Raw genomic sequence first — 57,671 nt, 5'->3', positions numbered from 1 at the left:
GAAGGTCGGTGAGGGAGCTACGGAGATAGTCATAGCTGCCAAGAATCCTGATTCAGAGGATATAAAATATGAAATATCTGACTTCCTTTATCATCTCATGTGTCTGATGGTAGAGAGAGGAATCAGCTGGAAAGATATTACAGAAGAACTGGCTGACAGAAGATAGAGTGGAGGATATTAGACAATGCAAAATTATGGCGTGAACGAACTGAGAAAAATGTTCCTGGAATTCATGGAGAGCAAGGGTCATCTTAGAATGAAGAGCTTTTCACTTATTCCACACAATGACAACAGCTTACTGCTGATCAATTCAGGTATGGCACCACTTAAGCCTTACTTTACAGGTCAGGAGGTACCACCTAGAAGACGTGTGACAACATGTCAGAAGTGTATCAGAACAGGAGATATCGAGAATGTAGGTAAGACAGCCCGTCATGGTACATTCTTTGAGATGCTGGGTAATTTCTCATTTGGCGATTATTTCAAGCATGAGGCTATATCATGGACATGGGAGTTCCTCACAGAGGTTGTAGGACTTGACAAGAACAGACTCTATCCATCGGTTTACCAGGATGACGATGAGGCATTTGATATATGGAATAAGGAGATCGGTGTCGATGCTGACCGTATATTCAGATTCGGCAAGGAGGACAACTTCTGGGAGCACGGAGCTGGTCCTTGTGGTCCTTGTTCAGAGGTTTACTATGACAGAGGTGAGAAGTATGGCTGCGGTAAGCCCGGCTGTACTGTAGGCTGTGACTGTGACAGATACATGGAGGTTTGGAACAATGTATTTACACAGTTCAACAATGACGGACACAACAACTACACAGAGCTTGAGCAGAAGAACATAGATACAGGTATGGGTCTTGAGAGACTCGCAGTTATTGTTCAGGATGTTGATTCTATATTTGATGTTGATACGATCAAGGCTCTCCGCGACAAGGTATGTGAGATGGCAGGCGTGGAATATGAGACAGATCATGAGAAGGATGTATCGATCAGACTTATAACTGATCATATCCGTTCAGTTACATTCATGACATCAGATGGTATCGTTCCATCGAACGAGGGCCGTGGTTATGTTCTTAGACGTCTTCTCAGACGTGCTGCAAGACACGGAAGACTTCTCGGCATCAAGGGCAAGTTTCTGTCAGAGCTTGCAAAGACAGTTATCGAGGTGTCGGAGGACGCTTATCCAGAGCTTTGTGAGAAGAAAGAGTATATCTTTAATAAGATAGACAAAGAGGAGGAGAGCTTTAACAAGACTATTGATACAGGTCTTGCGATCCTCAAGGATTATATAGACGAGACTAAGGCTGCAGGTGAGAAGGTTCTCTCAGGTGACAAGGCATTCAAGCTCTATGACACCTATGGATTCCCTCTTGATCTCACAAAGGAGATCCTCGAGGAGGAGGGTATCGAGGTGGATGAAGCAAGATTCACTGAGTGCATGAATATCCAGAAGGAGACTGCAAGAAAGGCCAGAAAGACCACAACATACATGGGTGCAGACGCAACCGTATATGAGCAGCTTCCTGTTGACATGACATCTGAGTTTGTCGGATATGACAAGCTGACATACAAGTCAACTATATCAGCCATCACAACAGAGGTTGGTGAGGGTGATGATAAGAAGTCAGTTCTTGCAGATACTGTATCTGAGGGAGCACAGGCTTCAGTTATAGTTCCTGAGACACCTTTCTACGCTACCATGGGTGGTCAGATCGGTGATAAGGGAATCATCAAGACAGAGAACGGTACATTTGTTGTTGAGGATACTGTCAAGGTTGTAGGCGGCAAGATCGCACATATCGGTTATGTTGAGTCAGGCGAACTCAATGTTGGTGATGAGGCAGAACTCACAGTTGATGCTGAGAACAGAGCACTCATATGTAACAACCATTCCGCAACACATCTTCTTCAGAGAGCACTCAAGATGGTTCTCGGAGATCATATAGAGCAGGCAGGTTCACTCGTTGAGCCGGGAAGACTGAGATTCGACTTTTCACATGATCAGGCGATGACTAAGGAAGAGATCAAGAAGGTTGAGGATATTGTAAATGAGCAGATCCAGCTCGATATACCTGTATGCACGGATGTAATGTCTGTAGATGAGGCTAAGAAGACCGGAGCCATGGCTCTGTTTGGTGAGAAGTATGGTGAGAAGGTCCGTGTGGTATCAATGGGAGACTTCTCAAAGGAGCTCTGTGGTGGTACACATGTTGCCAGCACAGGAGCCATAAAGACATTCAAGATCATATCAGAGGCCGGTGTGGCCGCAGGTACAAGACGTATCGAGGCACTTACATCTGTCGGAGCACTTGATTACTACAGAAATGTAGAGCAGGAGCTCATGGATGCTGCAAAGGCAGCTAAGACTGATATCCATGGTGTGGCATCAAGAATAGAACAGCTTCTTGCAGAGGTTAAGGAGCTTACGAATGAGAATAAGAAGCTCAAGGATAAGATGGCAAAGGAGGCAGCTGGAGACGTTCTTTCAAGTGCTATAGACAAGGACGGAATCAAGATCCTCACAGCGGCTATCCCAGATACAGATATGAATTCACTGAGAAACCTCGGAGATGACTTCAAGAGCAAGCTTGGTGACAGCGTTGTTGTTCTTGCATCTGCAAAGGATGGCAAGGTAAATCTCATTGCCATGGCTACAGACGGCGCAGTTGCTAAGGGAGCCCATGCCGGTAATATCATCAAGGCTGTGGCTGGCCTTGTAGGTGGTGGCGGCGGTGGTCGTCCTAACATGGCTCAGGCCGGTGGAAAGAATCCTGATGGAATCGAGGCAGCTCTTGCCCAGGCGGTTACAGAGGCTCAGAATCAGATAGCTTAAGGTTTCGTGACAGATATTTTATTAATTTGTCATTTTCCTGTTGACGATTAGGAATTTTATGTATATAATACATTTTGTGCTTAAAAATACCCAATCAGTTGTTATTTGGTAGCATAATTTTACAACTGGAGGGAGGTCAGGTGAGAGAATGTCAAGTGTAATAGTTAAAGAGAACGAAAACTTAGATAGCGCTCTTCGCAGATTTAAGAGAAATTGTGCGAAGGCTGGTATTCAGCAGGAGATTCGTAAGAGAGAGCATTACGAAAAGCCTAGTGTAAAGCGTAAGAAGAAGTCAGAGGCAGCTAGAAAGCGCAAGTACAAATAAATCATAGTATATATATTTGATTTTAAATTGATTTCTAAGAGTACCGAGTTTATTCGGTACTCTTTTTTTATGTGTATTCATATAATGTTCCAAAAGCGTTATGGTGGTATTCATGAAAGACAGAGCGAAAAAAGTTATAGCATTTGAACCTCCGTGCTGGTGTCCGGACTCGGCGGGAACGACCTCCAGACTCACCATGTTCAACAATGATGAGCTGGTGATAGAGAATTTCAGACATGTGATCTACTCTGACGACGAGAGAGTGTCTGTTAAGACCCGGAAAGGGATATTGAATATATATGGGGAAAGATTACAGATCGCTTACTACGCATCCTATGAAGTGAAAATATGCGGTTCGATAAACAGTGTAGATTGGCTGACAGTGTGACTGCATGAATATTAGAAGGGAAATAAGAGGTGTGTGCTATGTGAGCTGTGACAGCCGCGCAGCTCTGCGCCTGATGAATATATGCAGCCATAAAGGAATACGTACATGGTGCGAGAGGGATGTAAAGAAGAACAGAAAAAAGAATGGCAGTAAACAGAATGACAGTAAATGGAATGGCAAGGCGGAAAACTTCTGCATATACTCCGATGACAGAAAAAGACTTGAAGAGATAGCGGACAAATGTATGATAGATATCCGAATAGCTGAGAAGAAGACTCTGAGAACCGTTTTGCTGGGCAATAGGAAGAGAATCTCGATATTGCTCGGAGTTTTATTGTTTTTGCTGTTTGTATACTGGGAATCAGGGTATGTATGGTACATAGAAATTGATGGATGTGAGGATTATACAAGTGAGGAAGTTGAAAATCTTATTGAGATGGAGTATCCGTGCTATGGACATCGGAAAAAGAGTATTGATCTGAGTGAGCTGACAGACATGCTGACGGATAATCTTGGTGAGATATGCTGGGCGTCCTGCAGCATCAGTGGGACAAAGCTTACAGTTGCGCTCAAGGAGTCCGTGGATGTATTTACAGTTCCGGAAGATGGCAGACCGTGTGATCTCGTGGCCACAATGGATTGTACGATCTATTCCCTTGTTGCATCGGCGGGGACGCCTGTTGCATCGGTTGGAGATGAAGTGAAAAAAGGGGATACTCTTATATCGGGAACAGTTAACATATACAATGATGACAGTGAGGTTGTGGATACGGTGTTTGTACCTGCTTCCGGAGAGATATATGGTCTTTGTGATGTAGAGTACAGAGATGTGGTTGAGAGTGATCTCCAGGAAAAGGAGACTACAGACAGGAAGGTAGACAAAGTAGATATAAAAATTGGACGCCGAGTGTTTACACCGTATAAAACTGCTGCTTCCGACGGTTCATACGACCTTTCTGCCGAGGAAAAGCGGCTGCATATCGGCGATATGTATTTTCCGTTATCCGTGAATATAGAGCGAAAAGTGTTCTATAAAGTAAATACACGTAAGCTTACGGAGAAGGAGCAGAAAGACAGACTTAACCAGCATCTGCATGTTTATATTGGCAAAATGCAAGAAAAAGGGGTGCAAATTGTCCGAAAAAATGTTATTATTACTAATGAACGCGGTGAGGCTTCGGCTGAAGGCGATATCAGTATCAGACTCCCGGTTGCTGTGCCGAGATATATTGACGTAAACAATACATCGGGGAGCGAAGAGGTGGAGCCTGACTGACAAATAATAATGACAGGGGATACAAGTATTGAGCGAATATTCAGAATCCGTAACTGTTGCATCAAACTATATACAGACTGTGTTTGGACAGTTTGATGCCAATATAAAAAAGATTGAGAAAGAATACAGTGTGTCAATGATACTTCGCGATGACAAGCTTAAGGTCAGCGGCTCCGAGGAAGGTGTGAAGAAGTCTATTCAGGTTATAGAACAGCTCTTCCAGATGGCAGACCGTGGCTCGTCCATCGATGAACAGAAGGTAGACTACACTATATCGATAGTCAATGAACACCCGCAGGAGGCTAAGGAGAGTCTTGCTGAGCTTGACAGGGACATAATCTGTCACACGATGAGCGGCAAGCCGATCAAACCGAAGACTGTCGGACAGAGAACATATGTCAATTCAATAGAAAAGTCCATGATAGTATTCGGAGTGGGCCCTGCCGGAACAGGAAAGACTTATCTTGCCATGGCAAAAGCCATAACGGCATTTAAGAATAATGAGGTTGGAAGGATCATACTTACAAGGCCGGCCATAGAGGCCGGTGAGAAACTGGGATTTCTTCCGGGTGACCTTCAGAGCAAGGTTGATCCTTATCTTAGGCCGCTCTATGATGCATTGTATGAGATAATGGGTGCTGATGCATTTATGAAGAATATGGAAAAGGGACTGATCGAGGTTGCTCCTCTTGCCTACATGAGAGGAAGAACTCTTGATAATGCGTATATTGTGCTGGATGAGGCCCAGAATACCACTCCTGCCCAGATGAAGATGTTCCTTACCAGAATAGGATTTGGCTCAAAGGCCATAATAACAGGAGACCTTTCACAGAAGGATCTTCCACACGACGCGCAGTCAGGTCTTGATGTTGCACTCAAGGTGTTAAAGGATATTGATGACATAAGCATTTGCCATCTGACGAGTCTTGATGTTGTGAGACATCCTTTGGTGCAGAAGATCGTAAATGCGTATGAGAAATATGAGGATAAGAGGAGCAGACAGGCAAAGCCTAGAAAAACCACAACTGCTCAGAAAAACAGAGGAAAATAATATGTCAGTTAATATTGAGAATGAGTATGGAGATATTGATATTAAGAATTATGAGGATGTCATAACAAGTATCGTCCAGGCTTCGCTGGAATTCGTTGGGTGTCCATATCCCTGCGAGGTGAACGTGCTGCTCACGGACAATGACTCCATACATGAAATCAATAACCAGCAGAGGAATATAGACAGGGCGACAGATGTTCTGTCATTTCCACTGATTGATTATACAATTCCTGGAAACTTTGATGGTCTCGAGGATAGCCGGTGTGACTACTTTGATCTTACTACAGATGAACTGCTATTGGGAGATATCGTTATATCTATTGACAAGGTGTATGAGCAGGCAACTGAGTACAATCACTCAAAGACGAGAGAGCTGGCTTTTCTTGTAGCCCACAGCATGCTCCATTTGTCAGGATATGACCATATGGAGGACGATGAGCGCAGGGTCATGGAAGCGATGCAGGAAAAAATACTTACAATGAAAGGATATACAAGAGACTATGAGGAGAATTAAGACGGGATTAGTTCTGGCAACCGCTCTTGTGATGGGATTATCACTTTTTGGATGCGGCTCGAAGAAAACGGAGGAGAATGTCACTACAACGGAGGCTAAGGCAGAGGTGGATGTATCACAGGCCGATATGATGAAGTCTGCCACAGCGGTTGATGAGACTTACCATGAGGGAGTATATAATGATCTTACAGGCGAGTGGAACACCGACAGAAAGGAAGAGTACGGAAGACCGATCGCTATAATGATCAACAATATTGAGAATGCGATTCCTCAGTCAGGCATAGGCCAGGCTGATGTTTTATATGAGTTTGTCGTTGAGGGCGGAATAACAAGAATGCTTGCAATATTCAACGACTATGACAATCTTGAGAAAGTCGGTTCGATCAGAAGCTGCAGACCTTACTATGTTACAACTGCCATGGAGTTTGACGCTATATACATGCATTATGGTCAGTCTCCACAGGGACAGGAGGAGCTTGACAGGACAGGAATAGATCATATAAGCGGACTTGGTGGAGAAGGATCTGTATCTTTCTACAGATCATCAGACCGCGAGGCTCCACACAATGTGTACACAAACAGCGATATGATCAAGGCTGGTCTTGATTATCTTGGATGCTCAACTACCCACAACAAGGGATACAAGAGCAAGTTTGAGTTCAATGAGGAAGATACGGTTCCTGAGGGCGAGTCTGTAAACAAGCTCACACTCAACATGTCAGTTTACACACAACCTTGGTTTGAATATGATTCAAAGAATAAGGTATATAACAGATTCCAGTATGGTGACAAGCAGATCGATGACCTCACAGGAAAGCAGCTCACATTTAAGAATATCATCATACAGTTTGCTCACTACACCAGCATTGATGATCACGACAGACAGATGATCGATCTCGTTGGCACAGGAGACGGATACTATGTTTCAGATGGAAAGATCGTTCCTATCACATGGACAAAGTCAACCGATGACTCCGTGACAAAATATTCAACAGCAGATGGAAAAGAACTTCAGCTCAATCCGGGCAAGACCTATGTCACAGTATTTGAGAGTGATAATAAGGCCGGAGTTGTATGGGAATAATACAGACATAAACCACATATATTAACAAGGACAGAAGATGGGATGGAATATCCTGTCTTCTGTTTTTTGTTATGAAGAGAAGGTGTGGTAATGTTTAAAAGAATTATATATTTTTTTGTTATCATTATAGCGGTATTTGTGTTATCTTTTATAACTAGAGAGATCGTGGTGAGCACGGCGTGCAGATCCGGAGACAGTAAAAGTGTGTATAGAGAATTTGACGGTACGGATAGCGGGCATATATTACCCATATCAAATGAGAGTGAACCGGAGCTTTACGGAGGGCTCGTGATTGCTGCTGAGGGTGGAACACCACATGGCAGTTTCTATGTGAGCACTTATAATGGACATGTGGCGGTGTACAACAGATTTGGCAGTCTTTGCAGGGAGACGACTCGTACAGTGGATTCATTGGACAAACGTATAAGAGAACTGATCCACAAGCACGTGTATTTCAATGATATAGATGACATGAACAGGTTTATTGACAGCCTGTAAAACGTATGATAAATGATTATGGGAAAGGTGTATCGGAATGATTTATGATATTATAGTTATCGGCGGTGGCCCGGCTGGGATGACAGCCGCAATAAAAGCAAAAGAGACAGCACCATCGGCTTCGGTAAAGCTTATAGATAAAAACAAAAAACTCGGAAAGAAGCTGTATGCGACGGGAAATGGCAAATGTAACATTGCAAATACGAAGCTTGATCTGTCGTGCTATTCCAGTGCAAATGAATTTTTCCCATTTCAGTTCGTAACAACGGACAGTCATAATGATGTCATGGATTTTTTTGAAAGTCTTGGTGTTTCCAGCTATGATGATAATGGATATATATATCCTGCATCGCTGCAGGCATCTACCATAGTGTGGGCACTGACGGACAGGCTCAAAATTCTTGGTATAGAAAACAGCACATCGGAGGAAGTCCTGAGTATAAAACAGGGAAAAGATGGTACATATATTGTAGACACAGACAAAGGAGGGTATAGGACGACCCAGGTGATACTTGCACCCGGAGGTGCGGCTGCGCCAAAGCTTGGCGGATCTGATAGAGTATACAGACTTCTGGATGATCTGAATGTACGGTTTGTGAAACCGCATCCGGCTCTGTGTAAATTAAAATGCCATGAATATATATCTGATATGTCAGGGGTACGTGCAAAGGCTGTTGTCCGCCTAATGTGTGATGGCGAGGAGTATGACCACGAGAGAGGCGAGGTTCAGTTTGCATCGGGATATCTTTCGGGCATAGCGGTTTTTAATATGAGTATACAGTGTATAGACCTGATGGAGACTGGCAAAAAGCCATACATAGAACTTGAACTTGTTCCGGACATCAGTGATGATATGCTGGCGGACAGGATGAGACGATTTGCCGAGGTAAATGGCAGACGGAGAGTCGAGGCGATGCTCAATGGTATTGTCAACGAGAAGATCGCCGGGTATATTATAAAAAGTCTTGGTATCAAAGCTTCTGAAGCAGCCGGACTTGACGCGGCTGATATAACATCCATATGTGATATGCTCAAACATATGAGATTCAACATAGATGGATTCGGCAGCTATGAGGACAGCCAGGCGGCAAGCGGTGGAGTTGACACATTGCAGCTCAGGGCAGATAACCTGGAACTTGATGGACACAGAGGCTTATACGCCGCTGGAGAGTATGTCGATGTGACCGGCAAATGTGGTGGATATAATATAATGTGGGCTGTTATAAGCGGCATGAGAGCTGGGGAGTCTGCAGGAAAGAGAATAAAAGATGATCAGAATTAACAATGTAAAACTGCAACTTGGATTTACAGAGGCAGATGTTAGAAGTGTTATTAAAAAGACGCTGAAGACAGATAAGGAGTTTGAGTATATTTTTTTCAAGCTGTCTCTTGATGACAGGCGGAGAAACCAGGTGAAATATATTGCATCCATAGATGTGGATGTTCCGAATCCGGAAAAAATATTGAAAAGACTTCACAATAATAATGTTATGTTAACAAATGCTACCCAATATAGATTTCCGGAGCCGGGAAATGTCAAAATGACCTATAGGCCTGTGGTGATAGGAACAGGACCGGGTGGCTTATTTGCTGCACTGTATCTTGCCAGAGCCGGATACAGACCGGTTGTTTTTGAGCGCGGCATGGATGTTGACAGGAGAATGGAGCATATAGAGAGATTCTGGAAGGGTGAGGAAGGACTTGATCCAAATTGTAATGTACAGTTTGGAGAGGGCGGCGCAGGAACCTTTTCGGACGGCAAGCTGAATACGGTCATAAAGGATGGCTCGGGCAGACGCACTGAGGCCATGCGGACATTTGTGGAGTATGGTGCAGATCCGTCCATAATGTATATAAATAAGCCACATGTCGGCACTGATGTGCTGTCTGGTATTGTAAGGAATATGCGTGAGGATATAAAGAGACTTGGCGGAGAGGTACATTTTGATTCACTTTTTACCGATTATGAACAGATCACACAGGATGAGGTGTGTGTACATATAAAGAACATTTCAGATGGCAGTGAGAAGGAATACAGGACAAATGCCCTTGTTCTGGCACTTGGACACAGCTCAAGGGATACTGTGGAGATGCTTTACAAAAAAGGTGTTCCGATGGAGCCAAAGCCATTTGCCATGGGACTTCGTATCGAACACAAGCGAGCAGATATAGATGTCATGAAGTATGGCGATGATCCGGCGTATGCAAAGCTGCTGCCGGCGGCAGACTACAAAATGACGCATCAGGCGTCAAATGGCAGGGCTGTATATTCATTCTGTATGTGTCCTGGAGGTTACGTGGTGAATGCATCATCCGAGCACGGTGAGACGTGTGTGAATGGTATGAGCTACAGCGGCAGGGATGGTGAGAATTCCAACAGCGCCATTGTGGTAAATGTTACCCCGGAGGATTACGGGTCAGATCATCCTCTTGCGGGAATGAAGTTTCAGAGAAGATGGGAGAAGGCCGCATACGAGGCCGGACAGGGGGCTGTTCCGGTGCAGCTCTTCGGAGATTACAGAAGGGATATTCCTACGGAAAAGCTGGGCGGTGTTAAGCCTCAGATTAAGGGTAAATACAGGCTCACAAGCCTCAAATGCTGTTTGCCAGAGTATATAAAGGATGCTATAATAGAAGGAGTTGTGTCCTTTGATAAGAGGATGCCGGGATACTCATCTGACGATGCAGTTCTCTCAGGAATCGAGGCCAGAACCTCATCACCTGTTCGTATGATACGAGGCGATGAGCTGCGCTGTGAAGGGACATGTATATACCCGTGCGGGGAAGGCGCGGGCTATGCAGGGGGAATAACCTCAGCCGCTGTCGATGGTATGAAGGTGGCCGAGGCCATAGCATCCAGATTCAGCAATGAGGCAATAACAGACGGTACACAGGAGAATATAAATGGATAGAGAGTATTTGAAAGACAAGAAAAAGATAGTAATAAAGATTGGTTCATCTTCACTTATTCACGAGGAGACGGGTGGACTTGACTATACAAAGCTTGAGAAGCTGGTGCGCATCATATGTGATCTGAGAAATCAGGACAAGGATGTGGTCCTCGTATCATCGGGAGCCATCGGAGTCGGAGTACAGGCGCTGGGACTTGCCAGAAGACCTAAGACGACCTCGCTCAGACAGGCGTGTGCTGCAGTGGGACAGGGACAGCTAATGATGATATATCAGAAGCTTTTTCAAGAGTATCACAGCACAGCAGCTCAGGTTCTGCTAACATTTGATGTTATATCGTCGGATGAGAGGAGAAAGAATGCCATCAACACATTCAACGAGCTTCTTCAGCTCGGTGTCGTACCGATCGTCAATGAGAACGATACGGTTGCCATCGATGAGCTGGATGACAGCGTGGCATTTGGCGACAATGATACACTGTCTGCCATAGTTGCATCCATGATCCATGCAGATCTCCTGATACTTCTCACGGATATAGACGGTCTGTACACTGATGATCCACACAATAACCCTGATGCAAAGCTTATACCAGAGGTAAACTGTATAGACGACCATATAATGGATATGGGTAAAGGTGCAGGCTCCAAGTACGGAACCGGCGGAATGACGACCAAGATCGCAGCCGCCAGGATAGCAACCAACTCCAACTCGGATATGGTCATAGTATCCGGAGCGGATATGGACAATATTGTTAAGGTAATGAGCGGAGAAAGTATAGGAACTCTGTTCACAGCATATAAGGATCATGACTTTGACGTTGTCAGATTTATTTTGAATAAGGAGTATCTTATATAGTTATGAAAGAGACGATAATCGATGCGGCAAAGATCGCACGTATAAATGAATTATATCATAAGTCCAAGGCTGTGGGGCTCACCGACGCTGAGAAGAAAGAGCAACAGCAGTTAAGGCAGGAATATATATTTGCGGTGAAGAATAATCTCAGGAACACGCTCAACAATATAGACATCAAGGAGAAGGACGGTTCCATAACCAGACTTCAGGATCTTGATCCTACAAGAAAGGCATAGGCACGGCTGTATTATGAATAGCGAAGACAGTGTAAAATCCGGCAGCAAGGACAGTATAAGAAAAAGAATAAAAGCGGTCAGAAATGCCATGGACAGGGATGATCGTGCGCAGAGATCCGAGCTTATATGCAGACGGCTGTCAGCGCTTCCTGAATATGTGAATGCCATCAATATATGTGCATACATCTCCAAAGGGAATGAAGTGGATACAAGGCTCATAGTTGAGAAGGCGTGGTCGGACGGAAAGCATGTATATGTTCCAAAGGTTTATGGACAAGACATGGAGTTTATTGAGATCACAGACTACGGGGAACTTACATCCGGAAACTTTGGGATACTCGAACCGGTTTCTGATGATTTTGAGGAGATCGAAGATGGGCTTATGTTCATGCCCGGGATTGCATTTGATCACAGCCGCAACCGCATAGGCTTTGGCGGAGGGTATTATGACAGATATCTGGCGAGGCATGCAGGGCTTGTCACGGTGGCACTGGCGTATGAATTCCAGATAGTTGATAAGATAGACAGTGAACCTACAGATATCAGACCACATATCATAGTAACAGAATCGGAAGTTATATCATAATGGAGGGTCAATGAACAGAGACGAGATAACAGCAAAGATCGCTGAACTTGAAAAGAAGATACAGATGGATAAGTTGCAAAATGCCGGGGCGGATGATGCCGGAAAAGTTACAGGACGCACTCAGTCCGGTGATATTGCTGACAGCTATGCGCTGTGCCTTGGCGGTGGCGGCGGTAAAGGAGCGTACCAGCTCGGGGTGTACAGAGCACTTGCAGAGTATGGACTTATGGACAAGGTTACAGCCATATCAGGAACTTCCATAGGTGCGATAAATGCCGTGCTCTTCGCGTGCAATGATCCTGACAGAAGCGAGGAGGCATGGAAGAAAATACATTTTGAGACGGTGTTTGACGTTGATCCTGATCTGATGTTCAATGATAAGCCTGGATTCATGTCACGCAGAGAGATGATAAGGCTCATGGACAGCTATGTGGATTATGGAAAGCTGTCTGATGGACAGGTCACCGTGTATGCAGCCATAGCTGAGTGTGTGCAGGAGGGCGAAAGACAGGCTGAGTATATAAGCCTTGCAGGAATGGATGCGGAGGAGATCAGGACAGTTGTCATGGCATCATCCACCCTGCCTATGCTCTATGAGTCTGTGACTTATAACGATAAGGAGTATTGTGATGGTGGTCTCGCCGACAATGTTCCGGTGAAGCCTCTGTATGATATGGGATATAGGAATATCATCGTGTGCGGACTCAACCCTGATTCGAAGAAGAATCTGTCGCCGTATCCTGATGCGGATGTCATAGAGATATATCCAAGCGTTAGTCTGGGTGATCTGATAGACGGAACGTTGAATTTCACAGCAAATTCGATCAAGTTTAGAAGTATGCTCGGATACAGGGATGCCATGAGAGCCCTGAAAGTTCATTTTGAGCATGACCCCGATTATATTGCGGCTCTGGATCATTACAGAGACATTGATCTTGCAGATATACAGACTCAGATGAGGATGGATGCTGCGGATTCTGGTGTGAAAGATACTATGGATAACATAGGCAGGATACTTGGTAAGCTGGGTATAGATGAATAACTCCAGATGGATTTACACAGCTTTAAAGAAATAGATAAGGATACATAGAGATTATGAATGATTTGGAAAAAGTTATTGACGGCATAGATCTGGGACTTCCAGCCCCGCTTGAGGAACCGGAGAGACAGTATTACTTCATAAAAAAAGGCAGGGAGTATGTCACAGCAAGGAGCAAAGAACTGGGACGTGACCTCACCTGCTCCATACAGACATTTGGCTGTCAGATGAATGTCAGGGATTCTGAGAAGCTTGCCGGAATACTTGAGCAGATGGGATATGTTAGAACCGGGTCCGAGCATGCGGACTTTATCATATATAACACATGTACGGTGAGGGAGAATGCCAACAGAAAGGTGTACGGACATCTGGGACTCATGAAGCACCTCAAGGAGAAGAATCCTGAGATGAAGATAGCTCTGTGCGGATGCATGATGCAGGAGCAGCATGTGGTGACTACCATAAGCAAGAGCTACAGGTTTGTCGATATGGTATTTGGAACACATAATGTATACAAGCTTGCGGAGATATTTGTAAACAGGATAGAATCCGGAAGCATGGTCATAGATATCTGGAAGGATGCCAAGGAGGTCGTGGAGGATCTTCCTGCTGTGAGGGAGTTCCCATTCAAATCAGGTGTAAACATCATGTTTGGATGCAATAATTTCTGTACCTACTGTATAGTTCCATATGTAAGAGGCAGGGAGCGAAGCAGAAATCCGGAGGATATCATAGCTGAGTGCGAGAGGCTTGCTGACGACGGAGTGGTGGAGATCATGCTCCTCGGGCAGAATGTCAATTCATATGGCAAGAATCTTGAGCATCCGATCACATTTGCGGAACTGCTGAGGCGTGTGTGTGCCATAGAGAAGATACAGAGAGTAAGATTCATGACCTCACATCCAAAGGATCTGTCGGATGAACTGATAGATGTCATCGCGGAGAATCCAAAGATCTGCAGACATCTCCATCTGCCGGTACAGTCGGGCTCGACAAAGATACTGAATGCGATGAACAGACGGTACACAAAGGAGTCATATCTTGCACTGGTTGACCGCATAAGGGCAAAGGTTCCGGAGATATCACTCACCACTGATATAATCGTGGGATTCCCCGGTGAGACCGAGGAGGATTTCCTTGAGACCATGGACGTGGTTGAGAAAGTACAGTATGACACCGCATTTACATTTATATATTCAAAGAGAACAGGAACTCCTGCCGCCGGAATGGAGAATGGTTCCACAAAGGAAGAGATACAGGATAGATACAACAGGCTTTTAAGGCGTGTGCAGGAGATAAGTGATGTGAAGACCCTTGCGATAAAGGGGCAGACACAGCCGGTTCTGGTTGAGGGCTTTGACGAGAAGGGCGATGGTCTTCTGACCGGAAGACTCTCCAACAACATACTTGTCCATTTCCCTGGGTGTGCGGAGATGGTTGGAAAGATCCTGAATGTAAAGCTTGTTGAGTGTAAGGGATTTTATTACATGGGTGAATTAGCAGAATAGGAGTAGTTGAAGTGGCAGCATTAACACCAATGATGGCTCAGTATATGGAAGTTAAGAATCAGTATAAGGACTGTATTCTCTTCTACAGACTGGGAGATTTCTACGAGATGTTCTTCGACGATGCCCTGACGGCATCCAGGGAACTTGAGATAACACTGACCGGCAGGGACTGTGGTCAGGAGGAGCGCGCACCGATGTGCGGTGTTCCGTATCATGCTTGTGACATATACCTGAACAAGCTGATAGAGAAGGGCTACAAGGTAGCCATATGTGAGCAGATGGAGGATCCAAAGCTCGCAAAGGGTATAGTAAAGAGAGAAGTTATACGTATAGTTACGCCTGGTACAAATATGTCCCAGGCTATTCTTGATGAGACGAGAAATAACTATCTCATGTGTATATTTGGCTGTAATGATGAGTATGGTGTGGCGGTGTGTGATATCACGACCGGAGAGTTCAGATCATGTCATATCTCGTCTACATCCAAGCTGTACGATGAGATCAACAAATATTCACCGACGGAGATCATAGGAAATGAGGTTTTTCTGTCATGCGGCCTGAACTTTGATTACATGAAGGAGAAGATGAAGATAACGATATCGGAGGCCCCGTCTCATTATTTTAACGATGACACCTGTGAGGATTTCATCAAGAGACAGTTTAAGGTCGGATCAATAGATGGTCTCGGCATAGATGAGCAGGAGGATATGCTGCTGTCAGCGGGTGCACTTCTCCAGTATCTACATGAGACACAGAAGAACTCACTGGATCATATCAACAGGATAGATATATATTCCATAGAGGACTTCATGATCATAGACAGCTCATCCAGAAGGAATCTGGAGCTGACAGAGACACTCAGGGATAAGCAGAAGAGAGGCTCACTACTCTGGGTGCTTGACAAGACCAAAACGGCCATGGGAGCGAGAATGCTCAGAAATATGATAGAGCAGCCCCTTATCCACAAAGATGATATAGAAGCCAGACTTGACGCGATAACAGAGCTCAACGACTCTGTCATAACCAGAGACGAACTCCGTGAGTACATGAATACCATATACGATCTCGAGAGACTTATGACGAGGATATCGTTAAGAACAGCGAATCCAAGAGATCTTCTGGCATTTAAGACGTCCATACAGCTTCTTCCATTTATAATACAGCTTCTCGGTGAATTCCATTCGGATGAGCTTACCGAGATCAGGGATGGAATAGATGATCTGCAGGATCTCTATGACCTTCTTGACCGTGCCATAGTTGATGAGCCGCCTATACTTATCAAAGAGGGCGGAATATTCAAAGATGGCTATCTTGAGGACATAGACACTCTGAAGAATGCCACAACTGATGGCAAGAACTGGATCGCAGAGCTTGAGGCCAGAGAGAAGGAAAAGACTGGAATCAAGAATCTCAAGATAAAGTTTAATAAGGTGTTCGGATATTATTTTGATGTAACCAATTCATATAAGAGTCTTGTGCCGGATTATTTCATCAGAAAGCAGACACTTGCCAATTCTGAGAGATACACAACCGAGGAGCTTGACAGACTGGCTGGAGTTATACTCGGATCATCCGACAAGCTTGTTGCGCTGGAGTACAACACATATGTTGAGCTCAGGGACACCCTTGCTGCAGAGCTCACAAGGGTACAGAGAACAGCACACAGCATAGCCATGCTCGACGCTCTGTGTTCACTCTCATATGTGGCTGTTGCAAATGGGTATGTTAGACCCGAGGTCAATACAGATGGAGTCATCGACATAAAGGACGGACGTCATCCGGTCGTTGAGAAGATGCTGAACAACGATATGTTCATCACAAACGACACATATCTGAACAACCATGAGAGCAGGATATCGATCATCACCGGTCCTAACATGGCTGGTAAATCCACATATATGAGACAGACTGCGCTCATAGTTCTCATGGCTCAGGTTGGAAGCTTTGTCCCTGCGGCATCTGCCAATATAGGCATATGCGACAGGATATTTACAAGAGTGGGAGCTTCCGACGACCTTGCATCAGGACAGTCCACATTTATGGTGGAGATGAGCGAGGTCGCAAATATACTCAGAAATGCCACGAAGAACAGCCTTCTCATCCTTGATGAGATAGGTCGAGGAACAAGCACATATGACGGTCTGGCGATCGCCTGGGCTGTCGTTGAGTATATAAGCAACAGTGAACTGCTCGGAGCAAAAACTCTGTTTGCGACACATTACCATGAGCTCACGGAGCTTGAGGGTAAGCTGTCGGCAGTCAACAACTACTGTATAGCGGTCAAGGAAGACGGAGACGACATAGTGTTCCTCAGAAAGATCGTCAAGGGCGGTGCCGACAGAAGCTACGGTATACAGGTTGCAAAGCTTGCCGGTGTGCCGGATGTCGTTATAGCGAGAGCAAATGAGATATGTAATCAGCTTATAGACAAGGACATAACCACCAAGCTGAAGGAGATAAAGGTTACAAATGATTTCAAGCCGAAGAAAGAAGACACCCAGATGTCAATGTTCGGCTCACTTGCCGAATCACAGGTGATCGAGGACATAAAGTGTGTTGATCTGTCCAACATGACACCTATGAAGGCGTTGCTTTATTTAAATGAATTGCAGGAGCGACTTAAATAATAAGGAGCGATAAGTAATGATAAAAGTATTAGACCAAAATACGATTAACAAGATAGCAGCCGGTGAGGTTATAGAGAAGCCGAGCTCGGTCATCAAGGAGCTTGTTGAAAATTCCATAGACTCAGGTGCCACAGCGGTAACCGTCGAGGTAAAGGGAGGCGGACTGTCATTTCTCAGAGTCACCGACAACGGAGCAGGCATAAAGAAGGATGAGGTCAAGCTTGCATTCCTCAGACATGCCACAAGTAAGCTTGTGACAGTCGAGGATCTCCTGAGTATCTCTTCTCTTGGTTTCCGTGGTGAGGCACTTGCAAGTATAGCGGCGGTTGCACAGGTTGAGATGATCACCAAGACCGCTGATGATGTGACCGGTCTCAGATACCAGATACATGGCGGTAAGGAGATATCCAGCGAGGAGATAGGTGCTCCGGGTGGAACAACCATAATTGTCAGAAATCTTTTCTACAATACACCGGCGAGAAAGAAGTTCATGAAGACTGATGCCACGGAGACAAGCTATATCTACGATTTGATGTGCCGTATATGCATGTCACACCCGGAGATCTCATTTAAGTTCATTGCAAATGGAACAGACAAGCTGTTCACATCAGGCAATGGCAAACTCAGAGACATAATCTACCATATCTATGGAAGAGACATCACCTCAAATCTTCTTGAGATAAATGTGGAAAATGACTATATGAAGATCTCCGGATATATAGCAAGACCTTGTATATCAAGGGGCAACAGATCATTTGAGGGCTATTATGTAAATCACAGATATATAAAGAGTGCGGTGCTCACCAAGGCGATCGAGGATGCTTTCAGGACATTTGTCATGATACACAAGTTTCCATTCACCGAGATCAATTTCCAGGTGAGACCTGATCTCCTCGATGTAAATGTACATCCGACCAAGATGGAGTTGAAATTCGCCAACAGTCAGGATATATACAGCTTCACCTACAATGCCATAAGGGAGACACTGTTATTCAAAGAGCTCATTCCTGATGTGGCGCCGGGTAAAGATCCAAAGCCTGAGACCTTCAAGCAGAGGGATGTTGGCAAGGCACCGGAGGCGTTCGAGAATAAGAGGCGTGAGGCGATAGTCAGGGCGGAGGAGCGTACTGTACCGCAGAGTCAGCCTGAGCAGCTTCGTCCGGCAGAACCGCAGAGTCAGCCTGAGCAGCTTTGTCCGGCAGAACCACAGACATTACCACAGCCGGTCCGCCCGGTTATAGAGATCATAGATGAGACTAGCAGCTCAAACAATAAAGGATCAGACGTCATAGATAATAACAAGACGGAGAAGCCGGCAGGAAACTACATATATGCGGATAGAAAGAATGATCTGGGGAGATCTGTAGTACAAAACAGGAATGTGGTAAACGAGAGTCCGGCATATACAGCTCCGGCACCTGCTAGACCTTTGGTCACAGCGGCGACACCAGACTCAACAGTATCTGCAGTTTCAGATGAAGCTTCAGATACTGACTACGATGAAGAAGCCAGAAAAAAGTACGTCCAGCAGGATATGTTCCAGGAGAAGTTCCTGACAAGGGAAGCCCGTGCAAAGCACAGACTAATAGGACAGCTTTTCAAGACATACTGGCTCATAGAGTACGATGGCAAGTTCTTCATAATGGATCAGCATGCTGCCCATGAGAAGGTCAAGTACGAAGAGCTTATGGAGAATTACAAGAATAAGAAGATATACTCACAGTATCTTATGCCTCCTGCGGTCGTTACACTCAGTGCCGCAGAGATAGAGTTCCTTCATGAGAATATGGAGATGTTCGAGGCGCTTGGATATCAGATAGAGAACTTCGGAGGCAGGGAGTTTAAGCTGAACGCTGTACCTGACAACTTGTTTGGTCTTGATGGCAGAGAGCTTTTCATAGACTTCATAGCTGATGCGAGCAGCAGTGCGAAAAAGGTGACCGTAGACACATTTATACATAAGCTTTCCACCATGGCGTGTAAGGCTGCGATAAAGGGTAACACGGAGATAAGCTTCAAGGAGGCTGACGCACTTATAGATCAGCTATTAAAGCTTGAAAATCCATACACATGTCCTCACGGACGTCCGACTGTCATATCCATGACGGAGGCGGAGATTGAGAAGAAGTTTAAACGAATAGTGTAGGAGATTAACATGATGGATAAGAATATGAAACCACTGATAATCCTCACCGGCCCCACGGCTGTCGGCAAGACGGCACTGTCCATAGGGCTGGCGAAGGCGGTGGACGGCGAGATCATATCCGCTGATTCCATGCAGGTATACAGAAAGATGAATATAGGAACGGCGAAGATAGGGCCCGAGGAGATGCGGGGAGTGAGACACCACCTGATCGATATTCTTGATCCGGCAGAAGAGTTCAACGTTGTGCTTTTCAAGAAATATGCTCTTCGTGCTATGGAGGATATATATTCCCGGGGAAAAATTCCAATCATAGTAGGTGGTACCGGCTTCTATATCCAGGCGCTTTTGTATGATATAGATTTTGAGGAAAATGACAATGATATGTCATACAGGGAAAAGCTGCAGAACCTTGCAGATACCCACGGCAAGACATTTCTTCATGACATGCTAGCGGAGGTCGACCCTGAATCCGCTGAAAAGATACATGAGAACAATGTAAAAAGAGTGATCCGGGCTCTGGAATTTTACAAAAAGACGGGCATGAAGATATCTGAGCACAATGAGACGGAGTCCCAGAAGAAGTCACCATATAATTTTGAATATTTTGTGTTAAATGATGACAGACAGAAATTATATGATAGAATAGACAGACGGATAGATATCATGCTTGAGGCAGGGCTCCTGGACGAGGTAAAACTGCTTGTGAGCGAGGGTTACAGCAGGGAGCTGGTGTCCATGCAGGGGCTTGGCTACAAGGAGATAATCGATTATATTCAGGGCAGATGCACTCTGGATGAGGCAGTATATACGCTAAAGAGAGATACAAGGCATTTTGCCAAGAGACAGATCACATGGTTCAAGAGGGAAAAACATGTGACCTGGGTTGATAAAAGTGAGTACGACAGCGAGTCTGAAATATTGTCATTTATGCTGGACAGGCTTCGCGAAAAGGAGATTATACAGAGATGAAAGATATGTTAAAGGATTACTACAGATCACTGAATGTGGATGAAAAGGTGTTTGAATACTGCAACAGTGTGGAGGAGAAACTTAAGGATAGATTTGCAGCCATCGATGCTGTGAGTGAGCTTAACCAGCTCAAGGTCCTTAAGGCCATGCAGGACAACAGATTGTCTGAGGCACATTTTGCAGGCTCTTCGGGTTATGGTTATACGGATGACGGAAGAGATGCCCTTGAGAGGATATATGCAGACGTATTCCACACGGAAGATGCTCTTGTCAGGACACAGATAGTGTGCGGAACCCATGCACTCTGCACGGCCATGTTTGGTAATCTGCGCCCGGGAGATGAGATCCTTGCCATAGCGGGAAAGCCGTACGACACATTGGATGAGATCATTGGTATCAGGGAGTCAAGGGGTTCACTTGCAGAGTATGGTGTCACATATGCCCAGGTGGATCTGCTACCGAATGGAAACTTTGACATTGACGGAATAAAGAATGCGATCAATAGCCGCACAAGACTTGTGGAGATACAGAGATCTAAGGGATATGCAGTCAGAAAGACGCTGTCTGTACAGCAGATCGGAGAGGCCATAAAGGCGGTCAAGAGTGTAAATCCTGATATCATATGTATGGTAGATAACTGTTACGGAGAATTTGTACAGGATATAGAGCCGTCGGATGTTGGGGCTGATCTGGTAGTCGGCTCTCTTATCAAGAACCCGGGAGGCGGACTTGCACCGATAGGAGGTTATATATGCGGTAAGAAGGAGTATGTGGAGAATGCTTCATACAGACTCACGACTCCGGGACTCGGCAAGGAGGTTGGAGCCTCACTTGGCAATACAAAGGCTCTCACTCAGGGACTTTTCATGGCACCTACAGTTACTGCAAGTGCGCTTAAGGGTGCGATATTTGCAGCAAATGTATACGAGGGACTGGGCTTTAAGGCTGTTCCTGACAGCACAGAGGACAGATACGATATTATTCAGGCTGTTGAGCTTCAGACTCCTGAGAGGGTCGTGGCATTCTGTGAAGGAATCCAGGCTGCAGCGCCGGTTGACAGTTATGTAAGACCTGAGCCTTGGGACATGCCGGGCTATGATTCACCGGTCATCATGGCCGCTGGAGCATTTGTGTCTGGTTCATCCATTGAGCTCTCAGCGGATGCACCTATGCGCCCACCTTATGCGGTATATTTTCAGGGTGGACTTACATATCCCCATGCCAAGTACGGCATAATAATGTCATTACAGAAAATGGTAGAAAAAAACCTTATAGTATGGTAGATTAATTAGTCGGCCATATAAAATTTTCTCTGGAGCTTGGAGAGGCGGAAGGAGGAAATATGGATAAAAATTATTGCAAAGAGAATTTTGCAGGAGGACTTTCGGTCTCCATGAAAGAAATGTCGGAGACTGAGAGACCGTATGAGAAGAGCTTTAAGTATGGAGTTGAGGTTCTCACAGATGCTGAACTTCTGGCAGTCATCCTCAGAACCGGAAGCAGGAAGGCAAATGCGCTGTCCACAGCCTACAGGATACTGGATGCCCATCCGGTCCACAAGGGTATAGTGGGGCTTAATTACCTGACTGTGAGTGAACTTGAAGAGATAAGCGGAGTTGGAAAGGTAAAAGCAATACAGATGAAATGTCTGGCTGAGATATCCAGGAGAATGGCCAGGGCTTCATTTAAGCCGTTTTTGTCGTTCCAGTCCCCACAGAGCATTGCGGATTATTTCATGGAGAACACAAGATATCTCGAAAAGGAATACGTGTATCTCCTCATGTTTGATGCGAAGCATAAGCTCATAAAGGATGTCCGCATTTCAGAGGGAACAGTGAACAGTTCGATGTTATCTCCGAGAGAGGTGTTTGTGGAGGCGCTCAGATACGATGCTGTCTATATCATACTTGTGCATAACCACCCATCCGGAGATCCGACTCCGAGCGGTCAGGATATAGATATTACCAGAGAGATGGACAGAGCCGGGGAACTGATAGGGATAGAGCTTTCAGATCATATTATTTTGGGAAATAACTGCTATGTCAGCTTAGCTGAGCGAGGTATTTTATAATGAAACGAAGACGAAATAGGAACAGAAAAAGAATAGAGATCACACCGAGATATTTTTTGCTTGGACTCACAGGCTTTTGCGTTGTGCTCATGCTTGTATCTCTTTTTGCGGGAGGCATATTTGCACCGGTGAGGAATTTTACCAACATATTTGTCCAGCCCATGCAGAAAGGGGTAAATACCATAGGCAGATGGGTTCAGAGCAAAACTGAGGCATTCCAGAATTATGACGCACTGTTAAAGGAGAATGAAACACTCAAGGATCAGCTTGAACAGAGTCAGAAGCAGGTGGCACAGTACCAGCAGAATTCGTATGAGCTCGAACGTCTTCAGGCACTTTATGAGCTTGATCTCCAGTATTCCGATTATAAGAAGACTGCTGCCAGGGTCATATCAAAGGATACCGGCGGATGGTTTCAGGTGTTCTATGTCGACAAGGGAACAGATGATGGTGTTGTCGAGGGCTGCAATGTCATGTATGGCAACGGCCTGTGTGGAATAGTCACAGAGGCCGGAAAGGATTATGCCAAGGTAAGAGCCATCATAGACGATACATCAAATGTAAACGGAATGATATTACCGTCAGAGGCTATTTGTAATGTTGAGGGAAGTGTCAGCAATTATGAGAATGGCTATCTTATCGCTGAAAACATTGACAAGGACGCAGAGGTCGGAGTCGGCGATCAGGTCGTCACATCCTATGTGTCAAGCAAATATCTGTCGGGAATTAACATAGGGTATGTAACAAAAATAGAGGAAGATTCCAACAATCTTACAAAGACTGCATATATCACTCCGGCATGTGATTTTTCAAAGATACAGGAGGTACTCATAGTCCTCCAGACCAAGAAAACTGTTTCGGAGTAGAAGTAAAGAGGTTAAACAGACATTGAGAAGAGTTATCACACTTGGATTATTAATCATAATATGTTTTGTGCTTCAGTCAGCACTTTTTCCATATATTTCAGTTGCGGGTGCGACTCCCAATCTGATGCTCATCCTCACGGTGTCCTTTGGACTTATGAGAGGTCGAAAAGAGGGAATGTTGGTGGGATTTTTCTGTGGCTTTTTATATGATCTGTACTTTGGCTTTGCCATAGGCCCTTTTATGATCATATATATGCTCATTGGATACTGTAACGGATTTTTCCACAGACTGTACCTCGTGGAGGATGTACTGCTGCCTATCATCATCATAACACTTGATGATTTCATATTTAATTTCATAACATTTATAATATTCTTTGTAATGCGTAACAGACTCAGTTTTGGGCTGTACATGAAGGATATTATTTTGCCGGATATGATATACACAGCCATACTTACGATGATAGTATTCAAGCTGTTTGTCTTTATAAACAAGCGGCTGAAACGCGCTGAAAAAGGAAGTGAGACATAGTGATCAGAGATATATTAGAGATAATCAAAGATTTTATAGTAGAAAAGTTAAAGAGCCGTATTTTTTATGTCACTCTGTTTTTTTTGTGCCTGTCAGGCGTGCTTGTGTACAGATTGTTTAATCTTCAGATCATAAATGGAGAAAAATATCAGTCCAGCTTCCAGTACAAATCACTTAAGACGGTGTCGGTCAAGGCCACCAGAGGAAAGATTTACGACTGCAACGGAAAACTGCTTGCATCTAACGAATCTTCATACAATCTGAGTTTCACCAGCAATGCAGACCTCACTGAGGCGGCAGACAAGAAGAATATGTCGGTCAATGAGCTAAGAAATGAGATAGTTTATAAGACGATACTTATACTTGAGCAGAATGGAGACAGTCTGTCCGTGGAGCTTCCGATCAAGCTGGATGCAAATGGCAACATGAAATTCACGATAAGCGGCTCACAACTCAATACATTTTATATGAATGTTTATGGTGCAAGCTCAGTTGAAGCCCTCACCGATGCACAGAAGAATGCTACAGCAAGGGAAGTATTTGACTATATGAGAAGTGATGAACTTTTCAATATCTCGGGTGATTATTCGGATGCCTATGTGCTCAAGATCCTTGCCGTGAGATATGAGGTATGGCTCAACAGATACCAGCAGTACATGACAGTGGATATCGCCAACAATATAAGTCAGCAGAGCTATGCTGCGATAACTGAGAATATGGATACACTGCTCGGAATGGATGTGAGTATTGAATCAAACAGAGTATACAATGATGCCATATATTTTTCGCATATAATCGGATATATCGGCAACATTTCAAATGAGGAGCTCGAGGAGTACAATGCGAAGCTTGACGAGGATCAGCAGTATGATTCCAATGATATGGTTGGAAAGCTTGGTTTGGAACAGTCGTACGAGGATCAGCTTCGTGGTGTTGACGGTTCCCAGAAGATGTACGTTGACAACATGGGAAAAGTCCTTGAGATTATAGAAAAAACAGATTCTGTTGCAGGAAACGATATTTACCTTACACTTGACTCTGATCTTCAGAAATACTGCTACAACGCACTTGAAAAGGAATTGTCGTATATTCTCCTTGCAAATCTCAAGAACGTGACGACATCCAAGGAGAAAGAGGATATACCTATAACGGATGTGTACTCGGCATTCTTTGACAACAACATTATAGACATAAAGGCCCTTAATGCTGCGAATGCAACTGACAATGAAAAGAATGTGTACAACACATTTGTATCAAGCAAGCAGTACACACTCAATGCGCTTTCGGACATTCTGAAGAGCAGTCACACGGAACTGTATAATCTTTCGGATCAGTACAAGGATTATATGGAGTTTATATGTGAGACGCTGAGCTCAAACGGCATATATGACAGCAGTGCAGTGGATAAGGACAGTGACACATATAACAACTATGTAAATGACAAGATATCATTATATGAGTATCTGAAATACTGCATAAGCCAGGGAGTAATAGACATAACCGGCATTCAGACAAGCAGTGATTATTATGATACGGATGAGATATACAATGTTATTGTCGATTATGTACTCAAAGAATTTGAGGATGACTCCGATTTCGACAAACGAGTCTTCAAATATATGATATTATCAGGTGAAATAACAGGTTCTCAGGTAATATACCTGTTATACGACCAGGGAATCCTTAATAGTACAACAGACGAAGATTACGAGGGATTTACGTCAGGAGTCCTCAGCAATTTTGAATTTATTTACAGAAAGATCAAAAAGCTTGAGATAACACCTGCCATGCTTGCTCTTGACCCATGCTCGGGATCCATCGTGGTGGTCGATCCGGCGACAGGAGCTGTAAGGGCTATGGTAAGCTACCCAAGCTACGACAACAACAAGCTCACAAATGTGATCGATCCTGACTATTATGCCAAGATAACAGAAGATAAGACGACCCCTATGTACAATCGTGCAACCATGCAGAGAACTGCACCGGGTTCCACATACAAGATGCTCATTGCTGCAGCGGGTCTGCAGGAGGGCGTTATAGACGTTGGATCAGTGATAACTGATTACGGTACATTCTCAAAGGTTGTTCCTTCACCGGCCTGCTGGCTCAGAAGCGGACACGGAACGCTTGGTCTCGCTGACGCCATAGAGGTATCGTGTAACGGTTTCTTCTATGAGGTTGGATACCGTCTTGCCACAGACAGCAAGGGAGTATATCAGGATGCACAGGGTATAGATAAGATACAGAAGTACGCTTCGTTATTTGGACTTGACCAGAAGTCAGGTGTGGAGATAGAAGAGATGGATCCGCATGTGTCAGATACTGATGCGGTACGTTCTTCTATCGGACAGGGTACAAATAACTATGCGCCTGTCCAGCTTGCCAGATATGTGACAACCATCGCCAATGAGGGCAACTGTTATGACCTGACACTGGTGAACGAGATAAAAAATATAGATGGAAGAACAGTGTATAAGAGTGACAACGTTCCTAAGAATACAGTTGATCTGACGGACAGCCAGTGGGCGGTCATAAAACGGGGAATGCGTCAGATGGTAAGTGACCACACAAGTCCATCGGCTCTTATAAATCAGATAAATGTCAATGTTGCCGGCAAGACGGGAACAGCAGAGGAGGATACCACAAGGCCGGATCACGCATTGTTTGTGTCATTTGCGCCTTATGAGAACCCTGAGGTCAGTGTAACATGTGTTATTCCACATGGATATACATCGGGTAACGCAGAGGAGCTTGCCGGAATGGTGTACGCATATATGTATGACCCTGACAAGCTTGATACGCTTGACATAACAGGAAACAACCAGATGTCAGATTAATTGAGATACCAAAGATATATCACAGAACCTGTGTGTAGGAAATAATATGACAGGAGCAGATGATATGGATGGTATGGACAGATTATCAATCAAGGCAGACAGATCAGGCATAGTTGTCTATGTACCGGCGGCTATGTCTGTAAATGATATCTGCTGCGATCTGTATTGCAGGATCCTCGATAATATAAGTGCCTTCCAGAAAAAAGGAACTGTATGTATATCTTTCAGGGGATGTACCCTGGAGCGTGGAGACACGGAGGAGATAATCAGTTTTTTAAACAGCATTGATAAGATTCATGTCAGATTTGCAGCTAAACCTGACATAGATCAATATACAGGTTCCGGTGTCCGGGATGATGGGGATCGTGAACCACAACAGGCAAAAGTCAGTATGGCTTTGCCGGATATGACTAAAACGCACAGTGACAATGAAAGACCATATATCTTCCGCGGTGACATAGGGAGAAAGCAGACCCTTGAGATCAGGGGAAATGTCATTATCCTCGGAGATGTTGCCAGGGATGCCAGGGTTGTATCCGGTAAGAATATCGTGGTCGTTGGGGAACTGGCGGGAGCTGCCATAGCGGGTAAGCTGGCGGCTGGAAACAATTTCATAATAGCGATGAGAATGTGCCCACAGCTTTTGCAGATAGGAAAAGCGAAAAGTACAGGAATCAGACTTCCGGGTGCAAAAAGAATGCCAATGATAGCTACGAATGATGAAGGGATCATAAATATAACCTACATATGATAGTAAATTTAGGAGGATTTTTATTATGTGTGAAGTTATTGTTGTTACATCAGGAAAAGGCGGAGTTGGCAAGACGACCACATCGGCGAATATAGGAACCGGTCTTGCGTCCCTCGGGAACAGAGTGGTGATGATAGATACAGATATAGGTCTCAGAAACCTGGATGTTGTGCTTGGCCTGGAAAACCGCATAGTCTATAATCTGATAGATGTAATAGAGGGAAACTGCAGATATAAGCAGGCTCTTATAAAGGCGAGGAACTACAACAATCTGTACCTGCTGCCTTGCGCGCAGACCAGGGATAAGACAGCGGTCAGCCCGGAACAGATCATCAAGCTCATAGACGAGATAAGAGACGAGTATGACTACATAATCATTGACTGCCCGGCCGGTATAGAACAGGGCTTTAAGAACGCCATAGCTGCTGCTGACAGGGCTGTCATAGTGACAACTCCCGAGGTCTCGGCCATAAGGGATGCAGACAGGATAATCGGTCTGCTCGAGGCGTATGGAATTGAAAAACAGCACCTCATAATCAACAGGATAAGATATGATATGGTCAAAAAGGGCAATATGATGTCCGTCGATGATGTGGTTGATATACTTGCAGTGGATCTGCTTGGAGTAATCGCCGATGATGAGGACATAGTCATATCGACAAACAAAGGAGAACCGGTCGTGTGCAGCAACACTAAATCGGGACATGCATATATGAATATATGCAGAAAGATAGTGGATGATTCCCTTGAAGTTGAAGATTATTATTCAGGGAAGAACCGCTCACTGCGTTCGCTTTTCAGACGTAAAAGAGCCTGAAGGGAGGAATATGGGGATGAATAAGATATATTTATATAACACAGGAAGTTATGCCAAAGAAAGGCTTATAAGCATGCTGGCTTCAGACAGGATAGGGTGTAATCCGGATTTCCTGGACGATATGAAGCATACCATAAAGCAGGAGATAGACAGATACATCAATGTAAAGGAATCAGATATCGATATCCAGGTCAAGGAGCGTATGCTAGTGGCATATATTCCATTGTTAAGCGTGGATACAGAGAAGAAGGATAACGAATATACATACAGAACAATAGGACGAGGATCAGTGAATTATGAACTTATTCAAGAAGGATCAACTGAACTTAAAACAATTCAGTCTTGATCAGGATCAAAAAAAATACAGTATACTGGATTACAATTTCAAATTGTTTTTCCTGATAATAGCAGCCATGGCCATGGGTACTGTGATCATAGTGAGCGTAGATGAGACAAAACTCACAAAGCAGTTGATCGGTGCCGGGGTGTGTATACTGGGAATGATAATAGTATCACTCATAGACTATAATTTCATATGCAAATACTACATGGTACTATACGCTGCAAATATAGTGCTGCTGGGACTTGTACTGGTGGCAGGATCAGGTGCGGATTCCCATGGAGCCAGCAGATGGTTCCAGATATCCGATTCATTTACCATACAGCCATCGGAGTTTGCCAAGATAATACTGATAATCTGCACGGCTGTTTTTCTTGAAAAACATGCGGATGATCTGAACACGGCAAAGACGCTGCTGAAGCTTGCAGCTTTCCTTGCAATACCGATCGGACTTATATTTGCCGAGCCGGATCTTTCAACCACGATATGTATATGTGCAACATTGTTTATAGTCATATTTATAGCGGGGCTCTCACTCAAGATAATAGGTATTGCGGTACTGATACTCATACCATTCTTTGGAGGCTTCTTCTGGTATATCCAGCAGGACAACCTGCCTCAGTTTCTGAACGGATATCAGAGACAGCGTATACTTGGACATATGTATGGAGGCGGATCCACCCAGGATCAGCAGAACAACTCGATCATGGCCATAGGATCGGGACAGTTGACCGGTAAGGGGATCAACAGCTCTGATGTGGCAACCGTAAAAGATACAAATCTCATATCTGAGCAGCAGACAGACTTTATATTCTCGGCAGTGGGAGAAGAATTAGGTTTCATCGGAAGTGTTATTATTATTGCAATTTTACTGCTCATAGTGTTACAATGTATTAGGGTTGCTAGGCGTTCCGGTGATAAAAAGGGAATGTATATAGCAACAGGTATGGCAGCACTGGTCAGCATCCAGTCATTTATCAATATTGGTGTTGCCACATCCATACTTCCGAACACGGGATTACCTTTGCCATTCATAAGTTACGGACTGAGTTCACTCGTCAGTTTGTGTGCCGGAATGGGCATGGTTCTCAATATAAATTTGCAAAAGAAAAAGTATTAGGAGGATTTTCATGAATATTGGTTTGATAGCACATGATGCTAAGAAAAAACTGATGCAGAACTTCTGTATAGCATATAGAGGAATTCTTAATAAGCATGAGCTTTACGCAACAGGAACTACCGGAAGACTTATTGAGGAGGTTACCAATCTTACAGTTCACAAATATATTGCAGGACATCTTGGCGGTGAGCAGCAGCTCGGATCACAGATAGAGAACAATGACATCGATATGGTCATCTTTCTGAGAGATCCGCTTCATCCAAAGAATCATGAACCTGATATAAACAACATATTTACATTGTGTGATACACATAATATTCCGCTTGCGACTAATCTGGCAACTGCCGAGCTTCTTATACTGGCACTTGACAGAGGAGATCTTGACTGGCGTGAATTCTACAAGTAAATATATTTCAGCACCGTTATCAGGCTGTTGAATATATTTCGGAGGTTATATTATGTTTAATCAAAGCAGAATAGGAAAATACATGCGAAGAAGTATCTCTTTGATACTTGTGTTGTCGATGGTCCTTCTGACCGGCTGCGGAAGCAAGACCTACAAAGCTGGAAAACAGCTCGACATAGGTGTGTTGCCTGATCTTCCGGTGTATGGGGAGCTCGGAATGGCATACGATAACGCTGTGATAGCACAGGGCGAGGAGATAGATGCCGCAAACTACAACGGATGTTATGCCGCTATGCTTGTCGATGAGACGACCAAGGATACCATAGTGGCTCATAATGTACATGGAAAGATATATCCGGCAAGTATGACCAAGATCATGACAGGTATACTCGTTATGGAGAGCATAGAAAAGGGAGATATATCCCTTGACGATGTGGTAACTCTCAACAGAAAGGTCACATTTGACGATTGGGATGCCATGGCCAGTGACCTGGTCGGAGGCTGTAGCCTGACGGTCAAGAACCTGCTGTACGGTCTCATGATAACATCATACAATGACTGTGGTGTTATACTTGCAGAGCTGATAGCCGGCAGCGAATCAGCATTTTGTGACATGATGAATGAAAAGGCGAAGGAGATCGGTGCGACAAATACCCACTTTGTCAACTGTCACGGACTTCACGACGATGACCATTACACTACAGCGTATGATCTGTATCTTATAATAAAGGAATTTTCAAAGCATGACCTTGCGTATGTGATAGATTCACTTGATACATATGATTTCACATACACGGATGCAGATGGCAATGAACAGGTGGTAACCATAGAGCCGACAAATGAATTCTTAACTGGTGAGGTAAATCTTCCAGATGGATACTCGATAGGTTCGTGGAAGACCGGAACCACAGAGGAGGCACTCAACTGTCTTATCATGGAGCTTAAGAACGATTCCACCGGTGAAGAGTATATTGCTCTTGTAGCCGGAGCAGATGGAAAAGAGGCACTGTACAGCGCCATGACTGAACTTATAAATAAGGCAAAGTGATGTGTGTATCTGACATATATGATACGGACATTATTTGTATAAATTTTACATCAAGATTCAGGAGGCATGAAAAATGATTCACATTATTGCAGGAGATAAGGGTAAGGGAAAGACAAAGGCACTGATAGATAAGGTCAACAATGAAGTAAAGGTTGTTTCCGGTACGGTAGTATTTCTTGATAATAACAACAAGCATCTCTATGAGCTCAGCAACAGAGTCAAGATGATCAACTGTACAAGCTATGGAATTAGCAAGCTGGATTCGTTCACCGGATTCGTGCGAGGAATAATCTCCCAGAACAGTGATATTGAGAAGATTTATATAGATAATTTTAAGACGGTTGCATACGTTGGAGAGTCACATATCGTTGAGGCATTGGACGAGATAAAGAACATATCCGATATGTTCAATGTTGATATAGTGATCTGTCTGGCAACAGATGTCAATGACGTACCAGAGGATTTCAAGGACTGCGTTATTGCGGCATTATAAGCTGGATGCCGCCTTATATTTCAGATAGAATGTGGTTGGCATATGTATGTTGCCAGCCATTTTCTGTGCCAGAGTAAATTACGGGAGACATATTATGGCGACAATAAAACGAAAAAAACAAAAGACAAAGATCGAACTTCCAAAGCTCAAAATGCCGGGCTTTGGAACATTCCTTTTTGCATTCGTATTCATATATATACTCATCAGGGTCGTTGCGTATGTTAATGATTCTGATCCGATAATATTCACGGTTGAGCAGAGTACGTACGATACTGATTTCACGGCTACAGGGCTTGCGGTAAGAAGTGAGACTGTCATAACCGCCTCGGCGACGGGAACACCATGCTACTATATAAGAGATGGCGAGAAGGTATCCAAGAGTGCAAATATATATGCCATTGACAGCTCGGGCTCCATGCAGGCAGCAATGAGCGACATGCAGGAGAATGGTTCAGCACTTCTCACGAGCGCAGATTACACAAGTCTGAACAATCAGATAAAGATGTTCAAAAATGGATTTTCGGCATCCAATTTTGGTAATGTATATAATTTCAAGACAAGCATCGACAACAAGCTTTTAGAGCTCTATGAGGAGCTTGCTCTTGAGCAGGTCAGCAATGGTTCTTCATCATTTTCACTTGATGCCCAGAAGGCACCATTCAGTGGACTTGTCACATACTATCAGGATGGATATGAGAGCGTCGATGTGAAGAATCTTACACCTGAGCTTTTTGATAAAACTGTGTATACAAAACAGTCACTCAAGTTAGATGGCCAGGTTTCTGCGGGCAGCGCTGTATGTAAGCTTATCAACGATGAGGAATGGAATATTGCCATATCGCTCAGCAAGGATGAATTTGATAAGGTTACACAGAATGAATACGCTTCATTTACCATCAATAATTCGAGCAGAAGGATCAGATCGACATACGATAAGATCGAAAAAGATGGTCATTATTATATAGTGGTATCATTCAACAAATATATCGCGCAGTATGTAAATGAAAGATTTCTGGACATCAACTTCATGTTTGAGGAATCCAGCGGTCTGAAGATACCGGCTTCATCCGTAATAACAAAGGATGTATATATGATACCTGTGGATTACCTGACAGGAGGCAGTGGTGATTCAGATCTGACTCATTTTAATCAGGTAACATATGGCAATTCGGGAAGCACTTCAATAAAACAGATATCACCGATAATATATTTTACCGACAAGAGATTCTGTTATGTTGATCCGTCAAGTATAGATTCAGATGCGGTACTGCAGAAGAATAATTCCAAGGATACATTTTCCGTTGCCACAGCCGCCAAGTATACGATGGATGGTGTTCTGTGTGTATCAAGAGGAACTGCGGAATTCAGAAGAATAGAGGTTATCGTATCGGGCGATGATTACTCGATCATCAAGCCGGATCTTTCATATGGAATATCCAGATATGACAGAATATTACTGGATGGACATTCCATGAAAGAGGGAGAGCTTATATATCAATAGTACAGACACAGGAGATGATAATATGCTTAAAGAAAATTACGAAAAAGTAAAAGAGAACATAGTCAGGGCATGTGAAAAGACCGGCAGATCACCGGAGGATGTTACTCTGATCGCCGTTAGCAAGACAAAGCCTTTGTCAGATATAGAGGAATTGCTCAGTGATACGGATGTCGTTGATTTTGGTGAGAATAAGGTTCAGGAGCTTGTTGACAAATACGAGAATGTCTCAAGACCTGTAAACTGGCATATGATAGGTCACCTGCAGACGAACAAGGTAAAATACATTGTAGATAAGGTGTGTATGATACACTCAGTTGATTCGTTAAATCTTGCCAAAACCATTGAGAAGGAGGCTGCAAAGCATGATGTCACAGTCAATATTCTCATTGAGGTAAATGTTGCACAGGAAGAAACAAAATTTGGACTGTCATGCGACGAGGTACTTCCGCTTATCCAGGAGATAAAAGATTTCCCTCATATCAGGGTTAAGGGTCTTATGACTATCGCTCCATTTGTGGATGATCCCGAGGTCAACAGGGTCTATTTCCGCAAATTGAAAGATTTATCACTTGACATACAATCTAAAAGCATTGATAATATCGATATGAGCGTCTTGTCGATGGGTATGACAAACGACTATGAAGTTGCAGTTGAAGAAGGTGCAACGTTGGTTAGAGTTGGCACAGGAATATTCGGTGCCAGAAATTATAATATTTAAAGGAGAACAATCATGGCAAAGGGAAATACAAAGAAAAGTTTTCTTGATTATTTCAAATTAAGTGATTCAAGCGACGATGACTTTGATGATGATTTGTTTGATGAAGATGAAGATGACTATGAAGATGAAGACGATATGGACGATCGCTTAGATGATGAGTACGATGATGAGGATGATTACGATGCGCCTCAGACAGAGTCCAGAGTGAAGGCTTCACCGCTCAAGTCCTTTAATAAGTACAAAGGTTCTGCATCATCTGACAATGGATCGGCCAGATCAAAAGCTGCAAGATCTTCTCATGGTCAGCAGTCAGGAGCAGGTAATGGAAAGCTCGTATCGATCAACAGCAGATCCAGAGCAATGGATGACAGTGAAGTATTTGTTATCAAGCCGGACGAGTTTGACGATGCGCAGATGATAATCGATCATCTCAATCGAGGACAGATAATCGTAATAAACATGGAGGATCTTGATCTTCCAACTGCACAGAGAATAGCGGATTTCATTGGAGGAGCAAGTTATGCTGTGGATGGCCTGTTTCAGGCTATTTCGGGCAACATATTCCTTGCCACACCTAATGGAACCTACGTATCTGGTGATTTAAGGGAGGAATTGGCTGGAGGATCTCTTCAGGGGGAAACTCTTTCAAGTAAGGCAACTTACTAATATATGTTTTTACGGGGGATTACATATGCTTACACCAGTTGATTTACAACAGAAGAAGTTCACGCATGGAATGGGATATGCGCGAAAAGATGTAGATGCATTTTTTGATATAGTTGTGCTCAGCTACACAGAACTGTATAAGTCCAATGCAGATCTTACCAATCAGGTAAAGACTCTGACTGACAGTTTAGTACATTACAGAACAACCGAGTCAAAGCTTCAGAAATCTCTCATGCTAGCAGAGAAGAATGCTGAGGAGTCTACAAAGAACGCCACTGATAAGGCGAGACTGATAGAGAATGATGCCAAGATCAAGGCTAATAATATAGTGCAGGAGGCCAGGGAGGAGCTTGAGCGCATAGAGGGAAGTATTGATGGAATAAAACAGCAGTACAAGGACTATGTATGTGCATTCAAGGCTCTGATGGAAGCCCATATGAATTACCTTGCCCAGAATCCTATCAATGAGGAGATGGGACTTAATTTCGAAGATGTATTAAGCGAGGGCAGTTCAAATGCTTCTTATTCACAGTCGACACAGAGCGCAGCCATGAATTCGTTTATGAACTCCTATGACGGCGATCCACAGGGCCGCGAGGAATCAACTCTCGGATCAGGAGGCGGCTCAGCCATGGGTGATTCAACACTTGGCGGCGCCGGTGGCGGAAGTGTTACAAGTGATTCGTCTGTATACACAAAGAATCTTGGCGGTAAGTCATTTGTTAATCCATTTGGAAACTAACAATATATTTTATACTAATGGAGAATGTTTATATGTGTAATGCACTCACAGTTCATCTGAATGATGAACCAATCTATGACATTTTCTTTGCAAACGATTTTAATTCCCTGCCTGAGCTTTTAGCCGGACAGGGAATTGCTGATAGAAGGGTATGTATCGTTACAGAGAGTAATGTTGCGCCTCTTTATCTCGATGAGATCAGGAATCAGCTTGATGGAAAATGCAAAGAATTGATATCTATTATATTTGAGGCCGGTGAGTCTCAGAAGAATCTTGATACAGTAAAGATGATCTACGAGAAGCTTATTCTTGCAAAGTTTGACAGAAAAGATCTTCTGGTGGCTCTTGGAGGCGGCGTGACGGGCGATATAACCGGATTTACTGCTGCAACGTATCTCAGAGGCATAGACTTTGTACAGATACCTACAAGTCTTCTGGCACAGGTGGACAGCAGTATTGGTGGAAAGACAGGCGTTGACTTTGATTCATATAAGAACATGGTTGGAGCCTTTCACATGCCAAAGCTTGTGTATATCAATGTGTCAACACTCACCACGTTATCCGATGAGCAGTTTATTTCGGGAATGGGTGAGATCATAAAACATGGACTCATAAAGGATTCTGCATATTTTGACTGGCTTATAGAAAATCACGACAGAATACTTGCAAGGGATAAGGATGTCCTGATGGAGATGATAAGGGTGAGCTGCAACATCAAGAGAGTTGTTGTGGAAAACGATCCTACTGAGAAGGGCGACAGAGCTCTGCTCAATTTTGGACATACTCTTGGACATGCCATAGAGAGATACCTCGACCTTAAGCTGAGTCATGGGGCATGTGTCGGCATCGGATGCTGCCTTGCGTCTGTTATCTCATACAACAGGGGTGACATCACAGAGGACGAGCTTCATAAGATCATACACGCATTTGATATGTTTGGTTTCCCTACTCTTGAGGACTACCCTGTCGATGCAGATGCTGTCATAGAGTACACTAAGAACGATAAGAAGATGGTTGGGGGCAAGATCAAATTTATTCTTCTTTACACTATTGGCGATGCATATATCAATACCGATGTCGTTCCTGATGATATGAAAAAGGCATTTGAGTGGCATTGATGTTCAAAGGAGGAACGGATATTATGAAAAAGAGAATACCGATGGCTATACTTGCCATTATTATTCTTACAGCTTTAGATCAACTGGTGAAACATCTCATATCCACCAACTTTCAGGTTGGACAGACAAGGAAAATAATTGACGGAGTTTTCCAGCTCAACTATGTTCAGAACAGAGGTGCGGCCTGGGGAAGTTTCTCAGGTAAGATCGTTTTCCTGCTTGCGATAACATTTGTTATCCTGCTTGCGGCTATATATGTATACATCAGGCTTGCAGGCAATCAGGAAAAGAAATATACACCGCTCAGGATATCACTGGTATTTCTCATATCGGGAGCTGTCGGCAATATGATCGACAGAGTTGCCCGTGGATATGTGGTTGACATGTTTGACTTCTGCCTTATTAACTTCCCGGTATTCAATGTCGCAGATATATTTGTCACATGCAGTTTTATTGTTATAGTTATTCTGGTGCTGTTCAAGTATAAGGATGATGAGCTCTCGGAGATCATACACCCAAAACAGACAGATGGACAGGAATAGTATATGGAAGAATATAACATCGAAGCCAGCGGCGACTGGGCAGGGAAAAGAATAGACAAGGTTCTCAGCGGGTATTTCAGCGATTATTCGAGATCTTTCATAAAGAAGTTATTTGATGACGGATATATTCAGGTCAACGGTAAGGCTTCAAAGCCGAGCTACAGTGTACGTACCGGAGATATTTTTGATATATCAGTGCCGGATCCGGTCAGCATTGACATTGAGCCTGAGAATATACCGCTCGACATCATATATGAGAATGATGACGTGATACTTGTGAATAAACCAAAGGGAATGGTGGTCCATCCGGCACCGGGGCACTACAGTGGGACTCTGGTCAACGGACTGATGTACCATTTTAAGGATTCCCTTTCCGGTATAAATGGAGAATTCAGGCCGGGAATCGTTCACAGGATAGATATGGATACAACAGGTGTACTTGTGGTGTGTAAGAACGATAATGCCCATAGATCACTGTCTGAGCAGCTTCACGAGCATAGTATAACCAGAAAGTATTATGCCATAGTCCATGGAAATATCGCACAGGATGATGGTACTGTGGATGCGCCGATCGGAAGAAGTCCTAAGGATCGGAAGAAGATGGCGATCAATACCAGAAATGGCAGACATGCCGTCACACATTACAGGGTTCTGGAGCGTTTTGGAGGAAAGTATACCTTTATTGAGTGTCAGCTTGAGACCGGCAGGACACATCAGATCCGAGTTCATATGGCATCCATTGGACATCCCATACTTGGGGATGAAGTTTATGGACCGAAGAAATGTCCGTTTAAGCTGCAGGGACAGACGCTGCATGCTGGTATTCTCGGTTTTGAACATCCCTCAACCGGGGAATACGTTGAGTTCAAGGCTGATCTGCCGGAATATTTTGAAGATCTTATAAAGAAGCTAAAACTGTTAAATTAATATAATGTAACAAACGAGTATAGACAATTGTCACATATTACGTGCAATTGTCTATACTTTTTTATTTACAGTTTATTGTATAAATGTTATAATAACCCATATAGGAATTTAAGTATTTTGTACATAAGTAATATATTTTGATATTTCTTACATGGAGAATACGAGAAGATGGGAGTGGTTACTATGGCAGAGAAGAAGATTATTACTATAGGTAGACAGTTCGGAAGTGGAGGCAAGCAAATCGGAGAAGCTCTTGCAGAAAAGATGAACATACCATTTTACGACAAGGAGTTACTTAAAGAGGCAGCAAAGAACAGTGGAATATGTGAAGAGATTTTTGACAGCTTTGACGAAAAGCCTACGAATAGCTTTCTTTACTCACTGGTGATGGATCCATATTCACTGGGATTTGGCAATTCAACAGAGCTTCCTCTCAACCACAAAGTTTTCCTTGCGGCATTTGACACCATCAAGAATCTTGCAGAGAAAGATGGTTCATGTGTATTTGTCGGCAGATGTGCTGATTACGCACTCAGGGATCTGGACAACGTGGTGAATATATTCCTGTATGCAGACATGGATGACAGAACAGCCAGAATCGCCAAGAAGTACAACATAAGTGAATCGAAGGCCAAGGATATGATCAAGAAGGAAGACAAGGCAAGAGCTTCATATTACAACTATTATACATCCAAGAGATGGGGCGAGATGAAGGGATACGACATATGTATCAATACTTCGAAGTACGGCATAGATAAGACGATAGATCTGTTATATGACATTGTAAACAATTATTGATCTCAGTCATGATTATTATTGAAAATTGTAATATATCATCATAATAATGTTATTATAAAATCTTGTATATAAAAAATGACAGTAGGTTGTTTGTTAAACGCTTACTGTCATTTTTGTTTTGTGATTGGATTTATTTTTTATATCCATAAGCTATTAATCAGTGCCTTGACCATCCGTCTATTCCGGCACCCTCGATGGAGGAAAATATACGATCTTTTACATCAGGCACGCGTACTTTGAGTTCGTCTATAATGTCTTTGCTTTCCTGACGCTTTGTGACGCCGTCAGCGGGACAAGGGTTCTTGCAGACTGGAAGATCGTTGGCGCGTGCAAATGCTCTTATTTCGCCTTCCAGGGCGTATATAAGAGGTCTTATGAGTGTGACACCTGATTTCTCCAGATGAGTGACAGGAGAGAAGGTGTGAATGCGTCCCTCATACAGCATGGACATCAGGAAGCTGTCTATAACGTCATCCTTGTGATGGGCATATGCGATCTTGTTGCAGCCAAGTTCTGCAGCACAATCATTGAAGGCTCCTTTACGCATACGACTGCAGAGTGAACATGGATTAGGTTCCTTCCTGTAATCGAAAACGATCTCGCCTATATGAGTTTTGCAAACCGTATAATTGACTCCAAGTGACTCGCAATATTCCTTAAGTCTGGACGTGTCAAAATCCTTAAATCCAAGATCTACGGTTATAGCTTCAATTTCAAATGGTATGGGATAAAACTTTTTCAGTTTGGACATTGCATATAAAAGTGTCAGACTGTCTTTGCCTCCGGATATTCCTATGGCTATCTTGTCACCGGGACTGATCATATCGTAATCAGTTATAGCTCGTCTTGTATATGATAAAAGCTTTTGTGATTTCATAAAAATACTCCTTAAGTTAACATAATATTATTATGGTTTAATTGTGCGTTTTTCACGAAGCTGTACTTCGTTTCTGAAACGACGTTTTCTGTCCTCATCCATATCAGCGTAGTGTTTTCTTGTTGTATTTACATCCGAGTGGCCTAATACGTCCGCCACCAGGTATATGTCGTCTGTAGCCCTATAAAGTTCAGTGCCAAACGTACTCCTGAGTTTGTGAGGTGTTATATGCTTTAAAGGAACGGAGGTAAGAGAGTATTTTTTTACAATATTCTCAACTGATCTGACAGATATTCTTTTTAATTGACCGGACAGAAATAACGCATCCTCATGGCCTTTTTCCGGTATCAGTTTTTTCCTTTCATCAAGATATTCAAGCAAAGCTTCACTTGCCTCATCACTGAAGTATACGTATGCCTCCTTGCCACCTTTTCGAACGATCTTAATCCGCATATTATCGAAATCAACGTCACGTATATCAATTCCAACGCATTCGGATACACGCATGCCGGTGCTGAGCATAAGTGATAAAAGCGCCAGGTCACGGACTTTATTTTTCTCATGATATTTTTTCTGGCGTTCAGTCAGGCCGCTGCCATACTCAACATTATCAAGAAAATCTGCAACTTCGTTTGGCTCCATTCGTATAATTTTCTTATCGTGTATCTTTGGCATGTCGACCTTTTCTGCAGCGTTTGAGCTTATACGGTCGTTTTTATACAGGTATGCAAAAAATACCCGGAGTGCAGATAATTTGCGTTTTAACGCCTGCTCACCGTTGGTGTATGTACGTCCGTTTTTAGTGTAAAGCTTCATGGCATGCAGGAACTCCTCGATGTCCTCGGCCTCAAGTCTGCTGAGATCCTCAGTAGTAATATCGAGTGGAGTTTTATCACGAAAGAATGGGTTATTTTCACATAAATACTCGTAGAATGTTTTTATATCCCTGGCGTAACCAAGGCGTGTTCTTGTGGATGTAGTATTCTCAATTCCACGAAAAGCGATCGTTGCGTATTGTGGTAACTCGGAAAGAATATCTCTGAGCAATAATATATTATTCTCATCGACCTGTTTGTTGTATGGCTTGGCTGGCATCGTTATATTTGAAACCTCCTGATATATGTTAATTTGTGGGCATATTCATGTATATGACTAAATGGATTATAGCATAATGTAATAAAATATGCTATATTTTTTCGTAAAACCTGAGTTTAGCGAATAGAAACATATAGACCAAAATACATTCCAACTGCACTGCTTTCACTGATTCTTACGACTCTCTAAGCAAAAATCTAAACAGAAAACGCATATAGAATCTATCATTTAATAGAATCTATATGCGTTGATCAAGAACATATAATTCCTTGTTTAATTGAGATCAGTCACTTCATAATATGGTATTACCAGGTTTGTTCCGGCTACTATCGATGAATCGTTGTTCAGATTGTTGATCGAGACAACTTCATCGATATAATCCTGGGTTGATGTATATTCATCAGTCATATACTTCTGAGCTATATCCCAAAGTGAATCGCCAGACTCAACGGATATACATGTGTAATACTTGGTGCTGGCATTGGTGGCATCAGCTTCGGATGCATCCATGTGTGTGATCGAAACATATAATACTGCTGCTATGATTATGGCTACAATTATTGTCACCTTTTTATTGCTAATGAAATTAAATAATCTATTCATCTCTATCCCTCCTGAACGTATGTTTGTTACTATGTTCGTATTATACCGAACAGATGTTTTGTTGTCAAGTGATTTTCGAACACTTGTACGACTGCAGTTCGTATTGTAACTCTGAATCCTTAATACTCCTATATTATGCACTATCAGGTGTCCATTTTTATTCCCACGAAAGAATAGATCCGGTCAAGAATATTCAAAACAAAGCAAAATTATAACAGAACATTCGTTTGCAATATCAGAACATATGTGCTATCATATTTTGTATATAACAGATTATGTTAAATAGAATTTATTTGTGGAGGTTCAATATACATGGGAAAAGGAAAGATATCTGATAAACAGACAGAGATTTTGGAATATATCAAGGAAGAACAGCTTAAGAAGGGTTATCCACCTTCAGTAAGAGAGATCTGCAAGGCTGTTGGACTCAAGTCTACATCATCAGTACATGCTCATCTCGCATCTCTTGAGGAGAACGGATATATAAGGCGTGATCCAACAAAACCAAGGGCTATAGAGATAATAGATGATGATTTTGCATTGTCAAGGCGTGAGGTTATTAATATACCTGTTGTTGGACAGGTTGCAGCTGGACTTCCTATCCTTGCCACACAGAATATTATGGATTATTTTCCTATTCCACCGGAATATTTACATAACACCAATAATCAGACATTCATGCTTCGCGTTAAGGGCGAAAGTATGATCAACATCGGAATCAACGATGGTGATCTCCTTATTGTTGAACAATGCTCTTCTGCTTCCAATCGTGATATTGTGGTTGCACTTATCGATGACGGGGCTACAGTAAAGAGATATTTTAAGGAGAATGGTCATATAAGACTTCAGCCGGAGAATGATTATATGGATCCAATTATCGTAGACCACTGTGATATACTCGGAAAGGTTATCGGATTATTCAGGCAGATGTAATTACAATATAATATAATAAATCCATTAAGAAAGAGATCCCCAGGTCAACATACGTCAGCAACATTTACGTATATGACCTGGGGATCAATTTATGTCATATTTTTTAAGAGGGGGCTTATTAAAAGTAAATTAACTTCAAAATAGTTAATTTATATCAATTTGTTAATTACATTATACCAATTAATTAGCTTATTTCAAGCCTAAATCCAAAAAAATAGACTAAAAAACCATAAAAAACAGTTTTTTAGTCTATTAGCTTAATGTATATTTAGTCTATTTTTAAGTAATCACATTTTAGTATATGTGCTTATCAGCATTCTGTTCTGCTATCTGTTTGAATTCCTTGAAATGAGCCTGGAATAATAATACCACCTTTGGATCAAACTGTTTACCACTCTGGCTTACTATCTCGGTATAAGCCTCCTCCATAGACCAGCCTTTCTTGTAGTATCTTGCTGATGTAAGGGCATCGAATACATCACATACAGCCATAAGCCTGCTGATATATGCGATCTCTTCTCCCTTCATATGCAGATATCCAGAGCCATCCCACTTCTCATGATGTTCCTTGGCGATCGTTCTTGCAATCTGAAGGATCTGTCCCGGACATTTTGAGAGAAGTGCGTCGCCATATAATACATGACTCTTCATAATGGCGAACTCCTCATCTGTAAGACGGGAAGGTTTGTTGAGTATTTCTTCGCTGATCATCAGTTTGCCGATATCGTGCATCATGGCTGCGGTTGAAAGCATGTCAACATAATCGTCATCAAAACCGGATGCCTTTCCAAGAACCTCCATGTATTTTGCAACTCTCTTGATGTGCTCACCTGTTGATTTTGACTTGCTCTCTGAGAGCTCGGCAAACGCATATATGAGTTCCTTCTGATTAGTCTTGACCTCTTCAGCATGGTCTATAACATTATTGAGCATTGTTGAGTTTCTTGATACTATGAAATATGATACAAATGACATGATAAAAATGGCTATAACACATGGCGCTATGACCAGTATCATATTGTCAGCAAAATCATCATGTGCGGGTGGAATAACAAGATCACATAATCTGTAATTGACTATATCTGCAGCGAATACACCGACTGTAGATAAAAGCGCAGTATAGAGAACCATTGTCTTGTTATAATAAAGGGAAGCTACAAGCATAGGAAATATCCAGACGATCATAGCTGTGTACGATAAAGTTGTATTGAGTATGGAGCATATGAGTACAGCCAATGCAATTACCACATATTTTATACATTTGCCCTCATTGTTCTTAAGTAGATCAATAAAAATCGTAGGTATAAGGGTCAGAATACAGCACACGCTCATGCATGAACACAGGATCACAATATTGCACTGTCCCCCGATATATGTAAATACCCAATATAGAAGTATCAATATCACGAAAAGCCTCATACATTTTGAGGCTATATGATTGATCTTTATATAATTATCACTTAAAAGTCTGTTACTCTCCATGCTTTAATCCCCAAATCTCACTTGCATCCAGCAAGCGTCTTAAAACCCCTGTGATCTCACGTTTTATAAACTGTCCGGAGATATCTGGTCTCCGTCGCTCCATATCTTTTCGATATTATAGAATCTTCTTGATTCTTCAGAAAATATATGGATTATTATATCATAATAATCCAGCAAAATCCATCCACCTTCAGAATATCCCTCCACTCCCTTGTGGGAATATCCAGCTTCGTGCATACTGTCCTCAACATTATCGCTGAGTGCCTGAACCTGTTTTTTATTTGTTCCGTCAGCTATCACTATATAATCACATAAGGTTGAAATTCTGCTTATGTCTATGATCTTAATGTCAAATGCTTTTTTATCCTCAAGAGCAGCACATGCTATCTTGAGCATCTCTCTGGAATCTGCCATATTAGTCCTCGCTGTTCAATGATGTATAATATTTATATGTCCGGACAGACATTTCGTCCGTGTCTCCACAGCTGCCACTGTCCAGATAAGTTAAAGTATTCTTTAATATGTGGGCCACCGAAGCGTCAATATCGGAGAATGCCTCATTTCTTATTTCATCTATCTCCGGCAAAGGCTTACGGTTCGGCTCTATATAGTCAGCCACAAAAACAATCTTTTCCAGAAGCGACATAGCCGGTCTTCCAGTTGTATGGAATTCTATAGCCGATCGGATGTCCTCATCGTCAACTCCGTATTTTTCTCTTGCGTAATATGCTCCCAGCTTTGCGTGTAAAAGCTCAGGGTTAGCAAATTCGACCTGGCTTATTGGAAGTCCGTGTTTTTTGCATCTTGCTATCTTCTCGTCTGCAGGCAGACATTTGGCGCAGTCATGTAGAAGTCCGGCAGTCAAAGCTTTGTTAACATCTGCTCCGTGAACCATGGCCAGGCAGCCTGATACATATTCCACACCAAGTGAATGTTCAAATCTTTTCTTTGTGAGCTTGTTTTCAAGGCGCTCACGCATCTCAAATCTGTTCATCTTATCTCCTATCTGTTGCAAATGTTCAAGTATAAGTAATATTCAATATATGTTGTTATACCTGCCAGATCAAACGTGATATAGACCATTGTCCTTGATATATGTTATCACGCTGTCGGGAACCATATCCCTGATATCTTCTCCTGACCGCACAGCAGCTCTTATATCACTTGAGGATATATCGTGCTGGTGGATGTACTCCCGGCGGATATCAGAAGCCGGAAACAGGCTGTGCAGGCTTGCTATCTTGTTGTTGATCATATCCTCAGGAGCTCCACTTCTTGTTGTGACAAGCAGCGTTGCATGCCTTGATATGATGTCAGGTCTGTGCCAGTGGTCAAAATACATAATGGAATCCCCGCCCATGATAAAATACCAGTGAACGTCAGGATATAACTCATGAAGGGCCTCAAGCGTATCTGAGGTGTATGTAATCCCGGGACGTCTGAGCTCAAAATCAGAATACTCCAACCCTTTTATGCCATCTATGGCAAGTTTTATCATGTTGACCCGGTGATCTGTTGTAACTTCGTTGGAAATATCTTTATAACCAGGCTTATTGTTGGGCATCACAAGCACTTTATCCAGTCTAAACTGTTCCAGTGCCTGTACGCCAAGCTCTATATGTCCATAGTGTATAGGATTGAATGTTCCGCCGAGTATACCTACATGTCCTGCTTTTTGTGCCAGCATGGCTTATTCCCCCTATGGAAGTTCGATCTTCTTATGTTCCTTTGACTCCTTGTACAGAACGATCTTTCTGCCGATCACCTGAACTACCTGTGAGTGTGTTCTCTCACCGAGCATAGCTGCTATCTCACGAGGATCGTCAAGACAGTTCTTGAGAACAGAGATCTTGATTAGTTCTCTCGCCTCAAGAGCCTCTGCAACAGATTCTGTGAACTCAGGTGTGAGTGATGATTTGCCTATGTTGAGTATAGGCTGGATGGTCTGTGCCAGCCCCTTTAAATATGCTCTCTGTTTGCTATTCATACGTGTTTATTCCTTTACTTATAATAATCAAATTCAAGGAAATACATTCTTACAGTATCTCCGTCTACACAGCCAAGCTCCTCAAGCTGTGCAAGTATTCCATTGTCTCTGAGGAACTTCTGGAAGAAATCAAAGCCCTTCTCAGATTCAAGGTTCGTATATCCGAGCATCTTCTCGATTCGTGGACCCTCGACGATATATACACCCTCCTCCTCGTCTGACTTTCTGACTTCAAATGGAAGCTCAGGATCATCCTGCATGGACAGATCTATCTCAGGTTCAAATTCGATGATCTCCCTTGGAGACTGCTTTACAAGGTCATTGACATACCAGAGAAGTTCATTGATACCCTTTCCTGATACTGCAGATATAGGGAATATCTTATATCCTTCATCCTCCGGGAATTCCTCCTTAAGCATCTCTATGACAGTCTCATAGCCCATATCATCCAGAAGATCGACCTTGTTGGCTGCTATAACCTGTGGACGGTTCTCGATGTCTTTATTGTACTTCTTGAGCTCTTCATTGATTACGTGGATATCATTGATCGGATCTCTTCCATCCACCGAGGCTGCATCCACGATGTGGATTATAACCTTTGTACGCTCTATATGTCTTAAGAACTGAAGTCCAAGACCTGTTCCTTCTGACGCACCTTCAATTATGCCTGGAATGTCTGCGATCACGAAGCCGTTCTTATCCCCGAGATCCACCACACCCAGGTTCGGAACTAAAGTGGTAAAATGATATGCCGCGATCTTAGGACGGGCATTCGTAACTCTTGCAAGGAAGGTTGATTTACCTACACTTGGGTATCCGACAAGTCCTACGTCAGCTATACACTTGAGTTCAAGATCTACTGTAAGCTCCTTGGCTGGCTGACCAGGCTGTGCATACTTTGGCGCCTGCATGGTCGAAGTTACATATGTTCTGTTGCCACGGCCACCACGGCCTCCTTTAAGGAAAACAACAGGTTCCTTCTTGTATGCCATATCGAGAATAACCTTACCTGTCTCTGAATCTTTGACAACAGTTCCAGGTGGAACCTTGAGCACGATATCGGCACCATTGCTGCCATGGCAGTTCTTCTTGCCGCCCTCTTCACCGTCTCCGGCTTTGTATTTTGTCACATGTCTATAGTTAGTGAGCGTGTTCATTCCCTCGTCGACAACAAAGATAACGTCACCGCCATTACCTCCGTCACCGCCGTCAGGACCGCCGTTTGGAACATATTTCTCTCTTCTGAAGGATACATGTCCGTCACCGCCCTTGCCTGATCTCACATATATTCTGGCTCTATCGGCAAACATAATATACCGCCTTTCTATGTCAGATATTCTATACCGAATATTCAATGTCTAAACTACCTGTGTCAAGTTCTGCAGATACATCTGCACACTATTTCATAGTATACCCCATATCTGCACTTTTGTCTGTAAAAAAAGACTGGAATAATAAAAATTACTCCAGTCTCTTGATAGTATTACTTATATATATCCAATATTACTCGTTAACTACTGGATAGATAGAAACCTGCTTCTTGTCTCTACCCTTTCTCTCAAATCTAACGATACCATCAGCTGTAGCGAACAGTGTGTCATCTCCGCCGATACCAACGTTAAGACCTGGATGAATCTTTGTTCCACGCTGTCTGTAAAGGATGTTACCAGCCTTTACGAACTGACCGTCAGCTCTCTTAGCGCCAAGTCTCTTGGACTCTGAGTCTCTGCCGTTCTTTGTAGAACCTACACCTTTCTTATGAGCGAAAAACTGAAGTTCCATCTTCATCATGTCAATTACACCTCCTTAAAGGTCATACAAATATAATCGCCATAGGATTCTTCGATTCCGGATATACCGATCACAAGCGCCTGCATCAAAGTCTGTGCCTTGATATCCGGCTCCTCTGTGAATATGAAATCCATATGTCCGCTCTCCTGATCGCAGTCAAGTGTGAAATTCACATCTGAAAGCTTCTCAACAGAGTTCAGGATGGTTATCGTGATCGCTGAAACTGCGCTACAGACGATATCTTGTCCAGGATCATCATATTCCGCATGTCCATCCGTCTTAAATCCTATATATTCCGAATTGCTGTTCTGATAAATAACTACATCAATCATGTCTTATAATCGATACAATCAATACCAATTAAGCGTTGATCTTCTTGATCTCAACCTTAGTATATGACTGTCTGTGACCATTCTTCTTGTGATAGCCAGTCTTTCTCTTGTACTTGTAAACAATAACTTTCTTAGACTTGCCTTCACCAACTACTGATGCTGTTACAGATGCATTAGCAACTGCATCTCCACACTTAACGTCTGAATCAGTGCTTACTAAGATAACATCATCAAATGTTACTTCGCTTCCAGCCTCTGCTGCGAGCTTCTCAACCTTGATCACGTCTCCTTCAGCTACCTTGTACTGCTTACCGCCTGTTGCTATAATTGCGTACATGGTTAATACCTCCTTAATCAAACTCGCCAGTTTTGGTGGTGTCTGTTGACACACTTATACCTAACTGTGCGGCATACTCATATAATCTACCATTGAGATGATTATTTGTCAATAATTTTCTGATATATTTTTACAATATTTTTTGATTTATTTTCATCAAAGCTTAACCATTTCGTGAAGCGGTCTCTTTAACTTCTTTCTGGTCAGCTCTATAAGTCCAAGCTTGGTGATATCTACGAATTTGGCTGGTACAGGATCGTCTGCCAGCTCTCTTATCAGGGTATCACGTATCCTGAGAATATCATCGGGATTCTTCATGTTTATAAAGTCTATGACTACTATCCCTGACAGATTGCGGAGTCTTAACTGACGGCAGGTTTCGATGGCAGCCTCGGTGTTGACCTTCAGCATGTGCTGTTCCATATCTCTGCCTGATATAGCCTTGCCTGTATTCACATCCACAACTACCATGGCCTCAGTCTGCTGGATTATAAGGTAGGCACCTGACTTAAGCCATACTCTCTCCTTTAGAGCTCCCTCCACTTCTTTATTGAGATTGTAGATTGCCGTAAGCGGACATGCTGTATCGGTATGAAGCGTTAAGTCTATTGTTCCAGGCTGTTTTTTCTCTATGTAATCCTCAAATACGTGGAATATTTCTTCATCATCGGTTACCAGTGAATCTAGCTTATTACTTCCCATGAAAGTAATGTTTTCTATATATTCCGGTGGATTCCGGTACAGACAGGAAAAGCATTTTCTGGTTGTTGCGGCCTTCAGGATCTGCGTGAGACGACCGCCCAGCTCATTCAGTTCACGTTTTATGAGTTCAGGGTCCGCATCCACAGCATTTGTCCTAATGATACAACCTATACCCGCCGGGAGGGTATTTCGCGCGATGTCCTTAAGCTCGTCCCGGAGCTTTCTGCTGCTTATCTTGTTCGATACACCGATCTGTTCCCCGGTGTGGACCACACAGTAATCCCCGCGGAGGGTGAGCTCCGATGAACCAACAGGGTTCTTGGTCTTGACTGCGTCACGGCTGATCTGAACGACTATCTCATCGCCGATCCTGAGCTTTGTGTGCTCCCTGCCATCGGCGTATATAATATCATTGTCATCCAGACTGTAGTAGCAGGGAAGTCTGTCACCGTAATCCACGAAGCAGGCATTTATATTGTTTACGATGTTGGCCACCTTGCCCACATAGATATTGCCGAGGACTGTACTGCCCTCTGACAGGTTAAGATCTGTGACTTTGCCATCCTGTATAACAGCCTGTAATATTTTGTTGTCGTAGTGTGTAACTACCAGCTTTCTCATGTGATATTCCCCTTATAATCTTTCAAATATACGGTCAGGCAGACTCTTAGAATGGTGAACCGGCCTTGTATAGAGGTATTATATTGCCATCAGGGCCATCCATGTACGTCTCCAGTCTGTGAATATGATAATGGAACTGGTTGTGACTGACACCCGCATACGCGCAGAGAGCCTGCATGACGAGCTCCGGCTTGAGGTTGTATTCACTTCCGGTTGACAGCAGCATATATATCTGATCGTCCCTCAGCTCGCAGGTCATGATACCAGGTTTTATATTCTCCTCGCGTTCGCTCTTCTTTGTTTTTTTCAGAATGACGATCTGATCCTGCGACATGAAGGATTCCACACTGTCCAGTATATTATGCCGTTCTTCAGTTCCTGCTTTGTCAAGGAATGAGATGACATAGTCCGATGCTGACACAACTGACATGGAGTTCTTTGCATCATCGGGAAGAAGTACACACTCAGTGACCTTCATCTCATCAACCGATACGGCATTCAATGCGTCGATCATCTCTCTGGATGTTGTAACGGATTCAAATTCTCCGTCAAAGTATTCGCCATCAGAAGTGATCCCCATGGCCAGCGGAGCGGCAAACGAGATGATCTGGTGAGGCGAATATCCCTTGGAATAGCTCACATCCAGACCGGCACGTCTTATCTCCTTCTGGAAATATCTCATAACGTCAAGGTGTCCTATAAATCTGAGGTTACCGAGCTTGGAGTATTTAATTCTTATTTTCAAAACATACACCTCCTCCAAATCTTGCGGCACCACAGCCGGAACACTGCTGTCTGCAGTTAGGGGTTACCTTTTCGTTCTGGGCGTTCTCCCACTCTCTCTCAAGGAACTTTCTTGTGACTCCTATATCAATGAAATCCCATGGAAGTATCTCATCAACACTTCTGTCCCTGTATGTGTAGAAATCTATATCCAGACCGTGCTTTGCCATGGCGTTGTCCCAGTTTTCTTTTTTGAAGAACTCTGTCCATGCGTCAAATATCTGACCGGCCTTATAGACATCATATATTACATCGCAGAGCTTCCTGTCGCCTCGAGCAAGCAGTCCCTCAAGTATGGTGATATCTGCTTCGTGGTACTGGAACTTAAGACTCTTATGGTTCTTCTCTGCACGGAATCTGTCCTTCACAAAGTATGCACGCTTGACAAATTCCTCAGGCCTTATCATCGGAGCCCACTGGAACGGAGTAAATGGCTTTGGCACAAAATATGATGCCGATGCGGTGACCATGACACGTCCATTTCGTTCTTCTCTTGGGATATTTGCAAAGAAAAGCTCAGTGATCTCCTCCGACAGGTCTGCAATCCCGGCAATATCGTCATATGTCTCAGTAGGAAGGCCCATCATGAAGTACAGCTTCACCTTATCCCAGCCGCCTTTGAAGGCCTTCAGGGCACCATCCATTATGTTCTCCTTTGTGAGACCCTTGTTTATAACATTTCTGAGTCTCTGCGTTCCTGCCTCAGGGGCAAATGTAAGTGAACTCTTCTTCACATCCTGGATCTTGCTCATGACATCCAGAGAAAAGGCGTCTATACGGAGCGATGGCAGAGAGATATTTACATGCTCATTGTCCATCTTCTCGATCAGGCAGTCTGTGAGTTCCGGAAGCTCCTCGTAATCACTCGACGACAGACTGCTGAAGGTTATCTCCTCGTGTCCTGTACTTGCCAGCATTTTCTCAGCATAGCCCTTTAACAGATTGACATCCTTAGGTCTGGTTGGTCTGTATATCATTCCAGCCTGGCAGAATCTGCAGCCTCTTATACATCCGCGCATGATCTCAAGAACAACTCTGTCCTGAGTGAGCTTCATGAATGACACAACAGGCTTCTCAGGGTATGTGACTTTGCTGTGATCCATGACAACCGTCTTGGTTATCGTGGCAGGCACATCTTCAAATCTAGGAGCAAATGAAGCTATCGTGCCATCTTCCTTGTATGTGACTTCATAGAGCTCAGGAACGTATAATCCCGGAATGTTGGACACCTTTATGAGAAATTCTTCCCTGGTCATATCAGAGTGCTTATACACCTTGTAAAGCTCCAGAAGTGCATCATATGATACTTCGCCCTCACCCATATAGAATATGTCAAAGAAGTCTGCTATAGGCTCAGGATTGTATGAGCATGGGCCTCCGCCTATAACAAGTGTGTCTCCCTTTTTTCTGTCTCTTGTACGGAGTGGGATTCCAGCCAGATCAAGCACCTGAAGAATATTGGTGTAACACATCTCGTACTGGAGTGTTATTCCAAGGAAATCAAAATCCTTTATAGGATCCTGGGATTCCAGCGCGAACAGAGGGATGTCATGTTCTCTCATCTCCGCGTCCAGATCAGGCCATGGCGAATAAACTCTTTCACACCATGTGTCCTCTCTCCTGTTGAACATATCGTACAGTATCTGAATTCCGAGATGGGACATACCTATCTCGTATACATCAGGAAAACACATGCAGAAACGCACATCAACCTTGTCCTTGTCCTTCATAACACTGTTGTATTCTCCACCTATATATCTGGCGGGCTTTTCAACCTTCATCAGTATTTCATCCGGTAAAGCTAATCTTCTCATAAAATAATATCCTTAAATAATTTTCTTGTGATCATATTATCTGATATCTCCAAATGGAAATATTCAATTACAGCAAAAGAGATGCGCACGGAATTTCCGTATTCAGTGCGCATCCTCTATATATCTATATCGTATCAGGAACTGTGATCCTATACCGCATTATCCAATATTAGTTTTTGAAACTATGGATAGGGGCTGGAATACGTCCACCTCTGTTGACAAACTTATCACATGCAAATCTGTTGACAGGCATGATAGGTGCGTATCCGAGAAGTCCGCCAAATTCAGCCTGATCTCCAACTGTCTTACCGATAACAGGGATAAGTCTTACAGCGGTTGTCTTCTGGTTGATCATACCAAGAGCCATCTCATCAGCGATAATTCCTGATATGGTTGCAGGTGATGTATCACCAGGAATTGCTATCATATCAAGACCTACTGAACATACACATGTCATGGCCTCAAGTTTCTCAAGAGTTAATGCTCCTGCGGAAACTGCATCGATCATTCTCTGGTCCTCAGATACAGGGATGAATGCACCGGAGAGTCCTCCGACGTATGATGAAGCCATAACTCCACCCTTCTTAACCTGATCGTTGAGGAGCGCAAGTGCTGCTGTTGTACCAGGAGCTCCGGCGTATTCAAGACCGATCTCCTCGAGAATCTCACCTACACTGTCTCCGACTGCAGGAGTAGGGGCAAGTGACAGGTCAACTATACCAAATGGTACGCCGAGCATCTTGGATGCCTCTTTTGCAACGAGCTGTCCAACTCTGGTTACCTTGAAAGCTGTCTTCTTGATGGTCTCGCAGAGTTCCTCAAAGTTTTCTCCTCTTACCTTCTCAAGGGCTTTCTTTACAACACCAGGGCCGCTGACTCCGACATTGATGACACAGTCTCCCTCGGTAACACCGTGGAATGCACCGGCCATAAATGGGTTGTCATCAGGTGCGTTACAGAATACTACAAGCTTTGCACAACCGATGGAATCTGCTTCCTTGGTGAGCTCGGCAGTGTCTTTGATCATCTCTCCGAGAATCTTGACTGCATCCATATCTATACCGGTTTTGGTTGAACCTACATTTATGGAGCTGCACACCTTTCCTGTGCTTGAGAGTGCTTCAGGAATTGAACGGATAAGAAGCTCATCAGCAGGAGTCATGCCCTTATTTACAAGCGCTGAATATCCTCCGATGAAGTTGACTCCTATGGTGTCTGCAGCCTTGTCAAGAGCCTTTGCGATCTTTACAAAATCTCCGGTGGTCTTACATACGGAACCACCAACCAGTGCTATAGGTGTTACAGAAACTCTCTTGTTGACGATTGGTATACCATATCTTCTTGATATCTCCTGACCTGTTGATACAAGATCCTTGGCATATGTTGTTATCTTGTTATATATCTTTGTACATGTATCATCCACATCTGTACCTACACAATCCAAAAGACTGATTCCCATTGTGATGGTACGAACATCCAGATTCATGTCTGAGATCATCTTGTTGGTCTCGATTACTTCATTTATGCTAATCATGTATATCCTCTTTTCTGTCTGTCAGACTGTATATTATTAGATTCTGTGCATTGTCTCAAAGATCTTCTCGTGCTGTACCTTTATCTGTACTCCAATCTCTTCTCCGATCTGTCCGAGCTCTGATGCGATGAGCTCTGTTGATTTGGATGACTCCTGTGTATCAACCACCATCATCATGTTGAAGTACCCTGCAACTATAGTCTGTGATATGTCAAGTATATTGATCTGGTTGTTTGCCAGATATACACATACCTTAGCTGTGATTCCCACGCTGTCCTTACCTACTACAGTTATGATTCTCTTTTTCATTTCATTTATCCTCCTTGTTGATGATGGAGCCTGTACATACAGAACCCATCTTTATTCACTCCTAAAAATCAGCCTATGCCTCTATGGCAGCCATAGGCATGTCTCTTCTGGCTACTGCCAGCCCAAATTCCCTTACATCGTTGGCGTATGAATTGTTTTCAAGCTCCAGCTTGACTGTCTCGTATGCCAGCTCTTCAAAATTGTTCTCCTTGCTCAGATGTCCCAGAAGGATACCCTTCACATGGTCATTCAGAAGTCTGTATATGAGCTGCCCTGACAATTCGTTGGACAGATGACCATAGTTGCCAAGGATTCGTCTCTTGAGATAATAAGGATATGGTCCTGCCTCAAGCATTCTGACATCATGATTGGCCTCAACTACCATTATATCTGAGTTGTCAAGCTTATCTACAATATAATCATTATAATTGCCCATATCAGTCGCTATGGACACTTTTTTGCCATCTCCATACAGGCTGTAGCATACCGGATCCGCTGCGTCATGCCAGATGGATGACGGATCAACGGTTATATCCTTTATCAGTATCTTTTCATCAGGACGAATCTCATGAAACAGTCCCTCATCGATACTGCCAAGGGAGGTCATCTTCTTCATCTCAGCTATGGTTCCTGCAGTGGCATATATAGGAACACCGTGCTTTCTTGCCAGAACACCTATGCCCTTCACATGATCTATATGCTCATGCGTTACAAGAACACCATCGAGTTCAGACGGCTTTATTCCCTCATCCTTAAGGGCGTTTTCAACCCTCTTGCAGCTTATGCCTACATCCACAAGAAGATGGGTATCGCTATTGCCGACGTAATAGCAGTTACCGCTGCTACCGCTTGCTATACTTAGTAATTTCATAATCTACTCTTCTGTTGTAATTTATTTGTACCATGTGACTGTGCGGTCCATGGTCTGAGATCCATATGACTGTAATATCTTCTGTCAAAGCCCTCAAGCTCACCGAGATTCGCAGCAGTCAGGGTCTCTTTAAACGCATATATTCTATCAATAAAACTCTTATCAATCAAGCACTTATGTGCTCCGTGCAGGGATGTATTTCCTGCAAATTCTGATTTTTCCTGAAAACTGTCCGGAAAAAGTCCAAGGCTTACCGCACTTGATATATTAAGACTGCACCCGAAGCCTCCTGCCAGATATACACGTGATACGTCCTCTGCCGTTATCCCCGCCATATCCATGAGGGATTCTATCCCTGCACATATGGCTGCCTTTGCAAGGAGAAAGCTTCTGATCATATCCATGTCAATTGTCACTCCACCCGCAAGTCTGTAGCCTCCGTCTATATACTGATCAACCAGGACTCCATCGTCATTCACTATGTGTAGCAAATTAAGTCTGTTCAGCAGATCAAAGGCTGTGGTTGGAGCTGCAACACCTCTCCTCAGCATTCCCTCAAATGCCGGACCACATGCACATGAGGTGGCATAACCGATGCCCTGCTTTGCAAGTATGAGTTCTCCGTTTGTTCCGAGATCTGCAAACAACTGATATTTGTCAGACCTGTCAATGTTACAGACGACTGCACCGCACAATGCGTCAGCTCCAACAAATGCGCTGAGATTAGGAAGACATGTGACTTCCGCACTGCAAAATCTATCATCATCAAAGAAATCCTTCCCTGATACTGTTATACTGTCAGGATTCCTGATCTCAAATGGTGCATGCCCGAGATTGTCCAGAAGCAGCCGCTCAAGTATTGCATTCATGGTGGTGTTTCCGGAAATAATTATCCTTGATATATCTGCAGGGGCATACCCCATTCCGGCCAACTCTGAGGAAATCCTTGTGACTACTGAGCTTCTGAGCTTTGCCAGTCCATCTTCTGTGGAGCCTGTTCGGATCCTCGATATGACATCGCTGCCATATTCAATCTGCGGATTCATAAATCCACATCTGCCCGTGACACTTCCATCAGACATATCTATCTGTTCTATGGCGATGGTGGTGGTGCCTAAATCTATAGCTATGCCTATACCACAACCATCGCCATTATATACGTTGTTGGATTCATCAGCACCCTTGTACGAAGCAAGGACTGACATGTTATCCTCACCTATGGTTATCTGTATGTTATCAGTGATAGTGTAGGTACAGCTTTTTACCGTGCCCGCACCTTTTACATCCACCAGACATCTCTGACACCTTCCAAGACCTCCGCAGTTTCCACTGAACACATATCCGGCGCTGCACAGCACCTTGAACAGATTGTCACCGCGTCTGCAGGCGATTATTTTGTTGTCATTTACGGTTAAAGTGAGTTCATCGTTAATCATCGATATCAACTACAATTAATTGTATATTCCCTTTGTCATGACTTCCTTTGGCTTGTAGCCCTTATCAGCAAGTGTGTTGATGATGAGCTGCTTGTGCTCAGGGCCAAATGCCTCCATAGTGATAACAAGCTCAACTGCTGAATTCCTGTTGATGGATACGAACTGGTTGTGCTCAAGCTTGATAACATTTCCCTGGAGATCAGCGATAACCTTTGAAATGTTCATGAGTGCACCCGGCTTGTCAGGAAGAAGTGTTGAAACTGTGAAGATCCTGCTTCTTGCGATAAGTCCGTGCTGTACAAGTGAGGCAAATGTTATCATATCCATATTGCCGCCCGACAGTATGCTTACGACCTTGGCACCCTTTACATCGAGATGCTTAAGTGCTGCCACTGTGAGAAGGCCTGAATTCTCAACAAGAAGCTTGTGGTTCTCAAGCATATCGAGGAATGAAACGATGAGTTCGTTATCCTCTACAGTTATAATATCATCTATGTTCTTCTGTATATATGGGAAAATCTTGCTTCCCGGTGTCTTTACTGCAGTTCCATCTGCAATGGTGTCGACATATGGAAGTGTTGTAACCTTCTTGTTCTTCAGTGATGCCTGCATACAGTTTGCTCCGGCAGGCTCAACACCTATGACCTTGATGTTCGGATTCATCATCTTGGCAAGTGTGGACACACCTGTTGCCAGACCGCCACCTCCGATAGGAACAAGGATATAGTCAACGAAAGGAAGCTCCTTTATGATCTCCATCGCAACCGAGCCCTGTCCTGTGGCAACATCGAGATCATCGAACGGATGAATGAATGTATAACCCTTGTCCTCTGCAAGCTCAAGAGCGTATGCACATGATTCATCATATACGTCTCCATACAGTATAACCTCTGCGCCGTATGCCTTAGTTCTGTTAACCTTGATGAGAGGTGTAGATGAAGGCATAACGATGGTCGCCTTTACTCCATATGCTTTTGCAGCATATGCCACACCCTGGGCATGATTTCCAGC

60 protein-coding genes (2 of these 60 only partly in view) are annotated in these 57,671 nt (G+C 43.5%); 40 read left to right on the top strand and 20 right to left on the bottom strand.

Features of this window, described 5'->3' with window-relative positions; genetic code table 11:
- The 39 genes from hisIE to DW025_RS08925 form a co-directional block, all read left to right on the top strand.
- A protein-coding gene (hisIE, locus tag DW025_RS09115; protein ID WP_117548979.1) for a bifunctional phosphoribosyl-AMP cyclohydrolase/phosphoribosyl-ATP diphosphatase HisIE crosses the window boundary here: on the top strand, positions 1-166 show its 3' portion. It extends 1,109 nt beyond the left edge of the window; 166 of the gene's 1,275 nt are visible here — the last part of the coding sequence; its start codon lies beyond the left edge, outside the window; it ends in the stop codon at positions 164-166.
- An 18-nt stretch (positions 167-184) separates the two neighbouring features.
- A complete protein-coding gene (gene alaS / locus DW025_RS09110; RefSeq protein ID WP_119999633.1) occupies positions 185-2,848 on the top strand; it encodes an alanine--tRNA ligase in 2,664 nt (887 codons plus the stop codon).
- A 148-nt stretch (positions 2,849-2,996) separates the two neighbouring features.
- Positions 2,997-3,173, top strand: coding sequence for a 30S ribosomal protein S21 (gene rpsU, locus DW025_RS09105; RefSeq protein ID WP_004851031.1), 177 nt, complete (start codon positions 2,997-2,999; stop codon positions 3,171-3,173).
- A 112-nt stretch (positions 3,174-3,285) separates the two neighbouring features.
- Positions 3,286-3,561 (top strand): YabP/YqfC family sporulation protein, encoded by a 276-nt coding sequence (locus tag DW025_RS09100; RefSeq protein ID WP_015534910.1) that lies wholly within the window; start codon positions 3,286-3,288, stop codon positions 3,559-3,561.
- A 4-nt stretch (positions 3,562-3,565) separates the two neighbouring features.
- A complete protein-coding gene (locus DW025_RS09095; protein ID WP_119999631.1) occupies positions 3,566-4,837 on the top strand; it encodes a sporulation protein YqfD in 1,272 nt (423 codons plus the stop codon).
- Between the two features lie 28 nt (positions 4,838-4,865).
- A complete protein-coding gene (locus tag DW025_RS09090) occupies positions 4,866-5,888 on the top strand; it encodes a PhoH family protein (RefSeq protein WP_022216489.1) in 1,023 nt (340 codons plus the stop codon).
- 1 nt (position 5,889) lies between these two features.
- Entirely contained in the window at positions 5,890-6,402 is a 513-nt protein-coding gene (ybeY, locus tag DW025_RS09085) for an rRNA maturation RNase YbeY (RefSeq protein WP_119999629.1), read from the top strand.
- The gene (locus DW025_RS09080; RefSeq protein ID WP_015534912.1) at positions 6,389-7,486 is read left to right on the top strand and encodes a DUF3048 domain-containing protein; all 1,098 of its coding nucleotides are present in this window, start codon (positions 6,389-6,391) and stop codon (positions 7,484-7,486) included. Before ybeY ends, DW025_RS09080 begins: the two co-directional genes overlap by 14 nt.
- 90 nt (positions 7,487-7,576) lie before the next feature.
- Positions 7,577-7,984: a hypothetical protein gene (locus DW025_RS09075; RefSeq protein ID WP_117548975.1), complete on the top strand. Its 408-nt coding sequence runs from the start codon at positions 7,577-7,579 to the stop codon at positions 7,982-7,984.
- A gap of 37 nt (positions 7,985-8,021) precedes the next feature.
- Positions 8,022-9,266 (top strand): aminoacetone oxidase family FAD-binding enzyme, encoded by a 1,245-nt coding sequence (locus DW025_RS09070; protein WP_119999627.1) that lies wholly within the window; start codon positions 8,022-8,024, stop codon positions 9,264-9,266.
- Positions 9,253-10,896 carry an NAD(P)/FAD-dependent oxidoreductase gene (locus tag DW025_RS09065; RefSeq protein WP_119999626.1) on the top strand — a complete coding sequence of 548 codons (1,644 nt, stop codon included), beginning with the start codon at positions 9,253-9,255 and terminating at the stop codon, positions 10,894-10,896. Before DW025_RS09070 ends, DW025_RS09065 begins: the two co-directional genes overlap by 14 nt.
- A complete protein-coding gene (proB, locus tag DW025_RS09060; RefSeq protein WP_119999624.1) occupies positions 10,889-11,749 on the top strand; it encodes a glutamate 5-kinase in 861 nt (286 codons plus the stop codon). Before DW025_RS09065 ends, proB begins: the two co-directional genes overlap by 8 nt.
- A 17-nt stretch (positions 11,750-11,766) precedes the next feature.
- Positions 11,767-11,985 (top strand): DUF896 domain-containing protein, encoded by a 219-nt coding sequence (locus DW025_RS09055; protein WP_119999700.1) that lies wholly within the window; start codon positions 11,767-11,769, stop codon positions 11,983-11,985.
- Between the two features lie 13 nt (positions 11,986-11,998).
- On the top strand, positions 11,999-12,571 hold the full coding sequence (locus tag DW025_RS09050; protein ID WP_119999622.1) for a 5-formyltetrahydrofolate cyclo-ligase: 573 nt from the start codon (positions 11,999-12,001) through the stop codon (positions 12,569-12,571).
- Between the two features lie 10 nt (positions 12,572-12,581).
- Complete coding sequence (locus DW025_RS09045; protein ID WP_119999620.1) at positions 12,582-13,613, top strand: patatin-like phospholipase family protein; 1,032 nt, start codon at positions 12,582-12,584, stop codon at positions 13,611-13,613.
- Between the two features lie 53 nt (positions 13,614-13,666).
- Positions 13,667-15,118, top strand: a complete 1,452-nt coding sequence (miaB, locus tag DW025_RS09040) for a tRNA (N6-isopentenyl adenosine(37)-C2)-methylthiotransferase MiaB (protein ID WP_119999618.1) — start codon at positions 13,667-13,669, stop codon at positions 15,116-15,118.
- Between the two features lie 29 nt (positions 15,119-15,147).
- Positions 15,148-17,745 (top strand): DNA mismatch repair protein MutS, encoded by a 2,598-nt coding sequence (gene mutS / locus DW025_RS09035; RefSeq protein WP_119999698.1) that lies wholly within the window; start codon positions 15,148-15,150, stop codon positions 17,743-17,745.
- Between the two features lie 16 nt (positions 17,746-17,761).
- The gene (mutL, locus tag DW025_RS09030) at positions 17,762-19,891 is read left to right on the top strand and encodes a DNA mismatch repair endonuclease MutL (RefSeq protein ID WP_119999616.1); all 2,130 of its coding nucleotides are present in this window, start codon (positions 17,762-17,764) and stop codon (positions 19,889-19,891) included.
- 12 nt (positions 19,892-19,903) lie between these two features.
- The gene (gene miaA / locus DW025_RS09025; protein ID WP_243104959.1) at positions 19,904-20,860 is read left to right on the top strand and encodes a tRNA (adenosine(37)-N6)-dimethylallyltransferase MiaA; all 957 of its coding nucleotides are present in this window, start codon (positions 19,904-19,906) and stop codon (positions 20,858-20,860) included.
- A complete protein-coding gene (locus tag DW025_RS09020; RefSeq protein WP_119999614.1) occupies positions 20,857-22,143 on the top strand; it encodes a methionine gamma-lyase family protein in 1,287 nt (428 codons plus the stop codon). The genes miaA and DW025_RS09020 overlap by 4 nt, the downstream gene beginning before the upstream one ends.
- Positions 22,144-22,202: 59 nt before the next feature.
- Positions 22,203-22,931, top strand: coding sequence for a RadC family protein (radC, locus tag DW025_RS09015; RefSeq protein ID WP_015534923.1), 729 nt, complete (start codon positions 22,203-22,205; stop codon positions 22,929-22,931).
- Positions 22,931-23,797 carry a rod shape-determining protein MreC gene (mreC, locus tag DW025_RS09010; RefSeq protein ID WP_243002895.1) on the top strand — a complete coding sequence of 289 codons (867 nt, stop codon included), beginning with the start codon at positions 22,931-22,933 and terminating at the stop codon, positions 23,795-23,797. Before radC ends, mreC begins: the two co-directional genes overlap by 1 nt.
- Positions 23,798-23,819: 22 nt before the next feature.
- Positions 23,820-24,329: a rod shape-determining protein MreD gene (gene mreD, locus DW025_RS09005; RefSeq protein WP_022216476.1), complete on the top strand. Its 510-nt coding sequence runs from the start codon at positions 23,820-23,822 to the stop codon at positions 24,327-24,329.
- Complete coding sequence (locus tag DW025_RS09000) at positions 24,329-27,166, top strand: penicillin-binding transpeptidase domain-containing protein (RefSeq protein ID WP_118757756.1); 2,838 nt, start codon at positions 24,329-24,331, stop codon at positions 27,164-27,166. Before mreD ends, DW025_RS09000 begins: the two co-directional genes overlap by 1 nt.
- A gap of 46 nt (positions 27,167-27,212) precedes the next feature.
- Complete coding sequence (locus DW025_RS08995; protein WP_055144455.1) at positions 27,213-27,917, top strand: septum site-determining protein MinC; 705 nt, start codon at positions 27,213-27,215, stop codon at positions 27,915-27,917.
- Positions 27,918-27,942: 25 nt separating this feature from the next.
- The gene (gene minD, locus DW025_RS08990) at positions 27,943-28,734 is read left to right on the top strand and encodes a septum site-determining protein MinD (protein ID WP_022216474.1); all 792 of its coding nucleotides are present in this window, start codon (positions 27,943-27,945) and stop codon (positions 28,732-28,734) included.
- A 16-nt stretch (positions 28,735-28,750) separates the two neighbouring features.
- A complete protein-coding gene (locus DW025_RS08985; protein ID WP_117548966.1) occupies positions 28,751-29,080 on the top strand; it encodes a cell division topological specificity factor MinE in 330 nt (109 codons plus the stop codon).
- Positions 29,031-30,194 carry an FtsW/RodA/SpoVE family cell cycle protein gene (locus tag DW025_RS08980; RefSeq protein ID WP_117548965.1) on the top strand — a complete coding sequence of 388 codons (1,164 nt, stop codon included), beginning with the start codon at positions 29,031-29,033 and terminating at the stop codon, positions 30,192-30,194. The genes DW025_RS08985 and DW025_RS08980 overlap by 50 nt, the downstream gene beginning before the upstream one ends.
- Before the next feature lie 10 nt (positions 30,195-30,204).
- Positions 30,205-30,600, top strand: a complete 396-nt coding sequence (locus tag DW025_RS08975; protein WP_022216472.1) for a methylglyoxal synthase — start codon at positions 30,205-30,207, stop codon at positions 30,598-30,600.
- 52 nt (positions 30,601-30,652) lie between these two features.
- A complete protein-coding gene (locus DW025_RS08970; RefSeq protein WP_243104955.1) occupies positions 30,653-31,648 on the top strand; it encodes a D-alanyl-D-alanine carboxypeptidase family protein in 996 nt (331 codons plus the stop codon).
- A 73-nt stretch (positions 31,649-31,721) separates the two neighbouring features.
- Positions 31,722-32,141, top strand: coding sequence for a hypothetical protein (locus tag DW025_RS08965; protein ID WP_015534931.1), 420 nt, complete (start codon positions 31,722-31,724; stop codon positions 32,139-32,141).
- A 94-nt stretch (positions 32,142-32,235) separates the two neighbouring features.
- Positions 32,236-33,642 (top strand): HlyD family efflux transporter periplasmic adaptor subunit, encoded by a 1,407-nt coding sequence (locus DW025_RS14850; protein WP_165854773.1) that lies wholly within the window; start codon positions 32,236-32,238, stop codon positions 33,640-33,642.
- Positions 33,643-33,664: 22 nt separating this feature from the next.
- Complete coding sequence (locus DW025_RS08955; protein WP_119999612.1) at positions 33,665-34,360, top strand: YggS family pyridoxal phosphate-dependent enzyme; 696 nt, start codon at positions 33,665-33,667, stop codon at positions 34,358-34,360.
- 12 nt (positions 34,361-34,372) lie between these two features.
- Entirely contained in the window at positions 34,373-35,026 is a 654-nt protein-coding gene (locus tag DW025_RS08950; RefSeq protein WP_015534935.1) for a cell division protein SepF, read from the top strand.
- A 25-nt stretch (positions 35,027-35,051) separates the two neighbouring features.
- Positions 35,052-35,768 carry a DivIVA domain-containing protein gene (locus DW025_RS08945; protein ID WP_119999610.1) on the top strand — a complete coding sequence of 239 codons (717 nt, stop codon included), beginning with the start codon at positions 35,052-35,054 and terminating at the stop codon, positions 35,766-35,768.
- Positions 35,769-35,800: 32 nt separating this feature from the next.
- Positions 35,801-36,886, top strand: a complete 1,086-nt coding sequence (gene aroB, locus DW025_RS08940; protein ID WP_119999608.1) for a 3-dehydroquinate synthase — start codon at positions 35,801-35,803, stop codon at positions 36,884-36,886.
- Between the two features lie 23 nt (positions 36,887-36,909).
- Positions 36,910-37,428 carry a signal peptidase II gene (gene lspA / locus DW025_RS08935; protein WP_119999606.1) on the top strand — a complete coding sequence of 173 codons (519 nt, stop codon included), beginning with the start codon at positions 36,910-36,912 and terminating at the stop codon, positions 37,426-37,428.
- Positions 37,429-37,431: 3 nt separating this feature from the next.
- Positions 37,432-38,355, top strand: a complete 924-nt coding sequence (locus tag DW025_RS08930; protein WP_119999604.1) for an RluA family pseudouridine synthase — start codon at positions 37,432-37,434, stop codon at positions 38,353-38,355.
- A gap of 183 nt (positions 38,356-38,538) precedes the next feature.
- Positions 38,539-39,153 (top strand): cytidylate kinase-like family protein, encoded by a 615-nt coding sequence (locus DW025_RS08925; protein WP_022216466.1) that lies wholly within the window; start codon positions 38,539-38,541, stop codon positions 39,151-39,153.
- A gap of 157 nt (positions 39,154-39,310) precedes the next feature.
- On the opposite strand, the gene DW025_RS08920 is transcribed toward DW025_RS08925, so the two are convergent.
- From DW025_RS08920 to yneA, 3 genes are all read right to left on the bottom strand, one after another.
- Positions 39,311-40,030 (bottom strand): tRNA 2-thiocytidine biosynthesis TtcA family protein, encoded by a 720-nt coding sequence (locus DW025_RS08920; protein WP_117548961.1) that lies wholly within the window; start codon positions 40,028-40,030, stop codon positions 39,311-39,313.
- 30 nt (positions 40,031-40,060) lie between these two features.
- A complete protein-coding gene (locus tag DW025_RS08915; RefSeq protein ID WP_055144446.1) occupies positions 40,061-41,125 on the bottom strand; it encodes a tyrosine-type recombinase/integrase in 1,065 nt (354 codons plus the stop codon).
- A gap of 273 nt (positions 41,126-41,398) precedes the next feature.
- On the bottom strand, positions 41,399-41,728 hold the full coding sequence (gene yneA, locus DW025_RS08910; RefSeq protein ID WP_015534940.1) for a cell division suppressor protein YneA: 330 nt from the start codon (positions 41,726-41,728) through the stop codon (positions 41,399-41,401).
- 312 nt (positions 41,729-42,040) lie between these two features.
- Here yneA and lexA point away from each other — a divergent pair, with 312 nt between their 5' ends.
- On the top strand, positions 42,041-42,661 hold the full coding sequence (gene lexA / locus DW025_RS08905; protein WP_022216463.1) for a transcriptional repressor LexA: 621 nt from the start codon (positions 42,041-42,043) through the stop codon (positions 42,659-42,661).
- A gap of 294 nt (positions 42,662-42,955) precedes the next feature.
- Here the strand turns inward: lexA and DW025_RS08900 are convergent, their stop codons facing one another.
- The 17 genes from DW025_RS08900 to ilvA all read right to left on the bottom strand — a co-directional run.
- Positions 42,956-44,143 carry an HD-GYP domain-containing protein gene (locus tag DW025_RS08900; RefSeq protein ID WP_118757754.1) on the bottom strand — a complete coding sequence of 396 codons (1,188 nt, stop codon included), beginning with the start codon at positions 44,141-44,143 and terminating at the stop codon, positions 42,956-42,958.
- A gap of 63 nt (positions 44,144-44,206) precedes the next feature.
- Positions 44,207-44,557: a ribosome silencing factor gene (rsfS, locus tag DW025_RS08895; protein ID WP_119999602.1), complete on the bottom strand. Its 351-nt coding sequence runs from the start codon at positions 44,555-44,557 to the stop codon at positions 44,207-44,209.
- 1 nt (position 44,558) lies between these two features.
- The gene (gene yqeK / locus DW025_RS08890) at positions 44,559-45,137 is read right to left on the bottom strand and encodes a bis(5'-nucleosyl)-tetraphosphatase (symmetrical) YqeK (protein ID WP_082418046.1); all 579 of its coding nucleotides are present in this window, start codon (positions 45,135-45,137) and stop codon (positions 44,559-44,561) included.
- 69 nt (positions 45,138-45,206) lie between these two features.
- On the bottom strand, positions 45,207-45,830 hold the full coding sequence (gene nadD / locus DW025_RS08885; RefSeq protein ID WP_119999601.1) for a nicotinate (nicotinamide) nucleotide adenylyltransferase: 624 nt from the start codon (positions 45,828-45,830) through the stop codon (positions 45,207-45,209).
- Positions 45,831-45,842: 12 nt separating this feature from the next.
- On the bottom strand, positions 45,843-46,130 hold the full coding sequence (yhbY, locus tag DW025_RS08880; protein WP_022216458.1) for a ribosome assembly RNA-binding protein YhbY: 288 nt from the start codon (positions 46,128-46,130) through the stop codon (positions 45,843-45,845).
- A 14-nt stretch (positions 46,131-46,144) separates the two neighbouring features.
- Positions 46,145-47,440, bottom strand: coding sequence for a GTPase ObgE (gene obgE / locus DW025_RS08875; protein WP_055144437.1), 1,296 nt, complete (start codon positions 47,438-47,440; stop codon positions 46,145-46,147).
- A 193-nt stretch (positions 47,441-47,633) separates the two neighbouring features.
- A complete protein-coding gene (gene rpmA, locus DW025_RS08870; RefSeq protein WP_004850948.1) occupies positions 47,634-47,921 on the bottom strand; it encodes a 50S ribosomal protein L27 in 288 nt (95 codons plus the stop codon).
- 5 nt (positions 47,922-47,926) lie between these two features.
- The gene (locus tag DW025_RS08865) at positions 47,927-48,253 is read right to left on the bottom strand and encodes a ribosomal-processing cysteine protease Prp (RefSeq protein ID WP_015534943.1); all 327 of its coding nucleotides are present in this window, start codon (positions 48,251-48,253) and stop codon (positions 47,927-47,929) included.
- Between the two features lie 28 nt (positions 48,254-48,281).
- The gene (rplU, locus tag DW025_RS08860) at positions 48,282-48,590 is read right to left on the bottom strand and encodes a 50S ribosomal protein L21 (protein ID WP_004850943.1); all 309 of its coding nucleotides are present in this window, start codon (positions 48,588-48,590) and stop codon (positions 48,282-48,284) included.
- Between the two features lie 156 nt (positions 48,591-48,746).
- Positions 48,747-49,913, bottom strand: a complete 1,167-nt coding sequence (locus tag DW025_RS08855; RefSeq protein WP_117548956.1) for a ribonuclease E/G — start codon at positions 49,911-49,913, stop codon at positions 48,747-48,749.
- Between the two features lie 46 nt (positions 49,914-49,959).
- Positions 49,960-50,667, bottom strand: a complete 708-nt coding sequence (locus DW025_RS08850) for a TIGR03936 family radical SAM-associated protein (RefSeq protein WP_242859136.1) — start codon at positions 50,665-50,667, stop codon at positions 49,960-49,962.
- Positions 50,642-52,510 carry a TIGR03960 family B12-binding radical SAM protein gene (locus DW025_RS08845; protein WP_118016534.1) on the bottom strand — a complete coding sequence of 623 codons (1,869 nt, stop codon included), beginning with the start codon at positions 52,508-52,510 and terminating at the stop codon, positions 50,642-50,644. The genes DW025_RS08850 and DW025_RS08845 overlap by 26 nt, the downstream gene beginning before the upstream one ends.
- A 169-nt stretch (positions 52,511-52,679) precedes the next feature.
- Positions 52,680-54,044 (bottom strand): PFL family protein, encoded by a 1,365-nt coding sequence (locus DW025_RS08840; RefSeq protein WP_022216453.1) that lies wholly within the window; start codon positions 54,042-54,044, stop codon positions 52,680-52,682.
- Positions 54,045-54,080: 36 nt separating this feature from the next.
- The gene (locus DW025_RS08835) at positions 54,081-54,353 is read right to left on the bottom strand and encodes an ACT domain-containing protein (RefSeq protein ID WP_015534945.1); all 273 of its coding nucleotides are present in this window, start codon (positions 54,351-54,353) and stop codon (positions 54,081-54,083) included.
- Between the two features lie 73 nt (positions 54,354-54,426).
- Positions 54,427-55,224: an MBL fold metallo-hydrolase gene (locus DW025_RS08830; protein ID WP_015534947.1), complete on the bottom strand. Its 798-nt coding sequence runs from the start codon at positions 55,222-55,224 to the stop codon at positions 54,427-54,429.
- Positions 55,221-56,660 (bottom strand): ASKHA domain-containing protein, encoded by a 1,440-nt coding sequence (locus DW025_RS08825; RefSeq protein WP_119999692.1) that lies wholly within the window; start codon positions 56,658-56,660, stop codon positions 55,221-55,223. Before DW025_RS08825 ends, DW025_RS08830 begins: the two co-directional genes overlap by 4 nt.
- Positions 56,661-56,675: 15 nt before the next feature.
- Positions 56,676-57,671: the 3' portion of a threonine ammonia-lyase gene (ilvA, locus tag DW025_RS08820; protein ID WP_119999599.1), read on the bottom strand. 249 nt of this gene lie beyond the right edge of the window; 996 of the gene's 1,245 nt are visible here — the last part of the coding sequence; its start codon lies off the right edge, out of view — the gene reads right to left on this strand; it ends in the stop codon at positions 56,676-56,678.

The organism is Coprococcus sp. AF38-1 (assembly GCF_003603945.1).
In the GTDB taxonomy this organism is placed as follows: Bacteria; Bacillota; Clostridia; order Lachnospirales; family Lachnospiraceae; genus Coprococcus; species Coprococcus aceti.
This window is presented reverse-complemented; position numbering and strand designations above follow the sequence as displayed.

What these genes read in the sequence shown, in the direction of transcription:
- aroB (WP_119999608.1), top strand. Translation starts at nt 35,801, where the DNA reads ATGTGTAATGCACTCACAGTTCATCTGAATGATGAACCAATCTATGAC.
- DW025_RS09045 (WP_119999620.1), top strand. Translation starts at nt 12,582, where the DNA reads ATGAACAGAGACGAGATAACAGCAAAGATCGCTGAACTTGAAAAGAAG.
- DW025_RS08995 (WP_055144455.1), top strand. Translation starts at nt 27,213, where the DNA reads ATGACAGGAGCAGATGATATGGATGGTATGGACAGATTATCAATCAAG.
- DW025_RS08830 (WP_015534947.1), bottom strand. Translation starts at nt 55,224, where the DNA reads ATGAAATTACTAAGTATAGCAAGCGGTAGCAGCGGTAACTGCTATTAC.
- miaB (WP_119999618.1), top strand. Translation starts at nt 13,667, where the DNA reads ATGAATGATTTGGAAAAAGTTATTGACGGCATAGATCTGGGACTTCCA.
- yhbY (WP_022216458.1), bottom strand. Translation starts at nt 46,130, where the DNA reads ATGAATAGCAAACAGAGAGCATATTTAAAGGGGCTGGCACAGACCATC.
- DW025_RS08825 (WP_119999692.1), bottom strand. Translation starts at nt 56,660, where the DNA reads ATGATTAACGATGAACTCACTTTAACCGTAAATGACAACAAAATAATC.
- DW025_RS08840 (WP_022216453.1), bottom strand. Translation starts at nt 54,044, where the DNA reads ATGATTAGCATAAATGAAGTAATCGAGACCAACAAGATGATCTCAGAC.
- DW025_RS08965 (WP_015534931.1), top strand. Translation starts at nt 31,722, where the DNA reads ATGATTCACATTATTGCAGGAGATAAGGGTAAGGGAAAGACAAAGGCA.
- mutS (WP_119999698.1), top strand. Translation starts at nt 15,148, where the DNA reads ATGATGGCTCAGTATATGGAAGTTAAGAATCAGTATAAGGACTGTATT.
- DW025_RS08980 (WP_117548965.1), top strand. Translation starts at nt 29,031, where the DNA reads ATGAACTTATTCAAGAAGGATCAACTGAACTTAAAACAATTCAGTCTT.
- DW025_RS09065 (WP_119999626.1), top strand. Translation starts at nt 9,253, where the DNA reads ATGATCAGAATTAACAATGTAAAACTGCAACTTGGATTTACAGAGGCA.
- proB (WP_119999624.1), top strand. Translation starts at nt 10,889, where the DNA reads ATGGATAGAGAGTATTTGAAAGACAAGAAAAAGATAGTAATAAAGATT.
- DW025_RS09080 (WP_015534912.1), top strand. Translation starts at nt 6,389, where the DNA reads ATGAGGAGAATTAAGACGGGATTAGTTCTGGCAACCGCTCTTGTGATG.
- DW025_RS09100 (WP_015534910.1), top strand. Translation starts at nt 3,286, where the DNA reads ATGAAAGACAGAGCGAAAAAAGTTATAGCATTTGAACCTCCGTGCTGG.
- DW025_RS08970 (WP_243104955.1), top strand. Translation starts at nt 30,653, where the DNA reads ATGTTTAATCAAAGCAGAATAGGAAAATACATGCGAAGAAGTATCTCT.
- nadD (WP_119999601.1), bottom strand. Translation starts at nt 45,830, where the DNA reads ATGCTGGCACAAAAAGCAGGACATGTAGGTATACTCGGCGGAACATTC.
- DW025_RS08985 (WP_117548966.1), top strand. Translation starts at nt 28,751, where the DNA reads ATGAATAAGATATATTTATATAACACAGGAAGTTATGCCAAAGAAAGG.
- alaS (WP_119999633.1), top strand. Translation starts at nt 185, where the DNA reads ATGCAAAATTATGGCGTGAACGAACTGAGAAAAATGTTCCTGGAATTC.
- DW025_RS09020 (WP_119999614.1), top strand. Translation starts at nt 20,857, where the DNA reads ATGAAAGATATGTTAAAGGATTACTACAGATCACTGAATGTGGATGAA.
- rpsU (WP_004851031.1), top strand. Translation starts at nt 2,997, where the DNA reads ATGTCAAGTGTAATAGTTAAAGAGAACGAAAACTTAGATAGCGCTCTT.
- DW025_RS09050 (WP_119999622.1), top strand. Translation starts at nt 11,999, where the DNA reads ATGAATAGCGAAGACAGTGTAAAATCCGGCAGCAAGGACAGTATAAGA.
- ybeY (WP_119999629.1), top strand. Translation starts at nt 5,890, where the DNA reads ATGTCAGTTAATATTGAGAATGAGTATGGAGATATTGATATTAAGAAT.
- DW025_RS08930 (WP_119999604.1), top strand. Translation starts at nt 37,432, where the DNA reads ATGGAAGAATATAACATCGAAGCCAGCGGCGACTGGGCAGGGAAAAGA.
- DW025_RS08950 (WP_015534935.1), top strand. Translation starts at nt 34,373, where the DNA reads ATGGCAAAGGGAAATACAAAGAAAAGTTTTCTTGATTATTTCAAATTA.
- miaA (WP_243104959.1), top strand. Translation starts at nt 19,904, where the DNA reads ATGGATAAGAATATGAAACCACTGATAATCCTCACCGGCCCCACGGCT.
- DW025_RS08845 (WP_118016534.1), bottom strand. Translation starts at nt 52,510, where the DNA reads ATGAGAAGATTAGCTTTACCGGATGAAATACTGATGAAGGTTGAAAAG.
- minD (WP_022216474.1), top strand. Translation starts at nt 27,943, where the DNA reads ATGTGTGAAGTTATTGTTGTTACATCAGGAAAAGGCGGAGTTGGCAAG.
- rpmA (WP_004850948.1), bottom strand. Translation starts at nt 47,921, where the DNA reads ATGATGAAGATGGAACTTCAGTTTTTCGCTCATAAGAAAGGTGTAGGT.
- DW025_RS08915 (WP_055144446.1), bottom strand. Translation starts at nt 41,125, where the DNA reads ATGCCAGCCAAGCCATACAACAAACAGGTCGATGAGAATAATATATTA.
- DW025_RS08855 (WP_117548956.1), bottom strand. Translation starts at nt 49,913, where the DNA reads ATGAGAAAGCTGGTAGTTACACACTACGACAACAAAATATTACAGGCT.
- lexA (WP_022216463.1), top strand. Translation starts at nt 42,041, where the DNA reads ATGGGAAAAGGAAAGATATCTGATAAACAGACAGAGATTTTGGAATAT.
- DW025_RS08865 (WP_015534943.1), bottom strand. Translation starts at nt 48,253, where the DNA reads ATGATTGATGTAGTTATTTATCAGAACAGCAATTCGGAATATATAGGA.
- yneA (WP_015534940.1), bottom strand. Translation starts at nt 41,728, where the DNA reads ATGAATAGATTATTTAATTTCATTAGCAATAAAAAGGTGACAATAATT.
- DW025_RS09075 (WP_117548975.1), top strand. Translation starts at nt 7,577, where the DNA reads ATGTTTAAAAGAATTATATATTTTTTTGTTATCATTATAGCGGTATTT.
- rsfS (WP_119999602.1), bottom strand. Translation starts at nt 44,557, where the DNA reads ATGGCAGATTCCAGAGAGATGCTCAAGATAGCATGTGCTGCTCTTGAG.
- mutL (WP_119999616.1), top strand. Translation starts at nt 17,762, where the DNA reads ATGATAAAAGTATTAGACCAAAATACGATTAACAAGATAGCAGCCGGT.
- DW025_RS08975 (WP_022216472.1), top strand. Translation starts at nt 30,205, where the DNA reads ATGAATATTGGTTTGATAGCACATGATGCTAAGAAAAAACTGATGCAG.
- DW025_RS08925 (WP_022216466.1), top strand. Translation starts at nt 38,539, where the DNA reads ATGGCAGAGAAGAAGATTATTACTATAGGTAGACAGTTCGGAAGTGGA.
- mreC (WP_243002895.1), top strand. Translation starts at nt 22,931, where the DNA reads ATGAAACGAAGACGAAATAGGAACAGAAAAAGAATAGAGATCACACCG.
- DW025_RS08955 (WP_119999612.1), top strand. Translation starts at nt 33,665, where the DNA reads ATGCTTAAAGAAAATTACGAAAAAGTAAAAGAGAACATAGTCAGGGCA.
- lspA (WP_119999606.1), top strand. Translation starts at nt 36,910, where the DNA reads ATGAAAAAGAGAATACCGATGGCTATACTTGCCATTATTATTCTTACA.
- DW025_RS08835 (WP_015534945.1), bottom strand. Translation starts at nt 54,353, where the DNA reads ATGAAAAAGAGAATCATAACTGTAGTAGGTAAGGACAGCGTGGGAATC.
- DW025_RS08900 (WP_118757754.1), bottom strand. Translation starts at nt 44,143, where the DNA reads ATGGAGAGTAACAGACTTTTAAGTGATAATTATATAAAGATCAATCAT.
- yqeK (WP_082418046.1), bottom strand. Translation starts at nt 45,137, where the DNA reads ATGAACAGATTTGAGATGCGTGAGCGCCTTGAAAACAAGCTCACAAAG.
- DW025_RS09070 (WP_119999627.1), top strand. Translation starts at nt 8,022, where the DNA reads ATGATTTATGATATTATAGTTATCGGCGGTGGCCCGGCTGGGATGACA.
- DW025_RS08920 (WP_117548961.1), bottom strand. Translation starts at nt 40,030, where the DNA reads ATGAAATCACAAAAGCTTTTATCATATACAAGACGAGCTATAACTGAT.
- DW025_RS14850 (WP_165854773.1), top strand. Translation starts at nt 32,236, where the DNA reads ATGGCGACAATAAAACGAAAAAAACAAAAGACAAAGATCGAACTTCCA.
- rplU (WP_004850943.1), bottom strand. Translation starts at nt 48,590, where the DNA reads ATGTACGCAATTATAGCAACAGGCGGTAAGCAGTACAAGGTAGCTGAA.
- DW025_RS08945 (WP_119999610.1), top strand. Translation starts at nt 35,052, where the DNA reads ATGCTTACACCAGTTGATTTACAACAGAAGAAGTTCACGCATGGAATG.
- radC (WP_015534923.1), top strand. Translation starts at nt 22,203, where the DNA reads ATGGATAAAAATTATTGCAAAGAGAATTTTGCAGGAGGACTTTCGGTC.
- DW025_RS09095 (WP_119999631.1), top strand. Translation starts at nt 3,566, where the DNA reads ATGAATATTAGAAGGGAAATAAGAGGTGTGTGCTATGTGAGCTGTGAC.
- obgE (WP_055144437.1), bottom strand. Translation starts at nt 47,440, where the DNA reads ATGTTTGCCGATAGAGCCAGAATATATGTGAGATCAGGCAAGGGCGGT.